The organism is Psychrobacter glacincola (assembly GCF_904846075.1).
Taxonomy (GTDB): Bacteria; Pseudomonadota; Gammaproteobacteria; order Pseudomonadales; family Moraxellaceae; genus Psychrobacter; species Psychrobacter glacincola_C.
The window spans coordinates 461,374-518,135 of the sequence record NZ_CAJGZH010000002.1 but is presented as its reverse complement, the minus strand read 5'-3'; the positions used below and the strand labels follow the sequence as shown (position 1 = coordinate 518,135).

General features: G+C 41.9%; 63 protein-coding genes and 2 pseudogenes (2 of these 65 only partly in view). 36 read left to right on the top strand and 29 right to left on the bottom strand.

The window, feature by feature from the left end; all coding sequences use genetic code 11:
* Positions 1-249, bottom strand: the 5' portion of a protein-coding gene (gene htpX / locus JMW85_RS08325; RefSeq protein WP_055124936.1) for a protease HtpX. Its footprint begins 666 nt before the window's first position; 249 of the gene's 915 nt are visible here — the first part of the coding sequence; the start codon lies at positions 247-249; its stop codon lies beyond the left edge, outside the window.
* Positions 250-574: 325 nt separating this feature from the next.
* Here htpX and JMW85_RS08320 point away from each other — a divergent pair, with 325 nt between their 5' ends.
* The 4 genes from JMW85_RS08320 (at position 575) to JMW85_RS08305 (ending at position 2,626) form a co-directional block, all read left to right on the top strand.
* Positions 575-1,036, top strand: coding sequence for a methyltransferase family protein (locus tag JMW85_RS08320; RefSeq protein WP_201581425.1), 462 nt, complete (start codon positions 575-577; stop codon positions 1,034-1,036).
* A 61-nt stretch (positions 1,037-1,097) separates the two neighbouring features.
* Positions 1,098-1,427, top strand: coding sequence for a DHCW motif cupin fold protein (locus JMW85_RS08315; protein WP_055124934.1), 330 nt, complete (start codon positions 1,098-1,100; stop codon positions 1,425-1,427).
* Between the two features lie 48 nt (positions 1,428-1,475).
* A complete protein-coding gene (locus JMW85_RS08310) occupies positions 1,476-2,291 on the top strand; it encodes a PhzF family phenazine biosynthesis protein (RefSeq protein ID WP_201581424.1) in 816 nt (271 codons plus the stop codon).
* A gap of 2 nt (positions 2,292-2,293) precedes the next feature.
* The gene (locus tag JMW85_RS08305; protein WP_045452826.1) at positions 2,294-2,626 is read left to right on the top strand and encodes a YnfA family protein; all 333 of its coding nucleotides are present in this window, start codon (positions 2,294-2,296) and stop codon (positions 2,624-2,626) included.
* 89 nt (positions 2,627-2,715) lie between these two features.
* Here the strand turns inward: JMW85_RS08305 and JMW85_RS14430 are convergent, their stop codons facing one another.
* Complete coding sequence (locus tag JMW85_RS14430) at positions 2,716-2,838, bottom strand: hypothetical protein (protein ID WP_020443648.1); 123 nt, start codon at positions 2,836-2,838, stop codon at positions 2,716-2,718.
* Positions 2,839-3,234: 396 nt separating this feature from the next.
* On the opposite strand from JMW85_RS14430, the gene JMW85_RS08300 reads away from it, so the two are divergent.
* The 11 genes from JMW85_RS08300 to radA all read left to right on the top strand — a co-directional run bounded on the left by JMW85_RS08300 (position 3,235) and on the right by radA (position 14,370).
* Positions 3,235-3,858 carry a 6-pyruvoyl trahydropterin synthase family protein gene (locus JMW85_RS08300; RefSeq protein WP_055124932.1) on the top strand — a complete coding sequence of 208 codons (624 nt, stop codon included), beginning with the start codon at positions 3,235-3,237 and terminating at the stop codon, positions 3,856-3,858.
* Positions 3,851-4,375 carry a tRNA (adenosine(37)-N6)-threonylcarbamoyltransferase complex ATPase subunit type 1 TsaE gene (tsaE, locus tag JMW85_RS08295; RefSeq protein ID WP_201581423.1) on the top strand — a complete coding sequence of 175 codons (525 nt, stop codon included), beginning with the start codon at positions 3,851-3,853 and terminating at the stop codon, positions 4,373-4,375. The genes JMW85_RS08300 and tsaE overlap by 8 nt, the downstream gene beginning before the upstream one ends.
* Before the next feature lie 90 nt (positions 4,376-4,465).
* Positions 4,466-6,322 (top strand): DNA mismatch repair endonuclease MutL, encoded by a 1,857-nt coding sequence (mutL, locus tag JMW85_RS08290; RefSeq protein ID WP_227681733.1) that lies wholly within the window; start codon positions 4,466-4,468, stop codon positions 6,320-6,322.
* Between the two features lie 85 nt (positions 6,323-6,407).
* On the top strand, positions 6,408-7,556 hold the full coding sequence (gene miaA / locus JMW85_RS08285; RefSeq protein ID WP_201581422.1) for a tRNA (adenosine(37)-N6)-dimethylallyltransferase MiaA: 1,149 nt from the start codon (positions 6,408-6,410) through the stop codon (positions 7,554-7,556).
* A gap of 487 nt (positions 7,557-8,043) precedes the next feature.
* Entirely contained in the window at positions 8,044-8,577 is a 534-nt protein-coding gene (gene hfq / locus JMW85_RS08280) for an RNA chaperone Hfq (protein WP_201581421.1), read from the top strand.
* A gap of 229 nt (positions 8,578-8,806) precedes the next feature.
* On the top strand, positions 8,807-9,799 hold the full coding sequence (locus tag JMW85_RS08275; protein WP_045452836.1) for a KpsF/GutQ family sugar-phosphate isomerase: 993 nt from the start codon (positions 8,807-8,809) through the stop codon (positions 9,797-9,799).
* Positions 9,800-9,898: 99 nt separating this feature from the next.
* Positions 9,899-10,465, top strand: coding sequence for a KdsC family phosphatase (locus JMW85_RS08270; RefSeq protein WP_201581801.1), 567 nt, complete (start codon positions 9,899-9,901; stop codon positions 10,463-10,465).
* Positions 10,462-11,046 (top strand): LPS export ABC transporter periplasmic protein LptC, encoded by a 585-nt coding sequence (lptC, locus tag JMW85_RS08265; RefSeq protein WP_045446404.1) that lies wholly within the window; start codon positions 10,462-10,464, stop codon positions 11,044-11,046. The genes JMW85_RS08270 and lptC overlap by 4 nt, the downstream gene beginning before the upstream one ends.
* 90 nt (positions 11,047-11,136) lie before the next feature.
* Positions 11,137-11,715: a lipopolysaccharide transport periplasmic protein LptA gene (gene lptA, locus JMW85_RS08260; protein WP_226914661.1), complete on the top strand. Its 579-nt coding sequence runs from the start codon at positions 11,137-11,139 to the stop codon at positions 11,713-11,715.
* 79 nt (positions 11,716-11,794) lie between these two features.
* Positions 11,795-12,574, top strand: a complete 780-nt coding sequence (gene lptB / locus JMW85_RS08255; protein WP_374220451.1) for an LPS export ABC transporter ATP-binding protein — start codon at positions 11,795-11,797, stop codon at positions 12,572-12,574.
* A gap of 356 nt (positions 12,575-12,930) precedes the next feature.
* Entirely contained in the window at positions 12,931-14,370 is a 1,440-nt protein-coding gene (gene radA, locus JMW85_RS08250; RefSeq protein ID WP_201502113.1) for a DNA repair protein RadA, read from the top strand.
* Positions 14,371-14,688: 318 nt separating this feature from the next.
* On the opposite strand, the pseudogene JMW85_RS14560 reads toward radA, so the two are convergent.
* Both JMW85_RS14560 and rodA read right to left on the bottom strand, forming a co-directional pair.
* A pseudogene (locus tag JMW85_RS14560) lies at positions 14,689-15,030 on the bottom strand (septal ring lytic transglycosylase RlpA family protein); the annotation flags it as partial.
* A gap of 1,193 nt (positions 15,031-16,223) precedes the next feature.
* Positions 16,224-17,366 carry a rod shape-determining protein RodA gene (gene rodA / locus JMW85_RS08240; protein WP_060491182.1) on the bottom strand — a complete coding sequence of 381 codons (1,143 nt, stop codon included), beginning with the start codon at positions 17,364-17,366 and terminating at the stop codon, positions 16,224-16,226.
* A gap of 263 nt (positions 17,367-17,629) precedes the next feature.
* On the opposite strand from rodA, the gene JMW85_RS08235 reads away from it, so the two are divergent.
* Both JMW85_RS08235 and JMW85_RS08230 read left to right on the top strand, forming a co-directional pair.
* Complete coding sequence (locus tag JMW85_RS08235) at positions 17,630-18,574, top strand: D-Ala-D-Ala carboxypeptidase family metallohydrolase (RefSeq protein ID WP_201581420.1); 945 nt, start codon at positions 17,630-17,632, stop codon at positions 18,572-18,574.
* 183 nt (positions 18,575-18,757) lie between these two features.
* Positions 18,758-19,333, top strand: coding sequence for a hypothetical protein (locus tag JMW85_RS08230; RefSeq protein ID WP_201581419.1), 576 nt, complete (start codon positions 18,758-18,760; stop codon positions 19,331-19,333).
* 154 nt (positions 19,334-19,487) lie between these two features.
* Here JMW85_RS08230 and JMW85_RS08225 read toward each other — a convergent pair whose 3' ends face one another.
* From JMW85_RS08225 to JMW85_RS08215, 3 genes are all read right to left on the bottom strand, one after another.
* On the bottom strand, positions 19,488-21,035 hold the full coding sequence (locus JMW85_RS08225; RefSeq protein ID WP_201581418.1) for a M16 family metallopeptidase: 1,548 nt from the start codon (positions 21,033-21,035) through the stop codon (positions 19,488-19,490).
* A 69-nt stretch (positions 21,036-21,104) separates the two neighbouring features.
* Positions 21,105-22,616 (bottom strand): M16 family metallopeptidase, encoded by a 1,512-nt coding sequence (locus JMW85_RS08220; RefSeq protein WP_201581417.1) that lies wholly within the window; start codon positions 22,614-22,616, stop codon positions 21,105-21,107.
* An 84-nt stretch (positions 22,617-22,700) separates the two neighbouring features.
* Positions 22,701-22,865 carry a hypothetical protein gene (locus JMW85_RS08215; protein ID WP_157908393.1) on the bottom strand — a complete coding sequence of 55 codons (165 nt, stop codon included), beginning with the start codon at positions 22,863-22,865 and terminating at the stop codon, positions 22,701-22,703.
* Between the two features lie 353 nt (positions 22,866-23,218).
* On the opposite strand from JMW85_RS08215, the gene ftsY reads away from it, so the two are divergent.
* Positions 23,219-24,643: a signal recognition particle-docking protein FtsY gene (gene ftsY / locus JMW85_RS14555; protein WP_374220450.1), complete on the top strand. Its 1,425-nt coding sequence runs from the start codon at positions 23,219-23,221 to the stop codon at positions 24,641-24,643.
* A 65-nt stretch (positions 24,644-24,708) separates the two neighbouring features.
* The gene (locus JMW85_RS08205; protein WP_201581416.1) at positions 24,709-25,281 is read left to right on the top strand and encodes a methylated-DNA--[protein]-cysteine S-methyltransferase; all 573 of its coding nucleotides are present in this window, start codon (positions 24,709-24,711) and stop codon (positions 25,279-25,281) included.
* A 100-nt stretch (positions 25,282-25,381) separates the two neighbouring features.
* Here JMW85_RS08205 and JMW85_RS08200 read toward each other — a convergent pair whose 3' ends face one another.
* Positions 25,382-26,131 (bottom strand): YebC/PmpR family DNA-binding transcriptional regulator, encoded by a 750-nt coding sequence (locus JMW85_RS08200; protein ID WP_045446423.1) that lies wholly within the window; start codon positions 26,129-26,131, stop codon positions 25,382-25,384.
* A gap of 400 nt (positions 26,132-26,531) precedes the next feature.
* Between JMW85_RS08200 and JMW85_RS08195 the strand changes: the two genes are divergently transcribed.
* Positions 26,532-27,362 carry an ion transporter gene (locus JMW85_RS08195; RefSeq protein WP_045446426.1) on the top strand — a complete coding sequence of 277 codons (831 nt, stop codon included), beginning with the start codon at positions 26,532-26,534 and terminating at the stop codon, positions 27,360-27,362.
* 48 nt (positions 27,363-27,410) lie between these two features.
* Here JMW85_RS08195 and JMW85_RS08190 read toward each other — a convergent pair whose 3' ends face one another.
* Positions 27,411-28,712, bottom strand: coding sequence for an ABC1 kinase family protein (locus tag JMW85_RS08190; RefSeq protein ID WP_198329838.1), 1,302 nt, complete (start codon positions 28,710-28,712; stop codon positions 27,411-27,413).
* Positions 28,713-28,846: 134 nt separating this feature from the next.
* A complete protein-coding gene (gene aroQ / locus JMW85_RS08185; protein ID WP_201581415.1) occupies positions 28,847-29,383 on the bottom strand; it encodes a type II 3-dehydroquinate dehydratase in 537 nt (178 codons plus the stop codon).
* Positions 29,384-29,860: 477 nt separating this feature from the next.
* Here aroQ and JMW85_RS08180 point away from each other — a divergent pair, with 477 nt between their 5' ends.
* The gene (locus JMW85_RS08180; RefSeq protein WP_011513806.1) at positions 29,861-30,076 is read left to right on the top strand and encodes a cold-shock protein; all 216 of its coding nucleotides are present in this window, start codon (positions 29,861-29,863) and stop codon (positions 30,074-30,076) included.
* 292 nt (positions 30,077-30,368) lie between these two features.
* The gene (locus tag JMW85_RS08175) at positions 30,369-31,523 is read left to right on the top strand and encodes a DEAD/DEAH box helicase (RefSeq protein ID WP_201581414.1); all 1,155 of its coding nucleotides are present in this window, start codon (positions 30,369-30,371) and stop codon (positions 31,521-31,523) included.
* 149 nt (positions 31,524-31,672) lie between these two features.
* Here the strand turns inward: JMW85_RS08175 and JMW85_RS08170 are convergent, their stop codons facing one another.
* The 9 genes and pseudogenes from JMW85_RS08170 to ilvA form a co-directional block, all read right to left on the bottom strand.
* Complete coding sequence (locus JMW85_RS08170) at positions 31,673-32,575, bottom strand: sulfite exporter TauE/SafE family protein (RefSeq protein ID WP_201581413.1); 903 nt, start codon at positions 32,573-32,575, stop codon at positions 31,673-31,675.
* A 208-nt stretch (positions 32,576-32,783) separates the two neighbouring features.
* Positions 32,784-33,080, bottom strand: coding sequence for a cbb3-type cytochrome oxidase assembly protein CcoS (ccoS, locus tag JMW85_RS08165; protein ID WP_201553777.1), 297 nt, complete (start codon positions 33,078-33,080; stop codon positions 32,784-32,786).
* A gap of 125 nt (positions 33,081-33,205) precedes the next feature.
* Entirely contained in the window at positions 33,206-33,979 is a 774-nt protein-coding gene (locus JMW85_RS08160) for a YdcF family protein (protein ID WP_201539677.1), read from the bottom strand.
* Positions 33,969-35,075 carry a UDP-N-acetylmuramate dehydrogenase gene (murB, locus tag JMW85_RS08155; RefSeq protein WP_201581799.1) on the bottom strand — a complete coding sequence of 369 codons (1,107 nt, stop codon included), beginning with the start codon at positions 35,073-35,075 and terminating at the stop codon, positions 33,969-33,971. The genes JMW85_RS08160 and murB overlap by 11 nt, the downstream gene beginning before the upstream one ends.
* A 134-nt stretch (positions 35,076-35,209) precedes the next feature.
* Positions 35,210-35,707, bottom strand: a complete 498-nt coding sequence (locus JMW85_RS08150; RefSeq protein WP_055124912.1) for a low molecular weight protein-tyrosine-phosphatase — start codon at positions 35,705-35,707, stop codon at positions 35,210-35,212.
* 206 nt (positions 35,708-35,913) lie between these two features.
* A complete protein-coding gene (locus JMW85_RS08145) occupies positions 35,914-36,354 on the bottom strand; it encodes an RNA-binding S4 domain-containing protein (protein WP_045453058.1) in 441 nt (146 codons plus the stop codon).
* Between the two features lie 125 nt (positions 36,355-36,479).
* Positions 36,480-37,184 (bottom strand): FMN-binding negative transcriptional regulator, encoded by a 705-nt coding sequence (locus JMW85_RS08140; protein WP_201581412.1) that lies wholly within the window; start codon positions 37,182-37,184, stop codon positions 36,480-36,482.
* A gap of 29 nt (positions 37,185-37,213) precedes the next feature.
* Positions 37,214-37,354, bottom strand: a pseudogene (locus JMW85_RS14255) (excalibur calcium-binding domain-containing protein); the annotation flags it as partial.
* Between the two features lie 374 nt (positions 37,355-37,728).
* The gene (gene ilvA / locus JMW85_RS08130) at positions 37,729-39,282 is read right to left on the bottom strand and encodes a threonine ammonia-lyase, biosynthetic (protein WP_045446449.1); all 1,554 of its coding nucleotides are present in this window, start codon (positions 39,280-39,282) and stop codon (positions 37,729-37,731) included.
* Between the two features lie 195 nt (positions 39,283-39,477).
* On the opposite strand from ilvA, the gene JMW85_RS08125 reads away from it, so the two are divergent.
* From JMW85_RS08125 to rpiA, 5 genes are all read left to right on the top strand, one after another.
* The gene (locus JMW85_RS08125; protein ID WP_201581411.1) at positions 39,478-39,840 is read left to right on the top strand and encodes an ArsR/SmtB family transcription factor; all 363 of its coding nucleotides are present in this window, start codon (positions 39,478-39,480) and stop codon (positions 39,838-39,840) included.
* A 55-nt stretch (positions 39,841-39,895) separates the two neighbouring features.
* The gene (gene arsC / locus JMW85_RS08120; RefSeq protein WP_201581410.1) at positions 39,896-40,300 is read left to right on the top strand and encodes an arsenate reductase (glutaredoxin); all 405 of its coding nucleotides are present in this window, start codon (positions 39,896-39,898) and stop codon (positions 40,298-40,300) included.
* A complete protein-coding gene (gene arsH, locus JMW85_RS08115) occupies positions 40,290-41,036 on the top strand; it encodes an arsenical resistance protein ArsH (protein WP_201581409.1) in 747 nt (248 codons plus the stop codon). Before arsC ends, arsH begins: the two co-directional genes overlap by 11 nt.
* 81 nt (positions 41,037-41,117) lie before the next feature.
* Positions 41,118-42,428: an arsenic transporter gene (locus JMW85_RS08110; protein ID WP_201581408.1), complete on the top strand. Its 1,311-nt coding sequence runs from the start codon at positions 41,118-41,120 to the stop codon at positions 42,426-42,428.
* A gap of 139 nt (positions 42,429-42,567) precedes the next feature.
* Positions 42,568-43,227 (top strand): ribose-5-phosphate isomerase RpiA, encoded by a 660-nt coding sequence (gene rpiA, locus JMW85_RS08105; RefSeq protein ID WP_201581407.1) that lies wholly within the window; start codon positions 42,568-42,570, stop codon positions 43,225-43,227.
* A gap of 132 nt (positions 43,228-43,359) precedes the next feature.
* On the opposite strand, the gene argF is transcribed toward rpiA, so the two are convergent.
* From argF to dnaB, 3 genes are all read right to left on the bottom strand, one after another.
* Complete coding sequence (gene argF, locus JMW85_RS08100; protein ID WP_055124903.1) at positions 43,360-44,277, bottom strand: ornithine carbamoyltransferase; 918 nt, start codon at positions 44,275-44,277, stop codon at positions 43,360-43,362.
* Positions 44,278-44,466: 189 nt separating this feature from the next.
* Positions 44,467-45,573 (bottom strand): alanine racemase, encoded by a 1,107-nt coding sequence (gene alr, locus JMW85_RS08095; protein ID WP_201581406.1) that lies wholly within the window; start codon positions 45,571-45,573, stop codon positions 44,467-44,469.
* Between the two features lie 179 nt (positions 45,574-45,752).
* Positions 45,753-47,156, bottom strand: coding sequence for a replicative DNA helicase (dnaB, locus tag JMW85_RS08090; protein WP_055124901.1), 1,404 nt, complete (start codon positions 47,154-47,156; stop codon positions 45,753-45,755).
* Positions 47,157-47,494: 338 nt separating this feature from the next.
* Between dnaB and pdxA the strand changes: the two genes are divergently transcribed.
* The 4 genes from pdxA (at position 47,495) to JMW85_RS08070 (ending at position 50,778) form a co-directional block, all read left to right on the top strand.
* Positions 47,495-48,595: a 4-hydroxythreonine-4-phosphate dehydrogenase PdxA gene (pdxA, locus tag JMW85_RS08085; protein ID WP_227681731.1), complete on the top strand. Its 1,101-nt coding sequence runs from the start codon at positions 47,495-47,497 to the stop codon at positions 48,593-48,595.
* 389 nt (positions 48,596-48,984) lie between these two features.
* Complete coding sequence (locus JMW85_RS08080; protein WP_201581405.1) at positions 48,985-49,890, top strand: type IV toxin-antitoxin system AbiEi family antitoxin domain-containing protein; 906 nt, start codon at positions 48,985-48,987, stop codon at positions 49,888-49,890.
* Positions 49,891-49,972: 82 nt separating this feature from the next.
* Positions 49,973-50,089 (top strand): nucleotidyl transferase AbiEii/AbiGii toxin family protein, encoded by a 117-nt coding sequence (locus JMW85_RS14550; RefSeq protein ID WP_201581404.1) that lies wholly within the window; start codon positions 49,973-49,975, stop codon positions 50,087-50,089.
* Positions 50,090-50,094: 5 nt separating this feature from the next.
* Entirely contained in the window at positions 50,095-50,778 is a 684-nt protein-coding gene (locus tag JMW85_RS08070; RefSeq protein ID WP_201581403.1) for a nucleotidyl transferase AbiEii/AbiGii toxin family protein, read from the top strand.
* Between the two features lie 83 nt (positions 50,779-50,861).
* On the opposite strand, the gene JMW85_RS08065 is transcribed toward JMW85_RS08070, so the two are convergent.
* The 6 genes from JMW85_RS08065 to JMW85_RS08040 form a co-directional block, all read right to left on the bottom strand.
* Positions 50,862-51,071 carry a hypothetical protein gene (locus JMW85_RS08065; protein WP_201581402.1) on the bottom strand — a complete coding sequence of 70 codons (210 nt, stop codon included), beginning with the start codon at positions 51,069-51,071 and terminating at the stop codon, positions 50,862-50,864.
* 14 nt (positions 51,072-51,085) lie between these two features.
* On the bottom strand, positions 51,086-51,925 hold the full coding sequence (locus JMW85_RS08060; protein WP_201581401.1) for an ATP-dependent nuclease: 840 nt from the start codon (positions 51,923-51,925) through the stop codon (positions 51,086-51,088).
* A gap of 3 nt (positions 51,926-51,928) precedes the next feature.
* Complete coding sequence (locus JMW85_RS08055; RefSeq protein ID WP_201581400.1) at positions 51,929-52,147, bottom strand: hypothetical protein; 219 nt, start codon at positions 52,145-52,147, stop codon at positions 51,929-51,931.
* Between the two features lie 135 nt (positions 52,148-52,282).
* Positions 52,283-52,588 (bottom strand): hypothetical protein, encoded by a 306-nt coding sequence (locus tag JMW85_RS08050; protein WP_201581399.1) that lies wholly within the window; start codon positions 52,586-52,588, stop codon positions 52,283-52,285.
* Positions 52,585-52,740 (bottom strand): AAA family ATPase, encoded by a 156-nt coding sequence (locus JMW85_RS14545; RefSeq protein ID WP_201581398.1) that lies wholly within the window; start codon positions 52,738-52,740, stop codon positions 52,585-52,587. Before JMW85_RS14545 ends, JMW85_RS08050 begins: the two co-directional genes overlap by 4 nt.
* 178 nt (positions 52,741-52,918) lie before the next feature.
* Entirely contained in the window at positions 52,919-53,161 is a 243-nt protein-coding gene (locus JMW85_RS08040; RefSeq protein ID WP_201581397.1) for a mobilization protein MobS, read from the bottom strand.
* A gap of 256 nt (positions 53,162-53,417) precedes the next feature.
* Between JMW85_RS08040 and JMW85_RS14425 the strand changes: the two genes are divergently transcribed.
* From JMW85_RS14425 to JMW85_RS08015, 5 genes are all read left to right on the top strand, one after another.
* Positions 53,418-53,615, top strand: a complete 198-nt coding sequence (locus tag JMW85_RS14425) for a MobA/MobL family protein (RefSeq protein WP_201581396.1) — start codon at positions 53,418-53,420, stop codon at positions 53,613-53,615.
* Positions 53,596-54,027, top strand: coding sequence for a MobA/MobL family protein (locus JMW85_RS08030; RefSeq protein WP_201581797.1), 432 nt, complete (start codon positions 53,596-53,598; stop codon positions 54,025-54,027). Before JMW85_RS14425 ends, JMW85_RS08030 begins: the two co-directional genes overlap by 20 nt.
* Positions 54,028-54,101: 74 nt before the next feature.
* The gene (locus tag JMW85_RS08025) at positions 54,102-54,755 is read left to right on the top strand and encodes a hypothetical protein (RefSeq protein ID WP_201581395.1); all 654 of its coding nucleotides are present in this window, start codon (positions 54,102-54,104) and stop codon (positions 54,753-54,755) included.
* A 159-nt stretch (positions 54,756-54,914) separates the two neighbouring features.
* Positions 54,915-55,493: a hypothetical protein gene (locus JMW85_RS08020; protein ID WP_201581394.1), complete on the top strand. Its 579-nt coding sequence runs from the start codon at positions 54,915-54,917 to the stop codon at positions 55,491-55,493.
* Positions 55,494-55,802: 309 nt separating this feature from the next.
* Positions 55,803-56,474, top strand: coding sequence for a RepB family plasmid replication initiator protein (locus JMW85_RS08015; protein WP_227681729.1), 672 nt, complete (start codon positions 55,803-55,805; stop codon positions 56,472-56,474).
* Between the two features lie 281 nt (positions 56,475-56,755).
* Here JMW85_RS08015 and JMW85_RS14250 read toward each other — a convergent pair whose 3' ends face one another.
* Positions 56,756-56,762 carry the 3' portion of a hypothetical protein gene (locus tag JMW85_RS14250; RefSeq protein WP_227681727.1) on the bottom strand. It continues 296 nt past the right edge of the window, so the window shows 7 of its 303 coding nt (coding positions 297-303); its start codon lies off the right edge, out of view; it ends in the stop codon at positions 56,756-56,758.

Sequence of the window (56,762 nt, the reverse complement as noted above, 5' to 3'; positions counted from 1 at the left end):
GGCATTGCTGGGGGTTTCAATAACCACTGTTCCCGTTGATCTTTTGGCCATCCACTTCGAGATAAATAATGATACCATCGAACCAACCATGCCGTACACGCCGCACATAATGGCAAGGCTGGTGTAATTTAGCCCGCCTGCGCCATGTACGCCACCAATTCCAAAAAATCTGGATAAAATACCAAAAACGATGCTAAATACCACAATCACCGCTAAGTTGGTTAATAAGAACAATCCGATACGCATCATGATGCCAGTTTCCTCATTTAAATTTAAATACAACTTTAAGACATAATACTCTATGAGGTATTATATTTTTATATATGTTTTTACTTTACATAAATGGCGTTATTTTGATAAATAACAATCCCAGTTAACCGTATAAATACAGTGATATGGTTAGAGAGCAAAGAATAAAAATAAAGGGTAGCGACATCTAAAAGGTAAAAATAATTATTTTTTGATGGTTTAAATAGTCAAGGGCTAAAAGTAAAAATTAAAACGAAAATAGTGAGCAGGTATCATGAGCACTCACTGTTAAGGTTTTTCATTTAACGCTCTATGAGGTCTAATCATGAACGCTCTAGCACTTAAAGTCCCTCCAGTCGCCCAAGTGATTATTACCGCTGCTGCTATGTATGGCGTCTCTAAAATGGTTCCTGCTTTGACGTTCTCACTTAACGGCTCAACTGCACTGGCAGTGGCTTTGGGTGTGATGGGTCTGAGCTTAGGTATCATGGGTGTGACTCAATTTAGAATAGCTCAGACCACGCCCAATCCGCAAGCGTTAGAGAAGGTCTCTAGTTTAGTGACCAGCGGCGTATATCAGTATAGTCGCAATCCGATGTACGTGGGTCTGGTGATTATATTATTAGGCTGGGCGTTCTATCTTTCTCACCTTCTGGCGTTTGTATTATTGCCTATTTTTATACTTTATATAACGCGCTTTCAAATCCAGCCAGAAGAGCGAATGATGGCACAGAAATTTGGCAAAACTTATCAGGATTATCTAAATAAAGTGCGGCGCTGGATTTGAGGTATAGTAAGTAAAGATTTTATGATAAATGAATGAACAATAAAATCAGGGAGATGACGTTATGGAAATGAAAAATATACCTTTTGCTATTACCGATTGGACGACAGTAGAAGCGGTAGAAAACAAAGGTGAAACGGGCACGGGGTATTGGAAGACTTGCGAATTCAACAATATCAATGTGCATATGGTTGAGTACTCCGCAGGCTACCTTGCCGATCATTGGTGCGATAAAGGACATATTTTATTCTGTGTTGAGGGCGAGCTGAACACTGAGTTAAAAGATGGTCGTACTTTCACCTTAACAGCGGGCATGACTTATCAAGTGGCGGACAATACGATTGCGCATCGTTCGTCAACGAAGATAGGCGCTAAGCTATTTATTGTTGATTGATATTGCCCGTAGAACCATAAAAAATAAAAATAGAAATGAGAATATAACATGCAACTAGAAATCAATGTCGTCGATGCCTTCACGGACACCGTTTTTAAAGGAAATTCAGCGGCAGTTATTATCACTGATAACTGGCTCACTGATGATTTGATGCAATCGATTGCCTTTGAGAATAATTTATCTGAGACAGCTTTTATGGTTCTTGATGATAAAGGCATTTATCACATCCGCTGGTTTTCACCTTTCACTGAGATTGCATTTTGCGGGCATGCAACCTTGGCGTCAGCCTTTGTGTTATTTAACAAAAACCCTCATTTAGACTGTATTAAATTTTCAGCCAAAGCGGTTGGTATATTGACCATTGTGCAAACAGACGATGGCAAGATACAAATGGATTTTCCTAATACTAAGCCTGAGAAAGTTGAAAATATCCCTGATAGCTTGCTTGCAGGACTATCTATTGCACCCGTTGAAGTCTATAAAAATACTCAAGCCTATTTTGTGATTTATAATGCTGAGTCTGACGTATTAACAGTAGCGCGCGATAACGAGCAGCTAAAACAGCTTGCGCCTTTAGATGTGGTGGTGACTTGTCAGGCTAAGTCTGCTGACTACAAAAATTATGATTTTATTTCACGTTATTTTTGGCCAGCTAATGGTGGCGATGAAGACCCAGTGACGGGTTCAGCTCATACAGGGCTTGCACCATTATGGGCTGAGCGTTTGGGTAAAAATAACTTGGTCGCTTATCAAGCATCACGTCGCGGCGGGGTTCTAGACTGTGTCGTCGCTGGCGATAGAGTCATTATCTCTGGTCATGCCGTTCAGTATATGATAGGTTTTATCACGATCGAGGAGTCATAGGGTTGGCTGAATTAAAAACCGTTGGACTGTTTGCACTGACCGCATTAGCAGAGATTGCGGGCTGCTATTTGCCTTATCTATGGCTGCGAGAAGGTAAGTCTATTTGGCTGCTTGTCCCTGGCGTACTAAGCTTGGTCGCTTTCGTTTGGCTGTTGTCTTTACATCCTGCCGCAGCTGGTAGAGTCTACGCGGCTTATGGCGGCGTGTATATTTCGATGGCTATTTTATGGTTATGGGCGGTGAATGGTATCAGGCCGACCACGTGGGATATAGTAGGTTCTGCGGTTGCGTTATTAGGCATGGCAATTATTATGTTTGCGCCGCGCGGTGCTTAGCATAAAGACCGCACCTAGCATAAAAAATGCCAATCAAACCGTGAGGTTCGATTGGCATAGATTTAAGTGACACAATGATGCACTAAATATTAATGTTTACCTAAGATACTGCCATTGTCGTCTTTCTTAGATTGTTTGGCGGCTTTTTTCTCTTTTGCCGTTAATAGCGGTTTCTTTTTTACGTTCTTTTTACTGTCTTGACCTTTACTCATGGTTTTTTCCTCTTGAGATAAGCCGTAATACCTTTTAAGCCGGTGTAAATAACTTGAAGGTTAGATTAATGCTGATGACGCAAATAGTGCGTACTGCAATGAGTATATGCTTAAGGGGTCGCAATAGATAGCGCTAGCACAATTCACCTACGATTTGAGTCAATCCTGTATCCATCCCTTGTATGATGCTCCTTCTAAAAATTTGTTTGATAAATGAATTTTATAAGTAGATTTTCGATGCCATGGATTTATTTAGTCAATACTGCTATTAATAAGTGCTTACTTACGGAGTCATCATGATTTGCTATAATAAGCGACAAGCCGATAAGTCGTCGCGGCAAACTTTTATAATATTCATATTTAGCATAAAAATGCTTACTGTTTTGGTTGATTGTTATGCGTATCCGTAAACTTTTTAAATTTGAAAATGCACATATTGTGCGTAATTGTAGCTCTGAGCGCTGCAAACACTCTATCCATGGTCATAGTTATCAGATTGAGCTGATTCTTGAGGCTAAGCGCTTGGATCATGGGCAAATGGTCTATGATTTTGGCTTATTAAAATCGTCTATCAAGGACATTATCGATAGCTTTGATCATGCGATTTGTTTTTGGAATAAAGACGACCCTGAGTATGTCGCTGCCTGTAAAAAATTCAGTGCGCGCTGGATAAGCTTGCCAGTATCTCCATCGGCAGAGCAGTTTTCACGCGTGATATTCTTTTGGGCGCAAGAAATTTTAAAACAAACCCAAATGCAAAACGGTGAATCTGATGTCAGTGTTTACTCGGTGATTGCACACGAAACCGCTACCGGTTACGCACAGTGCTTTGCTGATGATGTGGCGAACGAGCAAATGGGTAAGCTTCATCTAGAAGCGTTTGAGTTTAGCGATCAAGTCAGTGCCGAGTGGCATGACCCTGAGCTATATGCCAAATTGATCCGCGGTGAAAGCTTTATCAACCCAACGGTGACTATGCAGGTACAGACGCAAGTACAGGCAGGTAAGCCTGATGCCTAATAGTACAACAGAGGACAAAAACGCTAAGACGCTGACACTGTATACAGAAGCTGATACTCAGCGTTTGGCCGCGCAATTGGCAGCTTTACCCTTGACAGGTAGTGTCTGGCTGGCTGGTGATTTAGGGGCAGGTAAAACGACTCTGACTCGCTATTGGTTGCAGGCGCTCGGGCATGCAGGTGCCGTCAAAAGCCCAACTTATACCTTGGTTGAGCCTTATAGCATCGAGCAAACAGACGGCTCAGTCAAGCCAGTTTACCACGCGGATTTGTATCGTCTGCAAGACCCAGAAGAGCTGTCTTTTATCGGTTTTGATGAGTATTTGGATGAGCCAAATGCGCTAGTTATCATCGAATGGGCAAGCCGCGCAGACAGCTATTTACCGCCGCCCACCTTGTTTATTGATATGACGCAAGCTACTAGCACTGATAAGGATAATGAGTCTCGTCAAGTTGAGCTGCGGCTATCGAAGGCTGGACAAGCGCAAGGCTTGGATTTATCCTCTGTTAAGATTTAATTATACATTTGAATGTTCAACAGACCTTAATATAAGTCATCAATATCTAGCAGTACTACTTATCATCACGTAAAACAACGATACCTCTTAATGCCGCAAATGCCAGACAATCATTCTTATACTCGCATCAAAAAACTATCGCCGCTGCTCATCAATCAATTGGCAGCGGGTGAGGTAGTGACACGCCCAGCAGCCGTAGTCAAAGAGCTGCTAGAAAACGCCATTGACGCTAGTGCGACCAATATTGAGATACATATTACTCAAGGCGGCATGGGTATGATCGAAGTGGTCGACAATGGCATGGGCATTCATCCTGATGACATGGTCATGGCAATTACCCGTCATGCAACCAGTAAAGTCGCAGATGTCGCTAACTTACACGGTATTACGACGTTGGGTTTTCGCGGGGAGGCATTGGCAGCGACGGCGGCAGTATCTCGGCTGACTTTAACCAGTAGCCATGACGCCAGTGGCATCGGTCGCCAGTTGCAAGTCGCAGGTGTGTTAGATGATGCGCCAAAGCTCATGCCAGTTGTGCATCATCGTGGTACGACCATTAGAGTTAAGGATTTATATTTTAACGTACCAGCACGCCGTGGCAATTTGAAATCTATTGCGACCGAGTTCAGTCATATCGAAACGATTGTGCGCGAAGTGGCTTTGGCGCGAGCAGATGTGGCACTGACGCTCTTTCATGACCATAAAAAACGATTGTCACTTTCTTCAAGTGCGATGTCTTTAAGTACGATGTCTTTAAGTACGATGTCTTCAACTACAAGGCTTTCAAATTCAAAGTCTTTAAGTGCTGTTTCTACAAATGCTAATGGCAATAATAATGTCCATCCTTTGCCATTGGCACGTCTTGAGCAAGCGACTGGGTTGTCGTTAACCAAGAAGGCGTTAGAGATAGCGATAGACTTCACCAGTTTAATGCAGCCATCTAGAGAGTATGTTAATAATAGCTTTGGCGATCAAGCAAGCGTTAATGGTTGGTTATGGCCTATCACTGATTCGCAGGACACCTTACCAAAATTAATCTATGTGAATGGAAGACTGGTCAAAGAAGCATTGATAAGCAATCAGCTACGCCAACTTGCCCAAACTGCTCAGTTGGTAGGAATTGGCTATGCGCTTTATTTTGACTTGCCCACTCAGTGGCTCAATATCAATGTGCATCCATCTAAACAGCGTATCAAAATAAGTCCGCTCAATAATATTATGGCGCATGTAAGCCATGCGATTCGGACAAAACTTAAGACAGTAGTGACTACAGAAACGATCAGTTCTGCTAATGCTATTCAAATACTAGGTAATAGTCAGATAGTAGATAGCAATCTGTCTATCGATAACGCATTCGCTACTGCAATGCCAAACGTATCAGCGACCATTCATTCAAGCAAAAGCCAGCAGGTAAAAGCGCCCAAACAACCCTATCAATTGTCAGAAAATAGGTATTCGCCTCAAACCTTAAACGTACCAAGTGTTTCTGAGAAAATAAGTCAAAACACCAGAGGTATCGCTAAAGATGTCGCAAGACATTCGATATCTCTGCCTTATTGCCTAGACGTTGTTACTCATTTAAATGAGGCATTAACCGAATCTGTTGGCACGACATATAGTGAGAATAAAGCACTGCCTTGGTTATTGTTTTATCATCAAAGCCAATGTGTACTGATCGGTGCAGAGAGTTGGCAATCAAAGATGCGTTCATTATTTGAGTCAAGTTTACTTAGCAATAGGGCAGGTAAAAAAGATCAATGGTTGCACAGTGCAAATGAGATTAATCAACAACTTGCCGCCGTGAGCATGCAAATGTCAAAGCAAGATTTGATGGTGTTCTTGGCGGATATCGACGCGTTACTGACTCAGCATGCGATTAAAGCAATAGATGGTAATCAATTAGCAACATTGATGCTATTATCAGCGCCTGAGTCAATACAGCTATAACGACAAAAATATAATAAGCAAGTTTTAGCGATGACACCGCTCAAAGTTATTTATTGCTACTAATATCATTAATAAAGGCAAGCCTATGCAACTTTCATCTGACAGCTCATCTTATCGCCTAAACGCCAATTTAGCAGATAATAGCGTGGTGTGTTTGATGGCGCCGACAGCAAGTGGCAAGACTGCACTGGTTTATGAGTTATATGATACAGGGCGTTATGAGCTAATTTCAGTAGATTCAGCGCTGATTTATCGTGATATGAATATCGGTACGGCAAAACCAACCACTATTGAGTTGGCGCGTTATCCACATCATTTGGTTGATATTATCGATCCTATGCAGAGCTATAGCGTCGCCGAATTTGTGCATGACGTTGCCCGTTTGATTGATAGCTGTCACGAGAATGGCAAAATACCGTTGCTAGTTGGCGGTACTATGATGTATTACATGGCGCTGCTAGACGGGCTATCTCCAGTACCTGATAGTGATGATAGTGTTCGCGCACGTGTGGAGCAGTGGCGGCAAGATGAAGGCATTAGTGCGCTTTACGACTATTTGGGTGAGATAGATCCGATCAGCCATGAGCGCCTTAATGCGACCGATACTCAGCGCATCACCCGAGCAGTTGAAGTTTATCTGCAAACTGACATCCCTATAAGTGACTGGCAGCGCAAGCCCAAGCAGGCATTGGCAAATAATCCCAACCAGCAATGGCATGCATTGACAGTCATGCCTGATCGTCCATGGTTGCATACACGTATCGAGCAACGTTTAGATATCATGTGGAATGACGGGTTGGTGGCTGAGGTCATTGGTCTGTTGGAGCGCTATCCTTTAACACCAAATCTACCATCCATGCGCTGCGTTGGTTATCGACAAGTACTAGAATACCTAGTACATATCGATCACCCAGTATTTGAACAGCCTCATCTAGACAAAGCGCAATTTCACAGTGCTTTTGAAGTGCTCCAGTCTTCGGCTCAATCAAGTTTATCTGATGGTGCGACCGAGGCACTTGCTTGTCAGCAAATGCAAAATAAGGCATTATATGCGACAAGACAATTGGCAAAACGTCAGTACACATGGTTACGCAAAGTCATGCAATTGCCTAGTACTTCCATGGATGGGGCGATAGCAGCCTATACCTCTAGCGAGGAAGGCTATTCTATAGACCGCAATATGGTGGTAAAAGCATTCACTACCATGGCGCAGGCAAGAGACTATTTGTATTAAATCTATCAATGATACTAGGGCGTGTCCTTATTTTAAAAATGGTGATAAAAATGAGATAAACTGCCTCAAAATATGGTATGAGTTAATACCTTATAAATACAATATGGTGTACTAAAATTATAGTATTGCAAAAATCTCTATGCAACTATTAGAAAGTAATGACAATTAGTATCAAATTATATCGTACATAGCTGTTATAATTTAAATTCATCAAAATAGTAGGTGTAATATTAGCCTAACTGTGTTTTTAATCAATATTAATTGACGTTTGTTGATAAAAATAACTAATGAAACAACTAGTTACTTAATTATTTACAATAATAATGTATTCGCGATAAAGTGGAATCACTTAAGAACAAGTAGCGTTTATTTAGATACGTTTTATAAAGAAAATTTATTATTGTATCTGCCGTTAGCCATTATAATTAAATTAACACTTAAAATAATTGGCACTAAAACATAATTAATAATATTTAGGAGAGCTCTCATGTCAAAAGGACAAACTTTACAAGATCCGTTTTTGAACTCGCTGCGCAAAGATCGCATTCCTGTCTCTATTTTTTTGGTCAATGGTATCAAGCTGCAAGGTCAGATTGAATCATTTGATCAGTACGTGGTATTGCTCAAAAACACAGTCAGTCAAATGGTATACAAACACGCTATCTCAACCGTCGTGCCGGCACGTAATCCACGTAGCAGTACGACAACGACAGGTACGAGCACCCAACCGCAAAGCGCTGCTCCAACAGGTTATCAAGGCGGTGGCTTTGAACGCGGTAGTAATCCTGCTAGCACAGGTGGCTTTGAAGAGCGCGGTTTTGCGTCTAATCGCAGTGGTTTTAATCGTGGCGGCTTTAGCCAAGGCCAAGATCGTGGTTTTGAGCGTGGTAGCTTTGGTCAGAGTCAGGAGCGTGGCTTTGAGCGTGGCGGTTTTGGTCAAGACCGTGGCTTCGAAAACCCAGCAGATAATACGGGTTTTGAGGAAAAACCAAATGATGGATCTAATGATAATAATGGTTAGAGACTAAGGGTTAGAGAGCAAGATTCATTATTGAAGGTGCATTACTAATACGTGATTTATCCGATCAAAACCTGCTTTTTATAGTGGGTTTTTTTTGTATAAATAGACGTATAATAATGGTCTAAAATGACGTGCCGAGTTGTTAGTGATTGGTTTCGTAGATTATTATTAATATTGGGCATAGTATAGTAAAATACAGTATTGATTCATTATAAAATAGAGCGAATCCATGAGTAATACCCAAATCAATCTAACCCATGAGCAGTTTATTAGTAAGGCCATCGAAGCGATTAACACTGAGATATCGGCATTGGCTTTACTAACAGAGCAGATAGACGATAGGTTTGCACAAGCATGCGATATTATTTTGGCTTGTAAGGGTCGAGTCGTGGTCACTGGTATGGGTAAGTCAGGATTGATTGGGCGTAAAATAGCGGCGACGTTTGCCTCTACTGGCACGCCAGCCTTTTTTATGCATCCTGGTGAAGCGGGGCATGGCGATTTAGGCATGTTGGTAAAAGGTGATGTACTGCTTGCTATCTCTAACTCTGGTGAGTCCGATGAGATTAAGATGCTGCTGCCAGTGGTCAAACACCTAAATATTCCACTGATTAGTATTAGCCGTGATAAGCGCGGTATGTTGCCTCGTGCCGCGAATATTGTATTGACGCTCGGTAAATCGCAAGAGGCTTGTCCACTTAATCTTGCTCCTACTTCCAGTACCACGGCGACCTTAGCGCTTGGCGATGCATTGGCCGTTGCCTTAGTCCATGCGCGCAACTTTACCTCAGAAGATTTCGCATTATCGCATCCAGCAGGCGCATTAGGTCGTCAGCTGCTAACGCGAGTTGAAGATTTAATGCATACTAAGTCGGAAGATTTGCCGCTCATTCATCAGCAAGCGCCACTGCAAGAAGCGCTTTTTACTATGTCTGCTGGGCGCTTAGGAATGACGGTGGTGACCGATGATAATGATAAGGTGGTTGGGGTATTTACAGATGGTGACCTACGCCGTGGTCTAGAAAAGGGTATCGATTTACAAACGCCGATGGCGGAAGTAATGGTTAGTAATCCACGGCGCATTAGCAAGACCATGCGCGCATCAGACGCGCTCAGTGTGATGAATGAAAATGGTATTAGCCAGTTGCTAATTATTGACGACCAAGATCGTTTAGAAGCAATTATTACGGTACATGATTTGCTACAAGCCGGTGTAAAATAAATAGAATTAATAAAGATATTGGTTTATAAAGTATAGATTCGCACAGTATCGATTTATAACAATAAAATGTAAAGAATAGCCTTAAGAAAGAGGGACATGATGCAAGACTTAATCAAAAAAGCCAGACAAGTAAAGCTGTTGATAATGGATGTCGATGGTATTTTATCAAACGGTCAAATTATCTATGATGCCAATGGTATCGAGACCAAGGCCTTTTCTGTCCATGATGGCGTAGGCGTTAAGTCGTTAGCACGTTATGGCATTTTGACGGCTATTATTACAGGTCGTAGCAGTGCCATGGTAGATAAGCGCGCCACGGAAATGGGCGTTAATTATGTGGTGCAAGGTCGTGATGATAAGCTGGTTGCTTTAAATGAGCTGCTAACCATACTTGATCCAGCTCTCAATATTACGGCTGCTGATTGCGCTTATATGGGCGATGATTTACCAGACATTAAAGCGATGCAGACCGTTGGATTTGCTGCAACAGTACCCAATGCGCATGCTGAAGTTATCAATCGCAGTGACATGGTCACCACCCGAGCAGGTGGCACTGGCGCTGTACGTGAAGTATGTGACCTCATTTTGAAAGGTCATGGACACTATCAAGACTTCATCGCGCACTATACGCTTGATGCAGCAAAGACTCAGGATGATTTGTCGTGAATACTCGTGTTTTAATAGTTCTTGCCTTGATTATTGCTGGTATTGCAGGTTGGTTTTTTCAACAGCAAGGAGAGATAGCGCCGCCAGTTAGCATGGAAGCGACTGATGTTGATTATGAAGCAACAGATATCAAAGCGGTACAAACTAATGAGAAAGGCGAAACTGAGTATGAGCTGACTGCCAAAACATTGACGCACAATCCAGAGACCAATTTAGACGAGATGTCAGGCATCACTATGAATTGGGAGCCATCGGCAGAGCAGCGTTATCGTATTGAAGCGGGTAGTGCTGCTATCAGTCAGCAGACGGGTGAACTCAGCTTGTCAGGGGGCTTTTCACTGGTCAGTGAAGGCAATAAAGACGCGCCAGATATTGAACCGATAAAGGTGACAGGTAGTATCCTTAAAGGCAATACCAAATCAGGGCAAGTATATAGTGACGCGCCTGTTAAGATTGAACAAGGCATGAATCGGTTTGAAGCTTCTAGCATGACCGCCAACCTTGAGACCGGTGAATATGAGTTTGGTCAAGTGGCTGTCGCTTTTACTCCAGCTGAACGCCAAGATAAAGCATTGTTTTGATCGCAGTAACTCTTATTGACTATGTAATAAAAATAGCAGCTAGCATAAAGTTTGCAAATCCTACTACCCATTATAAAACGAGTGATTTTTATGACATCTAAATTTTTGCCTACTTTGCGCTCATCATTAGCACGCTTCAATCTAACATCGTGCCGCTTGCGTCAATTACATGTGCTGCCAACGGTTATACTGCTGGCACTGCCACTTTACAGTCATGCGCTGCCATCAGATGCCAATCAAGAAATCAAACTATTGGCTGATAAAGCGACCTATAGTGAGCGTACAGGCGTTACCAGCTACTCGGGTAGTGTCATTATCACTCAAGGTACGTTTAAAATGACCGCTGATAACATTACGGTCAACCTATCACAGGGTCGCAGTATCAACTCGGCAGTAGCGACCGGACGCCCTGCAACCATGCAACAGGTAGTCACACAAGAAAAAGGGCTGGCGAAAGGTCAAGCCAATAAGATTGATTATAATGCGGTCACGGGTATTGTTACTTTGACGGGTAATGCTAAGTTGGTTCAAAATGGCGCCAGTTTTGCGGGTAATGTCATTCGTTATAGCCTAAAAGCTGGTGATGTTGAAGCAACTGCTGGCGGTAATCAGCGCGTAGAGTTGGTGTTTCCGCCCAGTAGTAATGGTAGCCAAAGTAGCATTCGCTAAAAAGCTGAATGGTTAATGTAACTGTATCAACACCCGTTAGTGTATTAGTGCTTGAATTCTGCAACCGTATGAGTAAGTTATGAGTGATAATAAAAATACAAACCCTTTGGTAACCAATAATAACGCAGCACCTGCGACGCGACTATCAATGCAAAATCTAGGCAAACGCTATGGTAAGCGCTGGGTTGTGAAAGATGTCTCTTTCTCCGTAGAACAAGGGCAGGTCGTTGGTTTATTAGGTCCAAATGGTGCAGGGAAGACAACCAGCTTTTATATGGTGGTAGGGTTGGTCAATATGGATAAAGGCCGTGTCACTTTAGGAAAAATGGATCTGTCTAAATATGCCATGCATGAGCGTGCGCGTGCGGGTATTGGTTACTTACCACAAGAAGCATCTATCTTTCGCAAATTGTCTATCGAAGACAACATCTTGGCTATTTTAGAAACTCGCAAAGAATTGAGTAAAAGCGAGCAAAAGCAAGAGCTGGAAAAACTAATCGGTGAATTCCATCTAGAGCATGTACGAAAATCATTAGGCATGAGCGTATCAGGTGGTGAGCGTCGTCGCTGTGAAATTGCCCGTGCATTGGCGGCTGACCCAAAGTTCATTTTATTAGATGAGCCATTTGCAGGCGTGGATCCTATCTCTGTTGGTGATATCAAAGACGTTATTTTGACCCTTAAAAATCGTGGTATTGGTGTTTTGATTACTGATCATAACGTTCGCGATACCTTGGCTATTTGTGAGAAAGCTTATATCGTCTCAGAAGGTGCTATTATCGCTGAAGGTACTTCTAGTGAAGTGTTAGAAAATGAATTGGTGAAAGCCGTTTATTTGGGTAAAGACTTTCACGTATAAATGAGGATGTGTTGAATATTGTACTTGTCTCGAATACATTTTTGCTAAATGCGCATCGATTAGCTCTGCGTATTTTTAAATGTTCAATACACCCTTAATATCTCAACGTGTTTTTCGCGCTACTATTTACGCTGTCTGTTAGACTTATAATTTCCATTAAGTGCTCAAGACAGCGCTTGCTAATTTTCCTATATCTAGCTATTCATCACATTTAGCATCACTTCTTCTATAAGATCTAGTCCATCATACTGATGGCTAATTTATCTCAAAAATTATTCTCAAATTAACGCTTATCAGAGCGTCACGATATTTTATCAATTAATCTTGATTGGACACTTGAATAAGGTTCATACGTTATGGCAAAAAATAAGAGCAGTTATGTCTGTCAGCATTGCGGCGCGCATTTTGGTAAGTGGGCAGGGCAATGTACTGATTGCGGTGAATGGAATAGCTTGGTCGAAGCACCAAATGTGAGCATGCCCCATCACAATAAAAACGTTTCTAAACCAGCAGCAAATCGATCAGCCTCTCGTGAATTAGGTGGTGCACCATCAGGAAATTATTCGGGTACGCATAGTGCGGTCATGCCGCTTAATGCTGTGAGCGTGACGCTAGACACACGCTTACCAACTGGTATTAGTGAGTTTGATCGTGTACTTGGTGGAGGATTGGTTGCTGGTTCAGTCGTTTTAATCGGCGGTGATCCTGGTATCGGTAAATCGACGATTTTGCTGCAAACTGCGACTAATATGGCACGTGCCGACTCGTTGGCAGGTAGCGCCTTGTATGTGACTGGTGAAGAATCATTGGCACAGGTTGCTATGCGCGCTAGGCGCTTAGATTTACCGGCCGATAGATTACGCGTACTGGCCGAAACCAATGTAGAAACTATTTGTGCCGCCTTGACTCAAGAGCAGCCCGCCATCGCTATTATTGACTCTATTCAAACCATTTATACGGATGCAATCAATTCTGCACCTGGCGGCGTCAGTCAAATTCGAGAGTCTGCGGCCATCTTGACTCGCTACGCCAAACAGACTGGCACCGCGCTATTTTTAGTGGGTCATGTAACCAAGGAAGGCACGCTCGCAGGGCCGCGCGTTCTTGAACACATGGTTGATACGGTCTTATATTTTGAAGGTCAATCAGACTCACGTTTTCGGATGATTCGTGCCGTTAAAAACCGCTTTGGTGCCGTCAATGAATTAGGTATTTTCGGTATGACAGATATGGGGCTGAAAGAGGTCGCCAATCCGTCAGCGATATTTTTGAGCCGCTATGACAAACCCGTTGCTGGATCTGTCGTCATGGTCAGCCGCGAAGGCACACGACCCTTGTTGGTGGAGGTACAAGCGTTAGTCGATGATTCGCAAGGCTCACCTAGACGAATGGCATTAGGATTGGATTTTCAGCGTCTGTCCATGCTGCTGGCCGTCATGCATCGTCATGGCGGCATTCATACCAGCGGACAAGATGTGTATGTCAACGTCGTCGGTGGTGTCAAGGTTATAGAGACGGGATCTGACTTAGCAGTATTGTTGGCTTGTGCTTCAAGCATTAAAGAAAAAGCGTTGCCATCGTCATTGGCTGTATTTGGTGAAGTGGGATTGTCGGGTGAAATCCGTCCTGTACCGAACGGTCAAGAACGTTTAAAGGAAGCGATGAAACATGGATTTAAGCACGCCATTATTCCAAAAGCCAATGCGCCTGCTAAGGATGCTCCTCAATTTAAAGGCATCAATGTGATTGCCGTTGAACGTCTCGATGATGCTATTGAAAGTGCATTTGAACTGTAAGGTGTAAGGGTTAATCATTTTGATTATATAGTCAAAGAAACATAAAACCGATACGATCGTATTATGGTGCTACTGGTACAAATTTTACTTGCTTGCTGTATTCACAGAGGCTGCGAAAATTTTATCCCAGCAGCACTGTAGCTATTTAAAAATACTTTGACTATAGTTGTTTTATAAATTATTGCTAAACGCTACAGCTTTATTTGTAGCCTAATAGATACAATAAACTGAAACTACAAAAAAGCGCCTAACACATCAGTGTTAGGCGCTTTTTATGGTTTTTTTTATGGTTTAATGCAAATAGACTGTTTTTTAGAATTATGGTCCTGAAACGCGCTCAATAGCAACATTACCCACACCTTTACCCGTAATACCGAGTTTTTTGGCAGCACCATAAGACAAATCTAGCACACGGTTACCATGGAATGGACCACGATCATTCACTTTTACCACGACGCTTTTACCATTGGTCTTATTCGTGACTTTAACATAGCAATTCAATGGTAGTGAACGATGCGCCGCTGTCAAACCATTCATATCGAATGTTTCGCCACTGGCTGTTTTACGACCATGGAATTTACGACCATACCAAGAGGCTAGGCCTGTTTGCTTGAACTTACTGACCGAGTTAGAGGCTACGGCTGTCAGACGCTCTAATACATCTTCATCATTAGTCAGTTGAGAGGTGTCACTGGCTAACAGTGAGCTGCTAAGTGCCAATGAAGTTGGTTGGCGTGCTGACTTCACCAAACTTGATGCGCCATCATGCTGACGGCTAAGCTCACCAAGTACACGATCGATATGGGAGGCGTTATCTTGTGAAATCATCGCAAGAGAGGTTTTTGCTTCTACAGCATTTGCATTAGTAGCAACCGCGGAGCCAGCAAACAGTACTGCTGACATGGTAAGTAAACCAGATAAACGCTTATTCATAGATACCTCTATAACTTATACTTTAAAATCTAACTCTAATAGTTCTAGACTGAGCGTGGCAATGTTAGACCAATCTAACAGCGTCACAAACTCTAAAGCCGCATCATCAATATTTTTTTCATATAATTATTGATACTAAACGTGGCTTTTATAGATTTTAAGGTATGGTAATTTTTCATTTTATTATCATAAGCGGGTCGGGATAATACGACCAAAGATACTTATGAAACGCTCAAATGACAGCTAACGATATTAGTAGAACACCCAATCCGAATACAAAGGTTGAGTATCGAGTCCGCTATATGTGCTATTTACAAGCTTTCTAACATTGCTAAATTAGTAAAGGTTTTAGAAGGTATTGCGTGTGTCTTTGTTATTAAACCGTTAATTAAGTAGTGTATTTGAAAGCTTGGAATCTACAATTCGCTAACTATACGTACGAGCTACAACCAAAATATAATTAAATGCAAAGTTTATTAGTAGCTATGTACGGGTTATGTATCAAAGTACAGTTAAACGAGGTTAACGCAATTATTTGTAAAAAACAAGGATTAAAATCTATCAGTACCAATTGGCAACGAAGTATTTTGATGAGAGGAAATATAAGGGTATTTTTAATTATTTAAATTAAATCAATGGCTTGTATTTATTATCAAAAGTAGATAGGAGGGTTTTTATGGCAAGTTATAGGACTTGCCATAAAATGATGAAACAATAAAATTTGTTAGAAACCCTTAATTTGTTGTTGATTTACATTTATTTTCAACCATTTTGCATGTAAAAATGGTTTAGATGAAGGCTTTAATTGGCTGGTTCATCCGCCTTACAACTTTTATATAGCCTGTGTTCTTTGGTTTTTAACATGAATAGCATTAAGGTAAAGTTTGAATGTTCATTAGAGAATCACTGGTAACTTTGCATCAATTGGGCTTGTGAGTGTGAATCGACATAAGTAGTCCAAATCCTGCCATCAAAGTGACGATTGCAGTACCGCCATAGCTAATGAAGGGCAGAGGAACGCCAACGACGGGTAAAATACCACCAACCATACCCACATTAACGAACACATAAACAAAGAAAGACATGGCAATTGCACCCGCTAGTAATCTACTATATACATCAGGATGGGTGAAAGCGATGTATAAGGCGCGCAGGAGCAAACAGGAATAAATGAACATTAATAAAATCACGCCCAACAAGCCAAACTCTTCTGAAAAAGCCGCGATAATAAAATCAGTATGACCTTCTGGTAAAAAATGTAAATGCGACTGCGTGCCTTCTAAATAGCCCTTACCAGTGAGTCCACCCGCACCGATGGCGGTTTTTGACTGAATGATATTCCACCCAGCCCCTTGTACATCGGCTTCAGGATTGAGCAGTGTTAAGACACGGGTACGCTGATAATCATGTAATAGAAAATTCCAAGCAATCGCAATAAGCGGTATCGCTAATATGGCGGCAGCTGAAATCAATCGCCAAGACAACCCTGCCAAAAAAAGCACAAAGATACCACTGGCTGCCACCAATAGCGACGTCCCAAGATCAGGCTCTTTTGCAATTAATAATACAGGGACGATGATTAAGGCTAAGGTAATGACGATGCTAGATAGAGAGGGTGGTAGATCACGCTTGGATAAAAACCAAGCACACATCATTGGCATCCCAAGTTTCATAAATTCTGAGGGCTGCACACTGCCAAACCCTGGTAAATTAATCCAGCGCTGAGCACCCATACGTACTTCACCGATGATATCGACCAATACCAATAAAATTAATCCCATTACATAAAAGATGGGTGTAAAAGTACGATAAAGGCTAGGCGGTATCTGTGCCATGATAAACATAACCGTAAAGGCCACACCATAGCTGACCATTTGACGTAATACCATACCGACATCTTGACCGGCCGCACTATATAAAATTGTCAAACCAATGCAGCAAACCGTCAATAAGAGAAGGGTCAACCATGGATCGATATGTATACGCTGCCATAACGATGGTGCATGACCTTGGCCTAAATGATGGCTCTGACGTGAAAAACGGTATTGCGGATTAGAAGACATAGGCAAAGTGTGTCTGGCAATTGAGGTAAGAGGGAAGTTTCAAATCAGATCAACATTTAAAGGTAATCGCACCATATCTATATCTATGCAAGTAAAATATCGTAGATAAAGTAACACATAAGAAATAAAGTCACATAATTATAAAAATTATAAGGATAAGTGTTAATTACCAATAACACGCCTCTGATTATAGGCGATAGTTTAGCTTGCTTGCTGAAAATTTGATAGTATCGATAAAACGTTTTTAGCGGTAGCTTGTTGCAATGACCAATACAAAAAAATATCCTTATAGGCAGATTCACAAGCCTATGCTTGCACTACTCATCTGTGCCAGTAGTATCTCTGTTCATGCCGCTATTATCAGCGATAATAGTGAGCGCCGTATCCAAGTACGTCAGGGTAGTAGCAGTAACGCTCACATCAGACCTTCGACGAATACTACAAGCTATAATTCTGGCGTTACCATGCTGAGTGGCGATAGCATGCAAGGATTGATTGCTCAAAAGCAGCGTGATTTTGATTTCGATGACAGTCTGTCTATTGAAGAAAATAAACGCATGAATGTCAATCGGCGCGTGCCTGCTTATAATACAACTTACAGTAATAACAGCTACAGCACGGCGAATAATACTTACAATAGTACTTATACTGACTCTATTAGTATGGATTTTAACGCGTGGTTGAATAGCAATAGCTACCGTGCTAGGCAAGTAGCAGATTTTCAACGCTACCTAAATTCGCGGGTAGGGGTACACAATGTACCGCCTATGTCGCAGTTGCTCACAACAGCGCGAAGCTGGAGCAAATGTGGCTATGAGCCTTATCAGTTGCCACCGCAAGAGTTATGGGCAAATATCGTCCCAACATTACGTTTGTATGGCGAATTGAAGCATCAAGGAATTCTACCCATCAGTAGTGAAATACGCTCGGTATATCGCAGTCCTGGTCTTAATGACTGTGCAGGCGGCGCCGATAGTAGCAAGCATATGAATGCCAGTGCTATTGACATCTGGGTGCCAGAGTATGAAGATAACTTATGGCGGCTCAGTACGATGCAAGATGGCTTATGTCAATTTTGGCAATATCAAGGACAATCTCATAATTTCGGTTTAGGGCTATATGCTACGGGTGCAATACATCTAGACACGGATGGTTATCGTAAATGGGGCTTTAATCATGCCAGTAGCTCATCTTCGTGCCGCTATTAAGTCATTTATGATCTATCAAAAAATCAAATAAATATAAGCCAGAGCGAATTAAAATAGAGTAAAAGCGCTATAATAATACTGATGAAAGGCAGCGCTAAATGATGAATAGTTTAGCATTAAAAAACTATGGTTAATGATCATTTAGTTTATGAAATCACATAGCGTCTATTGTAAGTAGGATTTATGAAGAAGCGGTATTCAACCATGGTGAAGATACATAAGTCTGATAAGCCAAAAAAAGCGTTTTTACAATCAAATAACACGTATATGGCTTTGTTTGGTTCGGTCTTGCTCTCTCTTTTATTGATCAGTGCTTGTAGCCCAGAAACGTTTTCTGAACAAGGCTCTCTAACAGCCGAAGATTCTGCTACTGATCCTGACAGAAACTTACAGGACGTTGAAGATATTGAAGATAATATCAAGAACTCTTACGCTCGGCTGGCTTCAAAGCGCTCAGATATCTGTCCAAAACTCATACAAGAAGAAATAGGCAGTCAGGTCGTTGAGCGTACTGCAGAAGTGATGGTGAATAATCATTGTGATTATTTTTTATACCCACGCAGTGGTCAGCAGATCTCGGTTAGCATTAACGACAGTCAAATTGAAGCACTACTCATAGTGCCAGCCCTGCATGATTTTGCTAATGGTGATTATCAAGTAGACTCTTACGACAAGCACGTGATTCGATTGACCTATAATGGTGCAACTTATAAGCCTGAAAATTTCATGTATGACGTGGCAGTGACTATTTCTGGTTAAGAGCATTATTTTTTGTATGGACAACCCACTATCGACTTTTAGTACCACTCATAAACAGTGCTACTCATAATTTATTACCACTCATAAAGAGTGCCAATCTATAAAGAAATGCTGGGCAATACTAAATAGTGTTGCCCAGCATTTCTTTGTACGGCTATTTATTGGTCTTTTTATCTTTCCAAGGATCCTCTTGTCCAACGGTGACAATCAGGAAATCATCAGGCTTAAGGGTATCTTGCATGGTTTGATTGACTTCTGATAGCTTTACTTGATCCACACGTTTGACATAATCAGTCAGATAGCTGTTTGGTAATTGATAAAAATTCATCATCCCAAGTAAGCCATTAATTCCCGCATTGCTCGCAAAACCCATCGGAAAGCTATTCTTAAGATTGTCCGTCGTTAAGCGCATCTCAGTGCTGGTGATACCTTTTTCTAAAGTGTCATTGATGACGGCTAAGCTGGCATCAATGGCCGCGCGCGCCTTGTCATTACGCGTTGAAAAACCGATTTGGTACGGTCCTCGTGCCAGCATGGGATTCATAGAGCCTGATATGCCATAAGTGTAGCCCAAGTTTTGTCTAATCTCAGTCATGAGTCGCGCATTAAAATCACCGCCTGCAAGTACCTCATTACCAACCGCAAAGTTGGTTTGCTTCTGCTGAGACTGAGGATCGGTGGCACGCTTATCTCCCAATTGTCCCATGAGTACGGTGGTTTGAGTACTTGGAAATGGGATATGAATGTGCTTGGCTTGGCTCAGTGGTTTTGGTTCAGGCAGCTCAGTTGCAGGCTGACCTTTCGGTAATTTGCTAGTGATATCTTCCGCAAGTTTTTTTGCTTGCTCTAAGGTTAGGTTACCAGTGATGGCAACAGAGGCATTTGCTGCGACCAAGTAGCGGTTCTTGAAATCTATTAGCTGTTGCTTTTCGATAGTAGGAACGCTTTCAAGCGTACCCGCTGATGGATGGGCGTAAGGATGCTCGCCATACAATGCTTTGCTAAATGCGATGCTAGCAAGGCTGTTGGGATCTTGTTTTTGCTGCTGCAAGCCAACCAATAATCGTGCTTTATTACGTGCTAGGATGCTGTCGTCAAAAGCGGGTTCGCTGAGCATCTGAGTCATTAAATCAACGGCTGGAAGTAGATGCTTATCATCAGATAAGCTACGTAGTGACACAATAAACATGTCCTTATAAGCACTACTATTTAGATTGATACCCAAGGTTTCGACAGCGCGAGTAAATTCATTTTCGTCTAAGCGTTTAGAGCCTTGTGTCAACATAGTGGCAGTCATATTAGCAATACCAAAGCCTGTGTTACTAATACTGCCATCACGGGCGCTACCAGCGTTAAAACGCAAGTCGATATCGACAATCGGTAAGGCTGTTGTTTGTACAAAACGTACGGGAACGCCTGCCTTGGTTTTGAACTGCTGAATCGTTGGGATGGTAACGGTTAACGGTTTATCATCGTCAAGGCTGGTTAGCTTTGATAATGCGGCAATCGGTGCGCTCGTATCCACTGCCGCAGAGCCACGATATTCTTCAGCACCTGTTGTGTTTGCTTGTGCTGTCAACGTTGTTAGACCTAGCAAGATGCCAACACTAAGATGTGACAGTTTTTGCATTGTGGCGGTTGCTGATGGTATTGAGCTGCACGCTTTTTTTCTATTTTGCAACAAATCACTATTTTGAGTCATGGTTTTCTTCTTATAAATAAGGTCTTTATGATTGGCACTTGTATCGAATAAAGAGCTAACACGGCACGATTATTTCTCTGTCGCTGCTTGGTCTTTAGGTGGAATGACATGCATCACTGTTAAATTGTCCTTTACCAGATATTTTTTGCTAGCAGCTTGTATGTCAGCAATCGTCACGCTATCGAGTTTGGTGGGCAATTTGGCAAGCAGCGTATCGTCAAGACCGATAGACTGTAATGAGCCAATCATCTGCGCCTGACCTTCCATACTGTCTTGCGCATAGACGAGCCCTGTGACCGTATTGGTTTTGGCACGCTCGATTTCATCAGCAGCGATGGGATCGGTTTTGAGCTTTTCTATTTCAGCCATAATGGCTTGTTGTGCTTGCTCTAAGCTGACACCTTCACGTGGAGTTGCTTGTATCAAAAACAGTCCATCGCCACGATCTAGCAAGTCATATGAAGTGCCCACTGTGGTAAGTAGACCTTGCTCGCGTATCAATCGACTCTCAAGGCGAGCAGAGAGACCACCGTCTAATACATCTTGAGCCAGTGAGAGCGCATAAGCTTGTTTTTCATTAGCTGCACCAGCAGTGACGAGACTGGGTACGTTATAACCCATTAATAATACTGGTACTTGTACGGCTTGCTCGGAATCGACTTGCTGATAGCCACGGAAGCCTTTTTGACTGACGGCAGGACGTTTAGGTAGATCGCTTGGTGTTAGCTCACCAAAGTAACGTTTGACTTGAGCCAACACCTCTTGCGGTTTAACGTCGCCAACGATGACTAACGTTGCATTGTTTGGTGCGTACCATGTTTTATACCAGTCTTTTAAATCTGTAAGGGTAATGGATTCAAGCTCATCCATCGGACCAATCACGGATTCGCCTTTTGGACTATTCGGGAGCGCCAATAAGCGAAATGACTCATAAGCCTTGGCAAGTGGATTATCATCAGTGCGTTGGCGGCGCTCCTCCATGACCACTTGGTGCTCTTTGGTAAATTCCTGCTCATTAAAAAGTAGGTTTTTCATACGATCCGCTTCTAGCTCTAATGCCAAAGGAAAACGGTTGGCAGGGAATAGCTCGTAATAGCCCGTATAGTCGTAGCTGGTAAACGCATTATTGACGCCGCCAAATTTAGCAATCAAGCGCTCATAGTCGTCGCTCGAAACGTTAGTAGTGCCTTTAAACATCATATGCTCAAGCAAATGTGAGATGCCCCCTTTATCCAGTGGCTCATCTGCTGACCCAACTCGATACCAGATTTGAGTCATTACCACAGGTGCGCGATGGTCTTCTTTTACCACTACCTTTAGACCGTTTTCTAATTGATATTCGTGTCGACCTGACATATCCATGGTCAATGCTGATGAGGGCTGAATGTCTTGACCTGATTTAGCGGTATTTAGCCCATCTTTACCCAAGGTATTTTGAATGACTGGCTTCTGAGCAGTCGACAATGTGTTGGCGCTGATAGTACTGGTTTGGCAAGCAGCAAGAGTCGTTGCTATTGCTAAGGCACAGGCAAGACGTAGAGAGGCGGCAGGTAAGTGCGACGGTGATAAAGGCAGTGGCATGGTATATTCTACTTATATAAAATGGCAACTTGTAAATTGATCAGTGGTTAGAACACTCTCAATACTAGCGATAGATAGCAGGTTTTATAAAGATTTATGTGCCCCAACCATCACACTGGCTGTTGGCTTAAATTCTTGGGTGGTATTACAGCCTGTCGCCGATAGTACCAGTGTTGCTACTAATAAAGCTGCGCTGATGCTGATTGCTTTTTTACCGTACGTTTTGTCAGTATTAGATAGTGATGGCATAGATAATTCCTAAAAATGAGGATTGAGTGAGCGATAGTGAAGTAATTGGTAAGTTTTGGAATAAGGCTTGTTCTACAATAAACTCTGGTAGAGTAGGCGAAGTTTAGCATGTGTAAGGTCAGATTTTTGTTGCCAAATCTTAAGCGAAACTTTCTAAAGGGATGGTGTGACTTGCCAGATTTGCAAAAATTGACGATAGGCTATGATGGTAAGGTCTGAGCACAACTCGAATTATGATAAACTAGGCTAAAAATTGACTGTCGTGGGTCATGACCTATGGCAAAAACATGACGACATACCAACCCATTTAAAATAATCAAATAACTGACCGTGATAACTTTTAGGGCAAGCTTATGAATAACTCCAATAATAGCAGTCGTGTAATCATTAATCTCGATGGCAATCTTGATGACCTAGATGACGATGATATTACCTTACCCAGTCTGCCTTCGCAATCTGTGCCCATTATCGATGAGAAAGAAGATGCAGGCTCTATCCAAGCGCCCAATGAAAAAAGCATCGAAGATCAGCAAAAAGACAGCACGATAAACAAAGATGTCTCAAGTGCTGATGCGGCACAAAACATTGCTTTGGGTGCGCCAATTGTGAGGACAGAAGAGCAAAGCACGTCCAAAAACGCCTCTGAAAGCTTTATAAGCGCTTCATCAGCTGATAACGATAATAATAAAAATATTGATACTAAGCTTAGCACTATTTCTACTGCCCCAACCATGCCATTACAAGAGCAGCTTGGGGATAGCCCAAATGTCAGTCCTGCGGGTAGTGCGGTACAAGCGACCACTCAAGCAGAAATCGAATCTACAGAGCTGCAAGAAAACAAGAAAAAAGGCAGCTGGTTTAACCGCATGAAAACGGGGCTAAGTAAGTCGCGTAAAAATCTTGCCGAAGGTATGGTCAGTATTCTGATCGGTGGCAAAGAGATTGATGATGAGCTATTGGAAGAAGTTGAAGATCAACTGCTGGTCGCCGACATCGGTGTCAATGCGACCAATCGTATTATCAAAAGTCTGACCGAGCAGACAGATCGTGGTGATTTGATTTATGCGCATTCATTATATAAAGCGTTGCAAACTGAATTGGTTGATATTTTAACGCCAAAAGTCGCACCACTTATTATTGATACCAGCAAAAAACCTTTTGTGATTTTAGTTGTGGGTGTCAACGGTGTCGGTAAAACCACGACGATTGGTAAACTTGCCAAGCGCTTACAAGGCGAAGGTAAATCCGTTATGCTGGCTGCTGGCGATACCTTCCGTGCCGCTGCTACTGAACAGCTACAAATTTGGGGTGAGCGTAATAACATTCCAGTCGTCGCCCAAGGTCATGGCTCTGATAGCGCCTCTGTTATCTTTGATGCCATGCAGTCTGCCAAAGCAAAAAATATCGATGTATTAATCGCTGATACTGCTGGACGCTTGCAGAATAAAACACACCTGATGGCAGAGCTTGAAAAAGTGGTACGCGTCATGCGTAAAGCTGATCCAAGCGCACCGCACGAAGGTATGATTGTCCTCGATGCTGGTACGGGTCAAAATGCGATTAATCAAGTAGAACTCTTTAACAAAGTCGTACCATTAACGGGTATTACTATTACCAAATTAGACGGTACTGCGAAAGGTGGTGTGGTCTTTAATATTGCCGAAACGACGGATGTTCCTATTCGTTATATTGGTGTCGGTGAGTCGATTGATGATTTACGTGCCTTTAGTCCAAAACAATTTGTCGCTGCATTATTTGAGACCGATGATAAAGAGTAGCGCTTGATAGGTTGTTTTAGTCGATGAACGATTTTTGAAAATATCATCATTTGAAAGGAAGCATCATGATAGTCACCACAGCCGCTTTTGGAGCACACCAGCTAACGTTAATTGCGAGTGTCAATGAGCATAGTCGCCCTAAGCTAGTAGAAGTCAATTGGCTGATAGCAGGTGACTCTTGGCATAGCTCAAAATCTATTCCCAAACTTAAGAAACACTATGGGCTTGTCGATCAGAGCTTTACGTTTATCAATGAGGATAGCCTAAGCGGAAATGAGCCTGCCCAAGCGCTACTCATAGAGACTATAGCGCAATTAAAATCGTATTTTAAAGGTGATCGTCAGGCATTCGATTTGCCATTAGATATAAGCTTAGGAACCAAGTTTCAGCAACGAGTTTGGCAAGCGTTACAAGATATTGGCTATGGCGAAACAATAAGCTACGCGACACTGGCACAAAATGTCGCTAGTCCCAAAGGGTTTCGCGCGGTTGCTAATGCTAATAGTAAAAATCCTTTTAGCATTATCGTTCCGTGTCATCGAGTCATTGCTAGCGATGGTAAGCTTGGTGGTTATACAGGTGGACTAGATAAGAAAACATACTTGCTAGCGCTTGAAGGTGTCACTTGCAAAACTTAGTAGGAACGAAGCGCTCGTCACATATTTCTAAACAAAAAAGCCAAACATTTAAAACGTTTGGCTTTTTGATGTGTGACACATAAAGGGTTGCTAAATAAAACTATTGCTCAAGCTGGGTCATTACGTCAGCAGAAAAGTTTACATTGCTATAAACCTCTTGCACATCATCGATATCTTCTAACATATCAATCATTTTCATGACTTTTAGTGCATCATCGACATTGTCTATTTCAGCACTGGTAGACGGTGCCATGGTCACTTCAGCATTGTCAGAGACCAAACCTGCAGCATTAAGCGCATCTTTGACGTGACCGAAATTTTCCCATTCAGTGATGACGAGCAAGCTTTCACCATCATTCTCGATATCAAGCGCGCCTGCATCTAATGCCACTAGCATGACTTCATCTTCTAGGCTTGTATCATTAAAGATGATTTCACCGCGCTTATTAAATAGATAAGCGACCGAGCCAGTAGTACCTAGATTGCCTTCATTTTTGGTAAAGGCGTGGCGTACTTCACTGACTGTTCGGTTAAGATTGTCAGTCAAGGTTTCGACAAGTACTGCGACGCCGCCGATGCCATAGCCTTCATAGCTTACTTCGTCCATATTGTCATTGTCATCGCCGCCTGTACCACGAGCTACTGCACGGTTGATGGTATCTCGCGTCATGTTGACAGATAGGGCTTTTTCAATGACAGCACGTAGGCGCGGATTCTTGTTAGGGTCAGGATCACCTTGCTTGGCAGCAGAGACAATTTCACGAATAATTTTAGTGAATACTTTACCTTTTACCGCATCCTGACGGGCTTTACGGTGTTTAATATTTGCCCATTTTGAATGGCCTGCCATATAACATCCTTAAGTTTTGCGTATTATTTATTGTGCTTAAAACAAGTTTTAATAACAATCTTTCACTATGAGTGTGTCATGAATGAGCGTATTTATACATTTTAAGATTTTTCAATCTGCATGATGACACACCTCAGATCACCTGTTTCTATGATATAGCTTGCGCTATCTCTTTGAAGTAACAGAGCTACCGACACGTTAACGATTTGTATTTTGTTGAGAGTGCTTTTTTGCTACACTGTGGCAACTTAGTGATTGTATTCACATGTGACCTGTGAGCAATATTATAAACCAATTTTATCTATTTTGACTAACTTGGCCTTATCCAGCGTATTTTAAATCATTGGTTGCCATCAAGCCATTAATTTTATATCGCTACTGACTCGATACTACTGACTATATGAAGCAACCGACGGCTGAAGCCATTACCCACCTGCGCAACCGCATTCATATTATTATTGAAGGCACAGATACCCGTTTGGGTAAACTTTTTGATATTGTATTATTGATTGCGATTTTGACCAGTGTGGCTGTGGTCATGCTTGACAGTGTGCTATACATGCGCCTGCAATATGGCACTATATTCTTCTATGCTGAATGGTTTTTTACCATTTTATTCACGATAGAGTATGCGCTCAGGTTGTTTTCAGCACCAAACCGCGTGCGTTACGTCTTTAGTTTTTTTGGGGTAGTCGATTTATTGTCTGTGCTACCAAGTTACCTAAGCCTTATGTTTGTGGGGGTACAGTATCTATTAGTGATACGGGTTTTGCGTATTTTACGTGTGTTTCGCGTACTCAAGCTCAAAGCTTATATGCAACAAGCGGGATTTTTGGCCTCGGCGCTTAAAACCAGTCAGCAAAAAATCACGGTATTCTTTTTGTCGCTGGTATTATTGGTCACGATTTTCGGCTCGATTATTTACGTGGTAGAAGGCCCTGAAAATGGCTTTACCAGTATTCCGCTGTCTATCTACTGGGCAGTCGTCACCATGACCACGGTCGGTTACGGTGATATGTCACCCAAAACACCGCTAGGTCAAGCGATTGCGAGCATGGTCATGATTACGGGTTATTCGATCATTGCAGTGCCAACGGGGATTTTTACTTCTGAGCTGGCACGTAATATGCGTCCGCAACTCAATCCCGTCACCTGTCCTAATTGTGGCAAGTTCGGTCATGCCATTGCAGCAGAATTCTGTGATCGTTGTGGACATGCTTTGCATATTTAGTAGTGTTTGTGCGCTGTCTGCTTTCGTAAATATGTATATTTTATATCGTTATACATCAATGTATTCACTAACGAGCGGTGATAAGTCAATTTCAACACCGAGGTTGACCAAGTTCCAGTATTGTCCTGACACTGTGCGATCTAGCATCATGGTAGTTGCAGAAGGTTGGAATTGACCAAAGTACTTCAACGACGTCCGCATTTGAGCAATGACTTCGTGATGAACCTGACTTTGACCAAAATCAAAAGCGCCTTGTTGATAAGGTTGAATAGACAGAGGCTTTAGCCCAATGGATAGCCATTTCTCATAAAACTCTCCGGGGATATTTTTATCGTCATCACGGCGAATATCAAGAGCGATGAGGTCCTGCTCAAGGGCAGTCACATCTCCTTTAATGGCATGCTTGGCAAAACGGCGGAACAATTGAACTTCGCTGTCACTATAGCTACGAATGCCGCCAAAATCATAAGCCACCACACTGCCATCTTTGCGAAAGGCAAAGTTGCCGGGATGTGGGTCACAGTGCATACGGTATAAGCCAAATAGTTGTCCTGCGGTAAAGTGGAACAGACGCTTGGCTATGTCTTGTTTGATGTCATTATCCCAAGTCGCCGCGACGGTTAGGGTTTCTCCCATCTCTTCTGTTAAGGTTAAAACCCGTTTAGAAGAGTGGCTGCTAATGACTTTAGGAATAATAAGACCTTTGTCTTCTGCATGAAATGCGCCGAACACTCGTAAGTTATGCGCTTCTTTAATATAGTCCAATTCATCATGTAAACTTTGGCGAATCTCGTTGAATAGCTGCTCTTGCAACTGTTTGCTCATATTGAGCACACCCGCGATTTTTAGTGCCATGCGTACTTGTTTGAGGTCACTATCACAGTTTTCATCGACATCAGGATATTGAACTTTAACCACCACTTTTTGACCAGATGGCAAAACGGCTTTATGCACTTGACCGATGGAAGCCGCCGCAAATGGTGTTTCTTCAAATTCGCTAAACAATTCTGCAACAGGCGCTTTAAGCTCGCGCTCAATTTGTGCACGTATCTGCGCATAGGGCATGGGCGGCGCATCTTTTTGTAGCTTTTCTAATGCTGTTGCTACTTCTGGTGGGAACACGTCTTTATATTGCGAGGCAATTTGCCCGACTTTCATCACCGCGCCTTTCATTTCACCCAAGGTTTCGGCTATCTGAATGCCCACATCTTGCATCAGCTCTGAGCGTGCTTGCAAACGTTTTTCTTCGTCACTTGAGAGGTGCTTAAATGAGTTTTTAGCTGCTTTGCCGGCAATGCTTGCTGTCATGCCAGCCAATTTCATAAAGCGCTTTCCAGACGATTTTGCCATTCATATCACCATATAGTGGGTTGTTTGCTCAGCCATAATTTTAGTATTTTAGTCAAACAATTGCTGTTTAACTCGTGTGCTATTGATAAAGCATAGTTATACAATTCATGGTTTTCGGTTATCAGGATTAAGCATTAATCGCTGATTGTGACAGAGTAGAGGCTATCAAGCCAGTAGGACAATGCCATTTGATAACCCAGATGCCCCAAACCACAAATAACACCGACGGCGACATCGCTTAGATAAGAATGATGCCGAAATGGCTCGCGCGCATGCACATTGGATAAGTGTACCTCGATAAACGGTTTTTGTGTGGCCAAGAGCGCATCACGTAACGCAACCGAGGTATGAGTAAAGGCGGCGGGGTTAATGATAATGGCATCTACTTGCAGCGCGGTATCCGCTAAAAGTCCATGATATTGGATGTCATCTATCAGTTTACCTTCATGATTGGATTGTATACATATTAATTCAATACCGTGCTGAGCTGCGCGTGCGATCAGACGCTCCTCGATATCTGCTAGTGTCGTATGACCATAAATCTCAGGTTCGCGCTTACCCAATAAATTCAAATTGACCCCATTAACCAGCAATAACTTATGAGTGAGTTTTTTATCGGCATTTTGCTCCGAAGGCGTAACGGTTGGTACAGACTGAGAAGGAGAGGTCATAATGGTCTCTATAACGATGAAACGAGGTTGAGGATTTATTATTTGTTATAAGGTTTAGATACTATATAAGCATAAAATGGCATAAGCGTAAAATTGCACAGTTTAATCAAAGCTTTCTCTTTATGATAACAGCTTGATGGCGAGGTTATAAAAAAATTACAGGAAAAATAAAGCTAAAGCCAAAAAATCATGTTAAAAGTCTTTATGTTGCTAAAAACCCGTGCTATGATATTTTTTATGCAATAATTATTGCAAGTTTGTTGCTACTGCCGAAGTAGAGCAATCAGTAAGACAGTCGTTATGTTTGTAAATACTCACTGTGTTGCTACATACCGTTATTTGCTATAGATGCGATATGTAGATAACAGAAGTGAGGATAGTACTCTTAAGTTTTTGATTTCATCATCTTAGATCCCGTTTATATGCAATTTTGCAAAGGAATTTGGGGCTAAGCGGACTTTTTTAGGAAGCAATATTATGTCAGCTCGTGAGCAAGGTATCGTTAAGTGGTTTAATGACTCAAAAGGCTTTGGCTTCATTCAACGTGACAGCGGAGAAGATATTTTTGTCCATTTCCGCGCGATTCAAGGTGATGGCTATCGTTCTCTAAAAGATGGCGAAAAGGTCGAATTCAGTGTGGTAGAAGGTGATAAAGGCCTTCAAGCTGAAGAAGTCAGAAAAGTAGAAGAGTAATCTATCCAGTCATTAGAGCGGTTTAGCTATAATGTCTGTAGACACTACTGATATACTACTGAGTCAAGCCCGTTTTATCTTACCCATGTTGAGTAAAAATCAGTATGTTTGGTAGGATCAGGCGTTAGGCTTGGCTTTTTTTATGCCCGTATCTCAGTCAGCTGTATATAGATTTCATATTGTTGTTGCTGCTTAATTTAGACAGCAATATAACGGGTTATCATGAGCCTATTTATCATGAGTCTACTTATTATTAGTAATGAACAAGTGATTAATTTAAAAGGATATTTTTTTGAGTAATTTTACCACGTTTACTGATTTGCCACTTTCAGCACCGACCTTACGTGCCGTAAGCGATCTAGGTTTTATGGCATTGACGCCCATTCAAGCACAAATATTACCGCATACGCTGGCAAATCAAGATGCTATTGGACAGGCGCAGACGGGTACTGGTAAGACGGCAACCTTTCTATTGACTATTATGGAAGCCTTGCTTAAACGTCCTTTTACCAATGATGAAGAGCGTTATTTGGGTGAGCCACGTGCCGTTGTTATGGCACCCACTCGCGAGCTTGCTCAGCAAATATTTGATGATTGTATCGCTTTGACCAAATATACTTCGCTACACAGTGTTTGCATCATGGGTGGCACCAATTATGAGACTCAGCAGCATGAGCTTGAGCGTCAATACGTTGATATTTTGGTCGCGACACCTGGTCGTTTGATTGATCTTGCCAATAAAGGCATGGTCTATTTAGATCGAGTGGAAGTACTGGTGTTAGATGAAGCAGATCGCATGCTAGATATGGGTTTTATCCCTGACATCAAGCGTTTGGTAGGTCGGATGCCAGCCAATACAGACCGTCAAAGCTTACTGTTTTCTGCCACCTTTAACCAAGATGTGATGAATCTAGCCTATCGCTGGTTGCATGAGCCGCAGTTTGTTGAAATCGAGCCAGAACATAAAACCAGTGAGTTAGTCGATCAGCACTTTTACTTACTGACAGAAGATCAAAAATTAGAAGCGTTGCAGCGTATCATCAGTGATACGGCAGTGGATAAAGTGATTGTCTTTGCCAATCGTAAAGACCAAGTCAAGCGTCTCTATCATAAGCTGCGTCAAGCGCATAAAATTGTGATGTTGTCAGGCGATGTCATTCAACAAAAACGCGAAAAGTATTTACAGCGTTTTAAAGATGGTCATGCTTCTATCTTGGTGGCAACTGATGTCGCAGGACGCGGTATCCATGTCGATGATGTTAGCCACGTGGTTAATTATACCTTGCCTGATCAGCCAGATGATTACGTGCATCGTATTGGCCGTACGGGTCGTGCTGGACAAACAGGCATCAGCATTAGTTTTGTGAGTGAAGATGATGCTTTTAATATACCAGCGCTAGAGAAGCATTTAGATACTAAGTTTACCCTTGAGCAGTGGCAAGAGTAGTGATTTATAAGCCGTCAGTTCTACTATAGTGTACAGCTGTCGGAATCATAAAAGCCCTCAACGTCATGATTGATGTTAAGGGCTTTTCTATATGGCAGATTTCGATGTTAAATGATTTTATATTTTAACAATATCTATTATTGATGATTCTATTGAGCTTGTTCCATCATTTCAGAATGTTCATCGTGGTTCATGTTGATCGCGCCATCACTCATATCATGCATACTATGATCCATACCTTGGGGGGTCGTACTGTTATCAGTTGGCATCATATTATGGCTGCTGTGATCCATATTTGTATCCATCGGCATATCCGTCATTTCTGAATCGCTCATTTGCATATGATCGCCTTGCATATTGGACATATCATGCCCCCCATGCATGCTAGACATTGCTATAGGGACAAACACAACGGCTAAGCCAGATAATACCATGACAGCGCCATTAAGCTGTCTCAAGCGAAAACGTCCAATCTTGTCACGTAACCAGCCAACGGTTTCGTGCGTGGCGACTAGCATCGGTACGGTTCCTAAGCCAAACACAAACATGAGTGCGGCACCGCTTAGTGGATTGTGAGCGACCACTGCAATCAATAATGCACCATAAACCAATCCACAAGGCAAAAATCCCCAAAGCAGTCCAGCCGTTAATGCTCGCGGAAAGGTATTGAGTGGAAATACTTTTTGACGAAGTGGGCTGAGATATTGCCAAAATCGCATACCAAAACGCTCAAGATTTTTTAAAAATGGTGCGCCAAGCATGGTCACGCCGACGAACACTAACACCAAGCCTAGCAAGATACGTGGCGTACTATTACCTTTCATTAAGGGTTCTAGCACAGTGGTGCCAATCAGGCCTGCCATCAAACCCAAAAATGCGTAACTGGTCAAACGACCTAAATGGTAAGTTGCCACAAGAGCACGGCGCTTGGTAGGGCTGACGTCTTTCATCGATAGCCCAAATGCTGTCACCAGACCGCCACACATGCCTAAGCAATGCGGTGAACCAAAAAATCCCATCAGTAGTGCCGCAACAAGTAAAGCGGTGGTCATGGGGCGATTCTCCTAAAAAATGAAAAGCAAACCTACGCATGCAATCGGCCTTTAACCAACACTTAACAGTAGGTTGCACAGATAGTACAAGCCTTGATAAGTGGTTATGGCAGTCACCTCATTCAATGTACTAAGTCGTACGATTTGCGCTCGGTTGCCATATATTCACACTTTTAATAGCTTGTACTATAGATAAGGTGGCTCAATGCTAGATTTTTGGCTGTTTATCAAGGTCAGCATGATCAATTGACTCTATATCAGGATGGCTCACCTTATCATCAGCGACTATATCAGTCGCTGTGGTATCGTCATTCTGCGAAATAGGCGCTGAGTAATCATGAGCCTGTATGGTTTGCCGACGCTCTTGGCGATCATCCAATATGATGCGCTGTGATGCATTGTCCAAATCTTCAAACTGATTTGATTTGACAGCATAACGTACTGCCCAAATGGCAACCACAAATAGCATGAGACTTAATGGAATTAATAAAAATATACTGAGCATGGTAACTCTCTTAAATAGCATTTTCTTTTATTATTATACACTCATCACAAGTATAGTGGATGACCGGTAGTGATTAGGGTAAGTTCTCAAAAGATATTGAATTGGCTACCTGCTTGTATTTAACTTTATTCGTCAGGTTTTTTTGCTGCGTTACCTCTAGGGGTTAACAGCTGCTGTGAGGTCACGTCGTTGGCATGACGACAATTCATTTGAGGACGTATCACATCGCGTAAATAAGCGGCAACCTCATAAACAGCGCGTCGAGAATGACTTAAGTTTTGCGCAGGTTTCATCCAGTCACGGCTCACTGGTAAAGGGGCGCTAAGTGGTGTGCTATTGATACCGTTTAAGGCAAACTGTCTACGAGCACGTGCCATATGGTAGCTGTCAGTAATGAGATACACATGACGCAGGGGAATACGTTTGGCGGTAAAACGCGCATTTTCGCAGGTATTCATACTGGCATTTTCACTTATCAACCCATCAATACCATGCTCAATGAGCCATTGACCGAGCCACGGCGCTTCAGCACCGCTTAGTACAATAGGTAGGGGTAAGTCGTGATAAGCGCTGGCAGCGGTACGGGCACGGTTGAGGCTGTAGCTATTAAGAATAATCTGATTGTCATGATCATTGGTTAGTCCGCCGCCTAACACCACATAAGCGGTAGGCGGTGAACTCAAGGCAGCAGAGGGTAGGCTGGGCAATGGCAAAAGCGTAAATAGATAAACAATCGCTTGGGAGAACAGCGGCGTGAATAGGCTGATGAGTACTAAAATAACAGTCGTTGAACCAAGTAAAAAGGTAATATTAATAATGCGAAATAGCTTTATCATACGCTCAGCTGAACGCAGGTAATAACGCCATAGTCGCTTAGATAATAGCCGCTTAGACCACATGCTCATCATACCCAATAGAGCCGTCAGCATTTACCCAAACTGGCTCACGCGCTAACTGAATCGAAAATTTTTCATAAACCGTATTGATGATATGTCGTTGGGCATCTGCTACATCATCTTGAGTGGCGTAATAAGGGGCATGATTGGTCAGCACCAAGGCTTGCTGCTGATGGGTGACAATCGGTGCAATACCACCACCTTTCAAACCTGTCTGTTCAATCAACCAGCCTGCCGCAACCTTTACCATGGCATCAGGCATAGCGTAGCCGACGATAGTAGGGTAGGTCGATTGTAAAGCAATAAATTGCGATTGAGGAATAATGGGGTTTTGAAAAAAGCTACCACAATTTGGCAGTTGCTTGGGGTTAGGGAGTTTCTGTCGACGAATATCGATAATCGCTTGCATGATATCCGCAGGCACTGGCTGCGTACGATCGTCTTGCTCGGCATAGCGTTGTGCAACGGTTTGCACATCACCATAGCTGGTTAGGATTTTGGTTGCATCGGTATGTAATCTGAATCCAACACAGCTGATTAACCAAGTATTAGGCGCACGTTTAAAAATGCTGTCACGATAGCCAAACTCGCAGTCCGTGGCTGTGAGATGATGCCAAGTTTGAGTGGGTAAGTGATAGGCTCGTACATACTGTAAGCAGTCTTCTAGTTGGACACCATAAGCACCGATATTTTGTACGGGTGCCGCACCAGTTAGCCCCGGGATTAGTGCCAGATTTTCTAGCCCATACCAACCTTGACTGACCGTATACACCACCAAGTCATGCCAGTTTTCACCTGCCATTACTGCGATATCGACGTGGCTATCTGTCTGAGCGGTTAGGCTGATGCCGCGCATTTGGGGCTGCAATACGATAGCATTCAGATGCGCTGGCAATAACACATTACTACCGCCAGACAACACAAATAATGGCTTGTTTTTCGCTATGTCTTTTGTATAATTTGCCATAAAATCGTCAAGCTGTGCTTCAGCCGTCAGTGTCACGACAGTATCCGCGACACAGGCTAAGGCCATGGTATTACCATGTGACAAATCGACTAGTTTACGGGTCAATAAGCTCGGTGGCAAATCAGTGGTCATGGCAAATTGAGTACTAGAATCCAAGCGTGAAACTGAGGTCATAACATAGCCCATGTGGCAGATAGATAATGAATTACACAGTGTTTATTATAAAGGATGAAAGACACAAAGGTGGCAGAAAGTTAGCTTTATCGTTAGCAAGCTTTCCAGCTTTCAATCCACGCTTGTGCGCTTGACTCAATACGCTCAATCACCTCTTCAAAGTCATCACCATCACCTTTATAAGGATCTGGCACATCGTCGCCGCCATAAGTAGGATCTTCCTCACTAAATAAAGCCAACTTGGCCAAATTGTCTTCTGTCTCTATCAAGCTGTCTTTGATGGCTTGTAAATCAGCTAAATTCTGTGTATCCATCGCTAGAATTAAATCGAAATTACGAAAGTCATCGGCACTGACTTGGCGGGCGACCAGTTTATTGATTTTATAACCATGCGCTTTTGCATGGCGTTGCGAGCGAGTGTCGGGCGCATGACCAATATGCGAGTCACTCGTTCCTGCTGAATCTACTTTGATTGACAATCCAGCAATCGCTGCTTGCTGACGAAAGACTTCTTCAGCCGTTGGCGATCGGCAAATATTTCCCAAACAAACCAATAATACAGAAGACGGAGTACAGGTTTTCATCAGCATAATATGACCTTGTATAACAAAAAAACATGCTATAAGAGACCGGCATGTTAGTGCGGCTTTTATTAGCATGCAATTAATTAAGTAAATCGGCTGTCAGCGTAACGGTTAATGCCTTGAATGGCAAGAGTAGAAGCTAAACAATACGGTCATCTGTTCACGAATTTTCAATGATATTATTTATGATCTAAGGTCGTACTTTGACCAGCTTACTCTTGTTTGTGCTTAAAGCGTTGAAGGTCACGGCGCTCTTTTTTGTTGGGTTTATTATCAGGCCGTGCAAGATTGGCAAGTTTACGCTGCTCAGCATGATAAGCGCGGCGCTCTTCGCTTTCTTCAGTCTCTGAATACAAAACTTCAGCAGCGAGCGCATTACCACGTTGCGCCGTTAGTGCTTCAACGACGACGGTCTTTTCAGTCATGGCAGTGGCTGAGCCTTGACGAATCTGTAGTTCATCACCAACCATAATCTCTTTACTGGTCTTTACGCGGCTACCCGCATAATGTACCCGTCCGCTTTCGATGGCTTCTTTAGCAAGGTTGCGAGTGCGATAAAATCGTGCTGCCCACAACCACTTATCGAGGCGCATACGCACGACATCAGGTTGGCTATGGCTAGGCTGATTGTGGTTTTTGTTGTGTTTACTCATCAAAACCTCATCGATATCCATAAAGTAAGATAATATTAATGGTGGCTTTTTTGCAAATTGAAAGAGCCCTGCGCTATCAAAATGTTTAACAATAGATTTTTATGGTAAAGAGAGAAAGTCTCGTCTTAGCCATTATTCTGATTGGCAACTTTCATCGCCATTTCTGCCGCATCATTTGTCTTTAACTGCGCTAAACCATTAATCACACCTGTGATATTTTCTACGGTTTTATTTTGGCTTAATTTAAATTGGGCTTGTATAGAATCGATGGGCAGCTTAAAGCCAATAATCCCTCGGCACATAGCATCAATATAAGTAGCAGGTGCCTCATCTAATGACCAAGGATGGTCGGATAGTACCTCTTGCTGCGCAGTCATGGTTGCTAATATCCATTTCAGTGTATCGGCGTCTTCAAGCAGTTCAATTTTGGATTGAATATGGACGCTTTGATAGTTCCAAGTGGGCACTTCTTTATGGGTTTTCGCTTTGCTAGGATACCAGTTGGGGCTGATATAATGTCCAGAATCTTGAAAAATAATTAACCACGCAGTATCTGGTAAGGTGTTCTGATAAATAGGGTTTTTACGACCGAAATGACCGTAAAGATAGCCGTGCTGAGCATTAGAGTTAACATCAGAACCAACACCAACACCAACACCAACACCAACACTAGCATCAGGCATAAAGTTATCGTTATGCCAGAAGAGCGGTATATGGCAGGCTTCGATGCCATCTTTGGTTTGAGCAACCAAGGTCGCTAAGGGGTTGGCTGCGATAAATCCAATGATATTTTCTAGGTTTTCTTCGGCAAAAATAGCAGGAATATGCATGCTGTTCTCAGTTTGTATTTGATATAAAATCAGCGACACCACTGCTGCTCACATGGGATACCATCATTATTACCATCCATTTTGGTATTCGGGCAGTGTTGTACAAAGTAAGTGGCTTCTGCGCATGACGTCATCTGAGAGCAATGCTTTCTGCCATCACAGGTAAAGCTTGATGCTGATGCTGATGCTGACGACGTGAGTACTGGTTTTACTGCCGAGACTGATGTTGACGTTGCATCTGAATCGACGTACGTTGGCGGTATGTCATCCAGATCAGTTGAGGTAAAAGCAGCGTCAACTGGAGTCTCAGTCGCAACGTCAGCGATAGGGTTACTGGTCGTGTTGTTAGGTTGCAGCATCTTATAACCCAAAAGTGCTAAAACCAGTAATAATACAAAGATCAATATTTTTTGAGTCACGGTTTACCACCTCATCATGGTCGCTATGAATTAAGGAAAGCTACCAATGCATAACCACTGTTCATTCATCAATGGCGGCTTTTTGGTGATTAACAAACAGCCATTGATGGATTGATAGTCTATTTTTATTTCAAAAATAATTGATAACCGATATTGTCATTGAGCATGGTGCAGTCATAGCCGATATCGAGTAACGCGTCTTGTAATTGACGAGAGTTACCTTCAGACGCTTGCAAACCGACCAATACGCGACCCTCGGCGGCACCATGATTGCGATAATGAAACAAAGTAATATTAAAGTCATCACCCAGCTTTTCTAAAAACTTCAGCAATGCCCCTGGACGTTCAGGGAAAACCACACTTAATAATTGCTCGTTTGCGACATGCGCATGACCACCAATCAAATGGCGGATATGTGATTTGGCAATATCATCATCGGTCAGATCATGAGCCGTGTAGCCATCAGCTGCCAATTGGGTGCGAATGGTTTTACGCTCTTTGTCGCCTTCTTTTAGCGCGATACCGACAAATATTGATGCAGGTTCCATAGAGTCAGGTGATTTTTTGCTATCGGCGCGATAATTAAACTCAGTAATATTGCGTCCATGTAAGCTACGGCAGAAGTTTAAGAAAGCGCCTGTCTGCTCAGGAATCGTCACACCAAAGATGGCTTCTTTTTTCTCACCAATTTCAGTACGCTCAGCGATATAGCGTAGGCGGTCAAAGTTCATATTGGCACCGCAAATAATACCGACGCAGTTTTTACCTTGCAGATTATGGGCTTCGATATATTTTTTCATGCCAGCAACGGGTAACGCGCCCGCAGGCTCAACGATACTGCGATTTTCTTCAAAGATATCTTTAACCGCCGCGCATACTTCGTCATTGGTACAAGTCACGACTTCAGGCTCGACTAAAGGACCTGATTTATCACTCTTTTGCATACGGACAATTTCAAATGGCAATTCGCCGATTTGAGCAACTGCCACGCCGTCGACGAACAGTCCAACTTGCTCAAGCTTAACGCGCTCATTGGCTTCAAGCGCCGCTTTAAGAGAAGCTGATTGCTCTGCTTCCACCGCAATCACTTTGACATGCGGCGCAACTTCACCTAAGAATGCCGCGACACCTGAGATGAGACCACCACCGCCAACCGCGACGAACACATAATCCATATTGCGCCATTGCTGAGTTAGCTCAAGACCAATGGTACCTTGTCCGGCAATCACCAATTCATCATCGTAAGGGGGGATAAAGGTCAGACCTTCTGTTTCAGCGCGATTGATTGCATAACGGTTGGCTTCATCGAAGCTATCACCATACAAATCGACATTGCCGCCAAGCGCCTTTACTGCATCTACTTTAATGTCAGGTGTAGTGGTCGGCATCACGATGATATTGTTTAGGGCAAGTTTACGGGCAGAATAAGCAACCCCTTGGGCATGATTACCTGCTGAGGCGCAAATGACGCCGCGTACTTTTTGCTCATCACTTAATTGACTAATTCGATTATAGGCACCACGCAATTTAAAGGATTTGACCGGTTGCAAGTCTTCGCGTTTAAAACGAATGTCATTAGCAAAACGTTGGGTCAGCTTGGGCGCCGCTTCAAGTGGTGTTTGAATTGCCACGTCATAGACGGTGGCTTGCAAGATGGCTCGTACCCAATGTGACAGCATAATGTTCCCTAATAAAAAGTGTGGATGAATAGAAAAATTAAATAGATTAGCCTATGCTGATTTTAACGGTCTTGCAAGACCCTATTGCAGTTTTTGCAGCGATTTTAAGTTTTGATGAAAGATAGGGTTGGTTTTATCTCAATATTTTTTAAATAAAATATTGAATTATTTCCATATGTCTGTATTATTGGACATATGGAAATAATTAATGCTATCGCCAGCTTTGCTGCGCTCTCTCAAGATACTCGTCTCAAGGCCTTTAGGTTGCTTGTCAGCCAAGAGCCCGTTGGTCTGCCAGCGGGTGAAATAGCTCGCAAACTGTCTGTGCCTCATAACACAATGTCAGCTCATCTATCCGTGCTGGCTCGTGCAGGGTGGGTGGTGTCTCAACGGCACAGTCGGCAGATAATTTATCGCGCCTCACTGTCACATATGGAGGAGGTTATTCAGTTTCTATTGCAAGATTGTTGTGCGGGACATCCAGAATTGTGTGCGTCTCTTATGGACAGTTTAAGCGGATGTGGGGTTGTTAATACTAATGACGTAAACAGTGAGTAATATAGCTATATATTCAGAACTCAAACAACATATTCAGACAATAAGTGAGATTGCTATGAAACCATTAATCTTTCACAATCCAAAATGCGGTACGTCTCGCAATACATTGGCCATCATGAAAGCATCAGGCGAAAATCCAGAAGTAATTGAATATCTTAAGACCCCACCAAGCCGTGATTATTTAGTTGAGCTGTTGGCAAAGATAAACCTTTCACCAAGAGAGCTGTTACGAAGCAAAGAGCCTGTCAATGATGAGCTAGGATTAGACAGTTCTGAACTGTCTGACGATCAAATCATTGATGCGATGATTGACCATCCTATTTTAATCAATCGCCCTATCGTGGTCACCAATAAAGGCGCAGCATTATGCCGACCGTCTGAGCGCGTATTTGAATTATTAGATAATCCCGTGAGCAGCTTTACTAAAGAAGATGGGGAAGTGATTTATCATGGCAAATAAAACAGCAGATTTAGATGTGATCGATTTGTGTGATTTGCCCAATATTGATGCAGACAGTATACAGCCTATCGATATTGAGTCTTTAATTGGAACAAATGACCCGCGCCATGCGCCAAGAATATTGGTGCTATATGGCTCTCTACGCCAGCGCTCATTCTCTAAACTGGCCAGTGAAGAAGCGAGCCGTCTATTGCGTTGGTATGGTTGTGAGGTTCGAACCTTTGATCCGACGGGTTTGCCATTGCCTGATGCTGCTGATGCAGATCATCCAAAAGTACAAGAGCTGCGAGAGTTGGCGCAGTGGTCAGAAGGTATGCTGTGGGTGAGCCCAGAGCGTCATGGCAGTATGACCAGTATTATGAAAGCACAAATTGACTGGATTCCATTGTCATTAGGTGGTGTACGTCCAACCCAAGGCAAAACTTTGGCAGTGATGCAAGTCAGCGGTGGCAGTCAAAGCTTCAATACGGTCAACCAATTGCGCATTCTTGGGCGTTGGATGCGGATGATTACCATACCCAATCAGTCCTCTATTCCTAAAGCTTTTTTGGAATTTAACGACGATGATCGTATGGATAAGTCTCCTTTATATTTGCGTCTCGTGGATGTTTGTGAGGAGTTGGTAAAATTCACTTGGCTGACCCGTGGACGCTCAGACTATCTGACTGACCGTTACTCTGAACGAGTAGAAAGCGCAGAGGAGCTGTCGCAGCGCGTCAATCAAAAATCACTCTAATGTATCCTCTCATCATTCATTTTCTAATGCTTGCTCTTACATAACTGTTCTTATAATAATTAAGCCTAAAAAGGTTACTCAATGATCGCATTGATGATATTTATCGTGACTTTGGTTTTAGTAATATGGCAGCCCAAAGGACTGGGTATTGGCTGGAGTGCAATGGGTGGTGCGTTGATAGCCTTGGCTTTTGGCGTGGTAAAGCTCTCCGATATTGGCATTGTGTGGGACATCGTTTGGGATGCGACTTTTACCTTTGTAGCGCTTATCATTATCTCGCTTATCTTAGATAAAGCAGGATTTTTTGGGTGGGCCGCATTGCATGTAGCTAGGCTAGGCAATGGGCAAGGACGATTATTGTTTCCCATGATTGTGATTTTAGGCGCGTTTATCTCGGCGTTTTTTGCCAATGATGGGGCAGCATTGCTATTGACCCCGATTGTCATCGCTATCTTACTACGTCTTAAGTTCTCGCCACCATCTGCTTTGGCATTTATCATTGCGACTGGCTTCATTGCTGATACGGCAAGTCTGCCGTTAGTCACTTCTAATCTGGTCAATATTGTTAGTGCCAATTATTTTAACATTGGTTTTGGCCGTTATGCAGCAGTGATGATACCGGTCAATATTGTTTCTGTATTGGCGACGCTCGCCGTATTATGGGTGGTCTATGCGCGGCACATTCCAAAACACTACTCCATTGCTGATTTGAGTGCGCCCGAGTCTGCGATTGAAGATCCGCTGGTCTTTAAAGCGGCCTTTCCACTGCTCGCGTTGCTACTTATTGCCTACTTTACGACTGAGTCATTGGGCATTGCTATCTCTTTGGTGACAGGAGTGGCGGCGTTAATATTAATGGCAATTGCAGGTCGCTGGTGGCAAGGGGGTCGTGATGCCGTTGTTTCTGTATCCGATGTTTTGAAAAAAGCGCCTTGGCAAATCGTATTATTTTCAATCGGTATGTACTTGGTTGTTTATGGCTTGGGCAATGCAGGATTGACTGCCTATGGTGCTCAAGTTTTGAATTGGCTAGGGCAGCAGGGTACGGTCATCGCAACAGTAGGAACTGGATTCCTCTCTGCTATTGTAGCCTCTGTCATGAATAATATGCCGTCTACTTTAGTAGGTGCACTGGCGATTGATAGTGCGCAAGTACCTGCTGCCACTCGAGAGCTCATGATTTATGCCAATGTGATTGGTAATGATTTGGGGCCGAAATTCACACCTATCGGTAGCCTTGCGACTTTATTGTGGCTCCATGTATTGGCAGAAAAAGACTATAAAATCAGTTGGGGGCAGTATATGAAGATTGGACTGCTCATTACCCCGCCCGTACTATTGGTCACGCTACTGGCTTTGGTTGTTTGGTTGCCTTATCTGTCTTCATTTTAAAATTTGAGTGAATGTCTTGCGATTAGCGTGGCTATTACGCTGACATCCATTAAGCTCATCGGGTATAATGGCGGCGCATTTTACCTTTTTACCCTTTACTTTTTTTAAAGCGATACGTTTATTTTGCCAAGGATTTATGATGAGTGATCAGCAAGCACAAAAGCAAGCCGCAGCCAAAGCGGCTCTAAGTTATATCGAAGATGACATGATACTTGGAGTAGGCACAGGCAGTACGGTCAACTGTTTGATTGAATTATTGCCAACTATAAAGCTTGCTGGCGCGGTGGCTAGCTCACAGGTCACTGAAGACAAACTTCGTGCCCTTGGTATTGAGATAGTTGATTTGAACTTTGCTGGTACGCTTGATATTTATATCGATGGGGCAGATGAGGTCAATGAGCATTTGCAATTGATAAAAGGCGGCGGCGGCGCGCTCACTCGTGAAAAAATTGTGGCAGCGGCTTCTAATAAATTTATATGTATGGTTGATGAGAGCAAAAGCGTTGAGGTGCTAGGTCGCGAGTTTCCTGTTCCGATTGAGGTACTGCCGCAAGCACGTTCTTATGTCGCACGGCAATTAGCCGGTATGGGCGGTGAGCCAGTTTACCGCGAAGATTTTGTGACTGATTATGGTAATGTTATCTTAGATACTTATGATTTGGATGTGAGTAATCCAATAGAGCTTGAAAAAGAGCTGAATAATATTGTGGGTGTGGTGTGTAATGGTATTTTTGCGGCCAATCAAGCTGATGTATTGCTGAAAGCAGGTAGTAATGGTGTGACGACACTTATTCGTTAAAAAATGCTTACTCGTTAAGAATCAGTTAAGCAGTGGCTTATCGTTCATCATAAAATAAAAAGGCAGATCACACTAAATGTGGTCTGCCTTTTTCGTACTTACTCTTCCATAAATAGATTATGGCTACATTTCTTAAAGTTTTATTTTGTCTTTTAGCAAAAATTCCATCAAGGCTTTTTGCGCATGTAAGCGGTTCTCTGCTTCATCCCATACCACTGAGCGTGGATCGTCAAGCATATCATGAGAGATCTCCTCACCACGATGCGCGGGCAGACAGTGCATAAATACCACTTCAGGATCGGCTTTGTCCAATAGCGATGGCGTTACTTGATAAGCGGCAAAACGGCGCGCACGAGTGTTTTGTTCAGACTCTTGTCCCATGCTTGCCCATACATCGGTGACAATTAAGTTTGAATCTTTCGCGGCTTCTTGTACGTTTTCGACAATACTGACGCAATGCGAGAAGCGTTTCATCAGCTCAGGGTCAGGCTCAAACCCATAAGGCGCAGCGACGCGTAGCTCAAAACCAAATTGATGAGCCGCTTGCATATACGATGCGCACATATTATTGCCATCACCAACCCAAGTGACAATTTTATTTTCGATACTACCGCGATGCTCATAATAGGTTTGCATGTCTGCCAGTAGCTGGCAAGGATGAAATTCGTCAGTTAAAGCATTGATAATAGGCACGCTTGAGTATTCAGCAAAAGTCTCAACTTTTTCGTGACCAAAGGTACGAATCATGATGATATCAACCATGCTAGAGATCACACGGGCAGAGTCTTCTAGCGGCTCACCACGCCCAAGTTGGGTATCATTTGGCGACAAAAAGATAGCACTACCACCAAACTGACCCATACCCGTCTCAAATGAGATGCGCGTACGGGTTGAGGATTTTTCAAATATCATGCCAAGCGTACGACCAACAAACGGCTGATATATCTCGCCTGCGTGTTGCATCTTGCGCAATTCGCTGGCACGCTTTATAAGGTTTTCTAGTTCTTGTTTGGTTAAATCAGATAAGGTCAAAAAATGGCGCAAACTCATAGTAATCCTAGCAGTCGATCGCAGTCAGTGAAACGTCATCAGTCTTTAATAGCATCGCGTCAGTGCGTATACTGGGGTGACAACAAACTTTTAGTATAGCGCAATTAGGCTTAATGTAAATGTCCAATTTGCCGTGATTTATGAGTCTGGCAAACAGACATTACATGAATAGTGATGAGGTCAGCATAATTATGCTTGTATGCGATTTGGGCGAATGCTTAGGCGGCATAGTAGCTCGTAGCTAATCGTACCAGCATGTGCGGCGACTTCATCGACGTGCGGGGCATCACCCCACAGTATTACTTTGCTGTCTAATGCAATGTCTTCTGGTGCGGTACTGACATCAATGACAATCATATCCATTGCCACGCGTCCAATGACTGCGCATCGGTAGCTTTTATTGTTGGTAGTATCTATAACAGTGACATAGGCTTCATCGCTGATGACACGAGGGTAACCATCACCGTAGCCGACACTTACCAGCGCTGTTCTAGTGTCTTTCTGCGCTGTCCAACGACTGCCATAACCAATAGCATTGTCTGCCTGAACTGTTTGCAGGGCGATAATTTGTGCGCTGAAATCCATCGCTGGCTGTAAGTCTAACTCATGTGCGCTTTGATCAATGACAGGGGCGCTACCATATAAAATAATGCCGGGACGTACCCAATCATAATGATGCTCTGGAAAATTAACGATACCGGCTGAATTGCATAATGAGCCTTTGATATCGTTGCTAATAGTCTCTTGCAAAGTGCTTAATACATCTGAAAAACGCTGAATTTGCATTGAATTTAATGGATGAGTGCTGTCATCGGCATTGGCAAAATGCGTGGCTAGTATCAGCTGATATCCCGCTTCATGCAGGCGCTTAGCCGCTGCCATGATACCTTCAGCGTTGAAGCCTAGACGGTTCATACCAGTATTATATTTAAGCCAAACCACTCTGGTCGCACTATTGGCTGGTGGGATATTGTCGAGTGCCCACTGCAATTGCGGTGCATGATGAATCACGCAGCTAATATCATGCTCAATGGCTTGCTGCCACTCATCAGCGGTAAATGCCCCTTCAATCAAACCAATCGTTTTGTCCCAGCCTAACTGCCGAGCTTCTAGCGCCTCAGTCAAGGTTGCAATACCAATACCGTCTGCTTGGTGCAATGCAGGCAATACCGCTGCCACACCATGTCCGTAAGCGTTGGACTTGACCATGGCTAGGACTTTAGAGTTTGCTGCCATTTTTTTAACTTGGTTTAAGTTGTGAGTAATGGCTTGTGGTTTGATTGTGATAGTACGCATAATTGGCTTCTTTATAAGTAGAATTATGAAGTTATAAAGCCAGTACTGCATCAATTGGGCTAATGCAGCACTGGCTATTTTATTAAAAACTATTTGTTCGCTTATGATTAAGCTTTAGTCTTTATCAGGCTTAGTTTTATCAGGCTCAGCTTTATTAGGCTAAAATTTTATAAGATTGATCATTCGTCATTCTCGAAACTGACATTTTGATAGTATTCTGGCGTTAGGTTAATAAAGCGGGTAAATTGCCCTTCAAAGCCCAAACGTATGGTGCCGATAGGGCCGTTACGCTGCTTACCAATAATGATTTCAGCCACGCCTTTGTGGTCTGTATTCTCATTATAAACCTCATCACGATAGATGAACATAATCAAATCGGCATCCTGCTCAATCGCACCTGATTCACGCAAATCCGACATGATAGGACGCTTGTTAGGGCGGTTTTCTAGACTGCGGTTAAGCTGTGATAAGGCAATAACAGGGCATTCAAGCTCACGTGCTAGCGCTTTGAGACTCCGTGAAATCTCAGAGATTTCCCCAACACGGTTGCCATCTAGGTTTGGCACTTTCATCAACTGCAGATAATCGACGACGATAGCGCCAAGCTTGCCATCATGATTTTTGGCGATACGGCGGCAGCGTGAACGCATCTCAGAGGGTGGCAAAGCAGTACTATCATCAATATAGAGATGCTTTGATTGCAAGTGCTGAATGGCGTTCATCATTTTTGCCCATTCATCTTCATTCATTTGCCCAGAACGCAGATGCGTCTGATTAATCGCGCCCCATGAGGACAGCAAACGCATGACGATAGACTCAGCAGGCATCTCCATCGAAAACACCACAACAGGCAGATCTTCGTTAAATAAAATACCTTCTGCCAAGTTCATGGCAAAGGTGGTTTTACCCATAGAAGGGCGCGCAGCCACGATGATTAAGTCACCTGCCTGCAAGCCTTGGGTTTTATTATTCAACTCAGCAAACGGCGTCTGTAAACCAATCATGCCATCGGGATTGGATTTTAGCTCTTGAATCTTATCAATAACGTTGGTCAAAACAGCAGTAATGCCCACAGGTCCACGCTGTTCAGCGCGTTTATTGTGCTGCTCATTGATGCTAAATATCTTACCCTCAACACTGTCTAAAATATCACTGACGGTCTGGTCTTTAGGATTATAGGCGAGCGTGAGCATCTCATTGCCAGTCGTAATCAGTTGGCGTAGAGTAGATAGTTCACGGACGCGCTGAGCATAGGCGGTCAGGTTAAACAAGGTCGCAGGGCTTTGACTCAAAATATCTGCCAAGTAGCTATCGCCGCCTGCACTTTTAAGGAGTTTTTGTGCTTCTAGCCAGTCGTGTACCATGACCGTATCATAGGGTTCGTTGACTGCTGCTAAATGAGCAATAGCATCAAAAATATACTGATGTCGCCCTGCATAAAAATCATCTTTGGTAACGATATCAGCAATCTTGTCGTACGCCTCTTCGATACTCATTAAGGACGCGAGCAATGCCTTTTCAATATCGATATTGTGCGGCGGTGTCTGATTGAGTAAGTCGTCGGTTTTTTCGTTGTCTGCCATGATTGCCTAATGTGTCAAAAGTCGATATAAAAGAGGGTATAAATGGGTATGTGACATCAGGGTTTCATTGGGTGCTGATACAGCAAATAAAACGCCACGTGCCACTATAATTGAAGTACCAAAACCTGAGCTCGGTGTTGACTGGTAAATGCTATAATGAAAAGCGAAAGTTTAACACATAATAGGCTTTTTTCGTCACCGATAGACAACTATCTATTCTAGATGACGGTTGTAATAAGTAAAAAATCATCTATACAATATAAGTGTCAGTACTTATTTTTCCCATAAAAAATACAATAAAATTCACGACTCAATATAAATATAAAGGCGTAGTTACGATGCAAGATATACAAAAAAAATTGCCATTATTAATCACAACTGGTGAGCCTGCTGGTATTGGAATGGATATCGTGCTGCTATTAGCGGCTGAGGGTAAATTGCAAGATTTTGAACGTCCAATTTGGGTCACTGCCGATAGCACTGCTATGACAAAGCGCGTAGATGAGTTAGTTGCAGCTGATGTATTGAAAAACCCTCCCATCTGGCAAACTATTGATATCGATGCCGATGACTTTAATCTTAACGTTGTAGAGCAGATGTCGCAGCCAGATACGGACGTGGATAGTTCTTTTATTCTGCTTAATATATCTTGTGCTGAGCCAGTTGTCTGCGGACAAATTAACACGCGCAATTCGGTAATGGTCGTTAAGCAGTTAGACATTGCCCATCAGTTGGCAACCAACAAAATAGTGGCCGCTATCGTCACTGGACCATTGCAAAAGTCCGCACTGATAGAAGCTGATATTAAGCTATTAGATGGCACGATGTTTAGCGGTCACACAGAGTTTTTTATGCAGCAAAGTGGCTGTGATAAAGTGGTTATGATGCTCGCCAATCAAGCCATGAAAGTGGCGCTTGTTACCACGCATTTACCGCTAAAAGATATCCCTGCTGCAATCACGTCTGACAATGTACGCCAGACCGTACAAATTGTCGTCGATGAGATGAAAGCAAAATTTGGCTTAACGCAGCCACGTATATTGGTCTGCGGTCTCAATCCACATGCAGGCGAGGGTGGTCATTTAGGTGTTGAGGAGATTGAGATTATCAATCCTGTATTGCGTGAGTTTATCGATGTGGGCGTCGATATATCAGAGGCAATGCCAGCGGATACGTTATTTACACCCAGACATCTAGCCAACTGTGATGCGGTGATTGCTATGTATCATGATCAGGGGTTGCCGGTGCTGAAATCACATGGTTTTGGTGATACCGTCAATCTTACTTTAGGACTGCCGTATATCCGCACCTCGGTTGATCACGGTACGGCGCTTGATTTAGCCGGGCGCGGCAATGCTAGTGCCACTAGCTTGTATCAAGCATTAAAAATGGCAAACGAGATGGCAGATAAATCGCTTATTAATAGACCGCTTGCATAAGCCGGTACCTTAGCGACATTTATCACGCAGTATTGGCTAACTTTGGTGTGAATGATGGCTATTTATGAGTCATTAAACACAGTCTAATATAAGTGGTTCCACCATAGCAGTCTATTTTAAATGGTCTATTAATAGGTTTAGAGGGTGAAATATGTGGTTCCCTTGGGGTATGCTTTATCTTTAAATAATATAGTTTTTTTACTTATCGCAGGACATATTAAAATGCGTCCTAAGGACGCATTTTAATATGTCCTGTGTCTTATGTCAATTCTTGAAAGCCTTATCAGCTCTGGCTCAGGTAAAATTTATATCATTTACAAAAAAAAAGCTTGAAACTAGTCACATATTGTTTATAAGTCCTTAGGACTTATAAACAATATGTGACCAATATGCAAAAAACAATTTCTATAGAAGAGGCTACAAGCCTTTGGGTAATTGGGTTAGGCAGAAAAGCAGCCTTCTTCGATTCAGAGTTGTATGAGTTTTTGCATTATATACGTGAAACCAGATCCTTCCAAAACCAAAATATCAAAGGGTTCAGGACGGATAGTAATTTAAAGAAAAAATTATCTGAAGTTACGGACTATCTTGTATCTAGCGGCTTGGTACAAAAACCATATGACAACTACTTCGTTATCGCTAACAAAGACCCTAGCGACCTAGAAATAGTTTGCTCGCTATATAATATAGGATATATAACGTATTTGAGCGCCATGAGGTTCTACAATCTTACTAACAGAATCCCAAAAAAATTGACTATATTGCTCTCTACCAGACCATTGTGGAAGAAAACACAGTCACAAATTCTCTCAGAAAACAGCCCAAATGGTGAAAACCTAGAAAAGAATGATTTCTTTATACCTCCATACCCTTCTGAACGTATCAAAATTAAGGGCAAATACCTTAATGTTCACTCTCGCTCATGCCTTTACCCTCATATGAATAAAGGCCAAGGCGTTAGAATTATTAGCATAGGAGATTTGTTCTTAGAAATGGTGAGAAATCCCGATTTATGCGGTGGATTTCAACATGTTTTAGAGGTTTATGAAGAAATGGCAGAGGTTCTTTTAAATGAAATCATAGACTCAGTTGAGCTATATGGCACTGCTATCGATAAAAGTCGCATTGGTTTCATCCTAAACTCTCATTTGGATATTCAGGATCCTATAATCGCTGAATGGAAGACTTATTCCACAGCTAGAGGAGGAAGTCGTAAAATGATATCAAACGAACCTTACTCAGACTCATATAGTGAGGACTGGTGTCTATCCCTTAATCATAGTGTGTTTAAATAAAAATGAAAAATATTGAAGAATGGATAGACAGAGCAGAAAATGATGATGAAAAAAATTTAGGCAAGCTATTCACTTAATTTTATTGGCTATCTCTCGTGATAAATTCTTATCGCAAAATTTAGTCATAAAGGGAGGAATAGTATTATCTTTAGCTTATGGCTCGGAACGCTATACAACCGATCTGATCTATCTTCTTTAGATAACATGGAAGTTTTAAGCAAAGAAGATCTAGAATTAAAGCTAAGCAAGCAAATTACAGCTGTTGTCGCCTTAAATGACTACGACTTAAAGCTCCTAGTTCATTCTATAAAATACATGCCTAAAGATCCTAGTAAAGTAAAGTTCCCGGCTTATAAAGCGAGGATTGGGTATGCGGATAGAACAAATAAGAACGCTATAAAACGCTTAGATAACAAGCAATCTCCTCACATCATTGAGCTTGATATTAGCTTCAATGAGAGTGTGTCAGTAAGTGATACTGAGAACTTCAAGTTAACTGACCGACTCAATGTTTTATGTTACTCACTTGAACAGCTTATAGCTGAGAAGTATCGCAGCATACTACAACAGATCGTTAGAACTCGTAGTCGCCGTCAGGATGTTTTCGATATTCACTATCTTTTAAACCAAGAAGCAAGTCTTTTATACTCAAACGAAACTAAAAAAACTGTATTAGATAAACTGATAAAATGCTCTGAGCGTAAAGGAATAGAAGAATACTTAAATCAATTTGGAATGAGAGATGAAGAGATAAAAAGACTCTCACTCGAAGATTTTCATACCCTTTCTCTTGAAATAGATATCGATACAGAAGTACCTCCAGCAGATATGTATACCGTAGTCCAAGATTATTTTGAATCACTCCCATGGAGTAATTTAAAGATATAATATGTTGAGGGTAAGGTTTAAGCCTTACTCTCAACCATTTACTATCTACTTAAGTGAAGGTGGTGGGGCTTAAGAAGATGAATTTACTTCACATGTAACGGTCTTATATGTTCGAACCACTCATTGATTTCAGTATAGGCATCCATATCTTGAAGTAGACCTACGCTTAAATCTTTAGACAACTCTAGATTAAATTTTCTTTTTATTTCTTTTTCATTATATTCCTTTAAGTTTCTATCTCCGTTTTTGTAGCATTCTTTTAAATGGGCACTTAAGCTTTTAGGGATGTTCATATCTTTCCAAGTGTCTATCCATCGACTATCTGCTGCATATCAATGAATGGATCTGAAAATTCATAGCACTGGCTATGTAAGCTGGGATGGATGTAATTTTCTATCTCATAAAACTTTGTCTGGAAAGCTTTGTGTAATGCATTTTGGTTAATCTTGTTTATTATTCTTTTATATTTTTTAACATCTCTATCATAAATATGCATTTGTGGAATGCTAGATAACTTATCTAAATATTTATAGTTTTCCCAATGTTCTAAGTTGCCGCCTCCTAGAGGTATAATTAAAATATTAGAGTTATTTTTTAAGTCAAAATTAAAACAAGGCGATATATTTTTTAAAAACTCAACATCTGTGTATCCTTCTAAACATATAATCAACTTTATATTTGAATCGACTTTTGCAATTGTAATATTGGGCATTACCCCTAAAGATTGAGTGACTTTATCTAGCACTAATGGATCGTTCGACTCAATTTCTATTTGATTATGTTCTCGGTATATAAAAATAATATTATTTGTAGGGACCAATGCACCTAAGCTAGGGCTATGTGTCGTTAGTAATATCTGGGTATTTTCTTGTTCAGAAAGGTCAACTAAAGCACTATATAACATTTTTTGCCAGTCTGGATGCTGTGCAGTTTCTGGTTCTTCCAGAGCATAAATAACCGTTTTTTCTGATACTCTTTGTCTTTCAGCCTCAGCTCTAAAGTAGTTTAGAAGTATTAATCTTCTTACACCGCTTCCCCTCTTGTTAATTGGTATCCCATCTTCATCTTCGAATGTAAATGAAAACAAACTATCCCATGCTTTTGTTGAAACCGTCGGTGTTAATGCGTTAGCAATCTCTGGGTTCATTTCCTAAGTTTTTATGGTTCTTAAACCAACTTCTTCAGTTGCTGTTACTATCTTATCTTTTAACTTATCTAAATCTTCTTGCATTCCACTTAAAATAGATTTAGTAATGACTTTTAGAGGACCTTGTACCTCTGAATCTGAGTCCTTATTTTCTCTATCTGCCTTGAAAAGGAAGTAAAGTGGTAGATCTACTTTAATTGCATCATAAATTTTTTTTTCCATCTTCCGCATCAATAGGAATAATAGTTTCTGTTAAGTCTGAACTTTGGATATTTGAAAACTCATAAATAGCTTTACGAATCTCACTACAAATAGTTTTATTAACCACAGTAGTATCATGACTACTGTGGAATAAAGCTAGTTCTTTTTTAAGTCAGTTATTTTTCTACATATTAATGGGTTGTTGAATTTTGCATAAGGATAATCTGCAACTATATAAGTTTTTAATGATTTTGACGTTATATTTGACCCTGAAGCACTCCAAACCTTTCTTATAGTTAAATATTCTTCTGAATCTAATAAGTATTCTTGTGATAGTTGCGTTGGAATAGTATCAATTGTATAAGATTTTTTTGAGTCAATCTTAAAAGATACTTGAATTGTAATATCACTGTCTGCTCCATTCAATCTCTTTTTATTTAAATCTAAAACATCAATTTTCACTGTATCGTTGTTAAAAAAATCTCTAAAGCCTCTAAAATAGTAGACTTCCCCACGTCATTTTTCCCTATAATTACATTTAAATCTTTGTGTATTTCTATAGTCTGTTCTGTATAACCTCTGAAATTTTTTATGTATAGCTTTGAAATAACCATTTCCTAATTTCCTCAAAATAACTCTATTACAGCACCGTTTAACCAAAAAAATTAAGTATTAAGTAAATCAATACGAGATTTTTTATAAGCATAAATCACTAAATTATTCAAAATAGCTTAGAGTCTATCTTAGCTTCGTTGTTATTCTCAACACTAGCTCTATCCTTAAGTTCTTTCACTAAGTCTGCATTAAATAAATATTATCCGTTTGTCTGCTCAAAAAATCTAACAGATTATCGGCTGTATATTCCCTTAAACCATCTAACGAATTCTTCTCTAAAGCATCTACAAGAAAAGCGCCCAGTAGTATTTTTTGCCGTGTCAGTTTCTTATCTAGCTTCTGCTTCTCTCTATTGATCTTAAGCTCAAGTTCATTAATCTTCTGCTGTTCCTTTAGATCACTACCACCGAGTAAGCTCATAACCGTTCCTTGAATTATCAAATTATTCATGTACTTAACTATAGCAACTTCGCCAATACCTAACAACAGTTTATGATATAGTCATTTGACAGATGGTTGAGTCCCACTGACTAAGTGCGAGTTTTCGACTTCACAAATGTTTATTCCCTACGGTCATGCATTTATGAAGTCAAAACATCGGCAGGGGTAAGACCCCCACACCCCCAACACTACGAAAAGATGTAGTGCCAAAAAGCAAAAGTATGAGCATTTGAAAATGGCTATTTTTCTCGCATCGACCAAATCCATATCACGAGGTAGCGGACAAAGTGCTGTTGCCAGTGCGAGCTATCGTGCAGGTGTTGAGCTTGAGGATAAACGATACGGTAAAACCCATGATTACTCCAAACGTTCAGGTGTCATGAGCACGGATATTATTTTGCCGTCAGCATTAGCTGCTGCCGGCTACTATTGATCGTAGTAATTTATGGAACAAAGCAGAGAGTGCCGAGAAACGCAAAGATGCGAGGGTGGCTCGTGAATGGCTGGTTAATCTACCGCATGAGTTAAGTGAGCAAGATCGTAAGACACTGGCACACAAGTTCGCCCAAACCCTAGCGGATCGTTACGGCACGATTGCCGATTGTGCTATTCACAAACCCACACAAAAAGAGATTGATCGAGGGGCAGATCCTCGCAACTTCCATGCTCATATTATGTTTACTACTCGTACGGCGGCAATTGGCAATAATAATGAAATCCTATTGACTGACAAAGCTGATATTGAGTTGTCCGATACGAAGCGTCATAAGCTTGGCATGGAACGAGTCAGTGTTGAGATTAAAGAGGTTCGCCAACTATGGGAGCAGCTTGCTAATGAAAAATAGCTGAGCATAAGCACGATTTGATAGATTGCCGTAGCTATGCAGATCAAGTCAAAGATATTGAGCCACAACTTAAGATGGGTAGCGTTGCAACCAAGCTGGAGCGTGACGCATATGAGAAAGCTAAATCGGTAGCAATGGAAAAAGGCGAGGTATTTAACGGCATTGCGCCAGTGACGATTAGAGGTGAAATCAACGCCATGATCGCGGAGCGTAATAGTTTAGTGCTAGAAGCGTCCAATAGAATTATTTTTGAGCAGCGAGATTATGATGAACGACTTGAAAGAGCAGAACGATATATTGATCGAGCGAATCAAAGCATTAGAAACACAAAACGACAAATTGAGCGAACAGAACAAGACATTGAGTGGTCAAGTAAGCGATGCAAAAACCTACCAAGTTGGATTGATGGAAACCACAAAGCAGTTGAGAGCAACACAAAAGATATTCTGACACAGCACAAGCAAATGACAAGCTCATACAAAGAATTAACAACACAAAACAGTCAATTAACAGCGTCACTGAAGCTATCGGAAAGTCAGATATTGCAATTAACAGAGCAGTTGAGCAAAGCGCAAGACCAGCTCCAAGCCCCTTTGATGACAACTACAGACGAGCCTTTCATGAGCGAAAAAGACGAATTGATCGAGAGCTTAGAGAGCAGGATAAACAAGCTCACAGAGAAAGTTACGCAGATGAGAAAGACAATAATGATCTTAGAGCGACGTTAGGCGCTTTTGCTCATCGTTTAATGACTCGACACCATGAAAAGTTCAGCTTGCGCCCAGGCTTTCGCGATAATCCTGCTTATTACCCTGAAAAATTTGACTATCGACAAGTCAAAGTCCTTGATCGCTTCGCTAACGAATTGCGCTTAACCAACGATTTTGATGATTTCAGAGAGGAACAGCGGCGCATTGGACTTGTTTACGTTTGACGTGATGCAAGACAACCTCAATGCAATGGATATATTAATTAACAGACAAAAAGAACGTAAAAACTATCACGAGGTCACAGCCGATTTTGAGGTATTCATTACTCGATTAGATGCTAGCAGAACAGCCAAAAACAATGAATTGCAAGGCTCGTTGGGTCGTAGTGACATTAGCCGAATGACGGCAGAAACGCTAACAGCGGTCAGTTATTTAGATAACATTGAGCAGTACATAAACAAAGAAACCACCGCTAACGAATGCAAAGTATTAGCTCAGGAGCATATCAGCGAGATTCTAAGAAGAACTTCCAAGCAGTATGAACTTACCTATCAAGGATTAAGAACATTAGATAGTAACGAGATCGTCCAGAAGCATGCTAGAGCGCTTGAATCTAGTTTAAGTGGGTTTAATACCAAATATGCTGATAAATTGACTGAAAGCGATATCAAGAGCATTAATAACGGATTGAGAGTCCTTAGTCAGAAATTAGAGATTGCTAGACCTATCAATCGACCCTCTCCTTCTCCTTTTTAATCTTATCCACAACTTTTTTATTCACCCGTTTCTTTAAGGGTTTTTATTTATTCCTGTTTACTCCTGTTTACTCCTGTTTAAGAGGCTTTTTTACCCTTTAAAATCAATATGTTACGGATGGAAAAAACACAAAATGAGTAGAATAAACACAAAATGAGTAGAATAAACACAAAATGAGTAGAATAAACACAAAATGAGTAGAATAAACACAAATAAAAATTTATGATATTATTTATAGTTTTATATGTTAAAGTAAAGCTTAGTTATTATTGGAAATAACAGTATATTAAGCAGGGATTCGAAAAAAATATGGAAAACAATCTAGTTGTACAATCCAATGAGCTTGTCCTAGCAGCTTATACCATGACCACTAAAGAGAAACAGCTTTTACTAACTTGTATTAGTCGTATTGATAGTAGACCCGATGCGCCAAACATTACTAAGCAAACCAAGTTCACAGTGACAGTCGAGGAAGTAGCAAAGATATTCTATAACGATAGTACTAAGAAGAATGCTTTTAGAGATTTAGAGCAAGCTAGCAATCGGCTTTTTGATAGAGAAGTTCTGATAGCACTGGAGGATAATAAAACGCTTCGTACCCGCTTTGTTAGCGGCGTTCTTTATGATCCCAACGGAGAGCAGATAACAATAACATTTGCAGAGGATGTACTGCCTTATTTGACACAGCTGAAAGCTAACTTCACAAAATATAGGCTGATGGAGGTATCTGAGCTATCAAGTATTCATTCGATACGCCTATATGAATTAATTGTTTGTTGGGTAGGTCAGTATCAATATACTAAAGCTATGAATTTAGATGATTTTCGCTACGTTATGGGCATTAAAGGTAAGTATAAGCAATTTGGACAGCTTAGAGAGCGTGTGATTGACACTGCTATAGATGAAGTCAATGAGAGTACAAACTACAAGGTCACTGTTGAGTATCATAAAAAAGTAGAGGCAAAGGTTATGAGAGATTAACGCTCAAATTCCATCGGAAAACATTGGATAAACTAACCAGTGAAGATGGCACTCTGTCAAAAGCTACCATACAGTCTATAGTCGATAACCTGCAGTTTATGAATGACTATAATAATCATCCAAGCCTAAGTTATGACGGCAAAATGCAGACTGACGCATTTAAGCGCGAAATGATAAATATCATACAGCGAGAACCTGAAAGCTTTAACAAGCCCAATAAGGGTTTAGAGAGCTATTTACCAAAGATTAAACACTAATACTTTGTCTAACATCCGTTCTAGTCAAAAG

Coding starts and splice junctions, on each gene's coding strand:
- JMW85_RS08320 (WP_201581425.1), top strand. CDS start 575: ATGAACGCTCTAGCACTTAAAGTCCCTCCAGTCGCCCAAGTGATTATT.
- JMW85_RS08315 (WP_055124934.1), top strand. CDS start 1,098: ATGGAAATGAAAAATATACCTTTTGCTATTACCGATTGGACGACAGTA.
- JMW85_RS08310 (WP_201581424.1), top strand. CDS start 1,476: ATGCAACTAGAAATCAATGTCGTCGATGCCTTCACGGACACCGTTTTT.
- JMW85_RS14430 (WP_020443648.1), bottom strand. CDS start 2,838: ATGAGTAAAGGTCAAGACAGTAAAAAGAACGTAAAAAAGAAACCGCTA.
- JMW85_RS08300 (WP_055124932.1), top strand. CDS start 3,235: ATGCGTATCCGTAAACTTTTTAAATTTGAAAATGCACATATTGTGCGT.
- tsaE (WP_201581423.1), top strand. CDS start 3,851: ATGCCTAATAGTACAACAGAGGACAAAAACGCTAAGACGCTGACACTG.
- mutL (WP_227681733.1), top strand. CDS start 4,466: ATGCCGCAAATGCCAGACAATCATTCTTATACTCGCATCAAAAAACTA.
- miaA (WP_201581422.1), top strand. CDS start 6,408: ATGCAACTTTCATCTGACAGCTCATCTTATCGCCTAAACGCCAATTTA.
- hfq (WP_201581421.1), top strand. CDS start 8,044: ATGTCAAAAGGACAAACTTTACAAGATCCGTTTTTGAACTCGCTGCGC.
- JMW85_RS08275 (WP_045452836.1), top strand. CDS start 8,807: ATGAGTAATACCCAAATCAATCTAACCCATGAGCAGTTTATTAGTAAG.
- JMW85_RS08270 (WP_201581801.1), top strand. CDS start 9,899: ATGCAAGACTTAATCAAAAAAGCCAGACAAGTAAAGCTGTTGATAATG.
- lptA (WP_226914661.1), top strand. CDS start 11,137: ATGACATCTAAATTTTTGCCTACTTTGCGCTCATCATTAGCACGCTTC.
- lptB (WP_374220451.1), top strand. CDS start 11,795: ATGAGTGATAATAAAAATACAAACCCTTTGGTAACCAATAATAACGCA.
- radA (WP_201502113.1), top strand. CDS start 12,931: ATGGCAAAAAATAAGAGCAGTTATGTCTGTCAGCATTGCGGCGCGCAT.
- rodA (WP_060491182.1), bottom strand. CDS start 17,366: ATGTCTTCTAATCCGCAATACCGTTTTTCACGTCAGAGCCATCATTTA.
- JMW85_RS08235 (WP_201581420.1), top strand. CDS start 17,630: ATGACCAATACAAAAAAATATCCTTATAGGCAGATTCACAAGCCTATG.
- JMW85_RS08230 (WP_201581419.1), top strand. CDS start 18,758: ATGAAGAAGCGGTATTCAACCATGGTGAAGATACATAAGTCTGATAAG.
- JMW85_RS08225 (WP_201581418.1), bottom strand. CDS start 21,035: ATGACTCAAAATAGTGATTTGTTGCAAAATAGAAAAAAAGCGTGCAGC.
- JMW85_RS08220 (WP_201581417.1), bottom strand. CDS start 22,616: ATGCCACTGCCTTTATCACCGTCGCACTTACCTGCCGCCTCTCTACGT.
- JMW85_RS08215 (WP_157908393.1), bottom strand. CDS start 22,865: ATGCCATCACTATCTAATACTGACAAAACGTACGGTAAAAAAGCAATC.
- ftsY (WP_374220450.1), top strand. CDS start 23,219: ATGAATAACTCCAATAATAGCAGTCGTGTAATCATTAATCTCGATGGC.
- JMW85_RS08205 (WP_201581416.1), top strand. CDS start 24,709: ATGATAGTCACCACAGCCGCTTTTGGAGCACACCAGCTAACGTTAATT.
- JMW85_RS08200 (WP_045446423.1), bottom strand. CDS start 26,131: ATGGCAGGCCATTCAAAATGGGCAAATATTAAACACCGTAAAGCCCGT.
- JMW85_RS08195 (WP_045446426.1), top strand. CDS start 26,532: ATGAAGCAACCGACGGCTGAAGCCATTACCCACCTGCGCAACCGCATT.
- JMW85_RS08190 (WP_198329838.1), bottom strand. CDS start 28,712: ATGGCAAAATCGTCTGGAAAGCGCTTTATGAAATTGGCTGGCATGACA.
- aroQ (WP_201581415.1), bottom strand. CDS start 29,383: ATGACCTCTCCTTCTCAGTCTGTACCAACCGTTACGCCTTCGGAGCAA.
- JMW85_RS08180 (WP_011513806.1), top strand. CDS start 29,861: ATGTCAGCTCGTGAGCAAGGTATCGTTAAGTGGTTTAATGACTCAAAA.
- JMW85_RS08170 (WP_201581413.1), bottom strand. CDS start 32,575: ATGACCACCGCTTTACTTGTTGCGGCACTACTGATGGGATTTTTTGGT.
- ccoS (WP_201553777.1), bottom strand. CDS start 33,080: ATGCTCAGTATATTTTTATTAATTCCATTAAGTCTCATGCTATTTGTG.
- JMW85_RS08160 (WP_201539677.1), bottom strand. CDS start 33,979: ATGTGGTCTAAGCGGCTATTATCTAAGCGACTATGGCGTTATTACCTG.
- murB (WP_201581799.1), bottom strand. CDS start 35,075: ATGACCACTGATTTGCCACCGAGCTTATTGACCCGTAAACTAGTCGAT.
- JMW85_RS08150 (WP_055124912.1), bottom strand. CDS start 35,707: ATGCTGATGAAAACCTGTACTCCGTCTTCTGTATTATTGGTTTGTTTG.
- JMW85_RS08145 (WP_045453058.1), bottom strand. CDS start 36,354: ATGAGTAAACACAACAAAAACCACAATCAGCCTAGCCATAGCCAACCT.
- JMW85_RS08140 (WP_201581412.1), bottom strand. CDS start 37,184: ATGCATATTCCTGCTATTTTTGCCGAAGAAAACCTAGAAAATATCATT.
- ilvA (WP_045446449.1), bottom strand. CDS start 39,282: ATGCTGTCACATTGGGTACGAGCCATCTTGCAAGCCACCGTCTATGAC.
- JMW85_RS08125 (WP_201581411.1), top strand. CDS start 39,478: ATGGAAATAATTAATGCTATCGCCAGCTTTGCTGCGCTCTCTCAAGAT.
- arsC (WP_201581410.1), top strand. CDS start 39,896: ATGAAACCATTAATCTTTCACAATCCAAAATGCGGTACGTCTCGCAAT.
- arsH (WP_201581409.1), top strand. CDS start 40,290: ATGGCAAATAAAACAGCAGATTTAGATGTGATCGATTTGTGTGATTTG.
- JMW85_RS08110 (WP_201581408.1), top strand. CDS start 41,118: ATGATCGCATTGATGATATTTATCGTGACTTTGGTTTTAGTAATATGG.
- rpiA (WP_201581407.1), top strand. CDS start 42,568: ATGAGTGATCAGCAAGCACAAAAGCAAGCCGCAGCCAAAGCGGCTCTA.
- argF (WP_055124903.1), bottom strand. CDS start 44,277: ATGAGTTTGCGCCATTTTTTGACCTTATCTGATTTAACCAAACAAGAA.
- alr (WP_201581406.1), bottom strand. CDS start 45,573: ATGCGTACTATCACAATCAAACCACAAGCCATTACTCACAACTTAAAC.
- dnaB (WP_055124901.1), bottom strand. CDS start 47,156: ATGGCAGACAACGAAAAAACCGACGACTTACTCAATCAGACACCGCCG.
- pdxA (WP_227681731.1), top strand. CDS start 47,495: ATGCAAGATATACAAAAAAAATTGCCATTATTAATCACAACTGGTGAG.
- JMW85_RS08080 (WP_201581405.1), top strand. CDS start 48,985: ATGCAAAAAACAATTTCTATAGAAGAGGCTACAAGCCTTTGGGTAATT.
- JMW85_RS08070 (WP_201581403.1), top strand. CDS start 50,095: ATGGAAGTTTTAAGCAAAGAAGATCTAGAATTAAAGCTAAGCAAGCAA.
- JMW85_RS08065 (WP_201581402.1), bottom strand. CDS start 51,071: ATGAACATCCCTAAAAGCTTAAGTGCCCATTTAAAAGAATGCTACAAA.
- JMW85_RS08060 (WP_201581401.1), bottom strand. CDS start 51,925: ATGAACCCAGAGATTGCTAACGCATTAACACCGACGGTTTCAACAAAA.
- JMW85_RS08055 (WP_201581400.1), bottom strand. CDS start 52,147: ATGGAAAAAAAAATTTATGATGCAATTAAAGTAGATCTACCACTTTAC.
- JMW85_RS14545 (WP_201581398.1), bottom strand. CDS start 52,740: ATGGTTATTTCAAAGCTATACATAAAAAATTTCAGAGGTTATACAGAA.
- JMW85_RS08040 (WP_201581397.1), bottom strand. CDS start 53,161: ATGAGCTTACTCGGTGGTAGTGATCTAAAGGAACAGCAGAAGATTAAT.
- JMW85_RS14425 (WP_201581396.1), top strand. CDS start 53,418: ATGGCTATTTTTCTCGCATCGACCAAATCCATATCACGAGGTAGCGGA.
- JMW85_RS08025 (WP_201581395.1), top strand. CDS start 54,102: ATGGGTAGCGTTGCAACCAAGCTGGAGCGTGACGCATATGAGAAAGCT.
- JMW85_RS08020 (WP_201581394.1), top strand. CDS start 54,915: ATGATTTCAGAGAGGAACAGCGGCGCATTGGACTTGTTTACGTTTGAC.
- JMW85_RS08015 (WP_227681729.1), top strand. CDS start 55,803: ATGGAAAACAATCTAGTTGTACAATCCAATGAGCTTGTCCTAGCAGCT.